This is a genomic window from Nocardia sp. NPDC060249 (assembly GCF_042728755.1).
In the GTDB taxonomy this organism is placed as follows: domain Bacteria; phylum Actinomycetota; class Actinomycetes; order Mycobacteriales; family Mycobacteriaceae; genus Nocardia.
The window spans coordinates 1097879-1155549 of the sequence record NZ_JBHXAQ010000002.1 but is presented as its reverse complement, the minus strand read 5'-3'; the positions used below and the strand labels follow the sequence as shown (position 1 = coordinate 1155549).

Genomic DNA, 57671 nt, shown 5'->3' with positions numbered 1-57671 from the left:
TCCGAGCGCGCACAGCGCCGAAAACTACACCGCCGTTCTCTATTCGGCGACGGCGGAGGATCCGTCCGCGTGGACCAGGCACGCCGTCGCGGAGCTGACAGTAGGGACACCGCTACCGGATCTGCCGGTACTGCCGGACTTGTTCGCCGAGGTATGGGCCGTCGACGATGTGACGTCGGATTCCGGCCACCACCACCCAGGATCCGAGGGCGCGCGGTCGAACGGAAGAGCCGCATCGGAGTCCAGTGCGGACGACGTCGTGACACGCATGTATCGAGTGCTCGCCGAGCGCGGATTGTTCTACGGCCCATCGTTTTCCGGAGTGCGGGCGATCGAGCGCCGGGGCGGGGAGGTGTACGCCGCGGTGCGGTTGCCCGAGGGCGTGGACGCCCGAGGCTACGGTATCCACCCGGCGCTGCTGGACGCCTGCCTGCACGCCTTGTCCACGACCGACACTACGTCGAATACGGCGCGTATTCCTTTCGCCTGGCAGGGGTTCCGACTGTTGGGCACCGTCGGGAGCCAGGTTGTCGTGGTGCTCAGCGACCTCGCGGGTGAGGGAGACTTCGCCGAGGTGGGCGTGCGGATCGTGCGTCCCGACGGTGTCACCGTCGGTATCGTGGAGCGGCTGAGTACCCGACCCGTCGAGGCAGCGCAGTTCACGGCGGCCGAGCAGCGGATCGTGCGGGTGGACTGGCGGCCCGTTCAGCTACCGTCGGCGGACGCCGCGGTGTTGCTGCGTGACCGTAGAGTTCCGGAGTCTGTCGACGAAAAGCGTTCCTACGCTGTCGAATTGATGCCGGATGTCACCGTTCGGGACAATGTTCGGTGGCTTCTGCCCTTCCTGCGGCAGTGGGTCGAGACGGGTGGTGCGCGGCTGGTCGTGGTCGGCCGAGCGGGAGTCGACCGGGCCGGCGTGGCCGCCGATCCCGACGTCGCGGCCTGCTACGGCGCGCTGCGGTCGGTACAGACCGAGTTTCCTGACCGGATCGTCGTACTCGACATGGCCGCGACCGCCCCCGAAACAGCGGTTGCCGAGTTTTCCGGTACCGCCGCGCAGGGCAGTGAACCCGAACTCGCCGTGACCGACGGCGAACTGCGCGCGCCACGCCTGATCGAAGTCGAATCAGCCAGCACAGCAACAGAATTCGATCCCGAGTCGACGGTGTTGATCACCGGTGGTACCGGCACACTCGGTGGGATCGTCGCCAACCACCTCGTCGTGCGCCACGGTGTGCGCAGGCTGCTGCTCACCAGTAGGCGTGGCCCTGATGCCGACGGCGTCGACGAACTGGTCGAGCGGCTCGAGGCGGCGGGAGCCGAAGTCGACGTCGTGGCCGCCGATCTCACCGATCGGACCGCCGTCCTCGCGGTGCTCGATCGCCTACCACGGGACCGGCCGCTGGGCGCGATCGTGCACACGGCCGGCGTCCACGACGACGCGCTGCTGGCCGACCAGACCCCGCAACGGTTCGACCGTGTTCTGGCAGCCAAGAGTGATTCGGCGCGCCACCTCGACGAGTTGACGGCCGACCGGCCGCCCGCCGTGTTCGTCTTGTTCTCCTCTGTCGCCGGTGTCCTCGGCGGTCCCGGCCAGGCGAACTACGCCGCCGCGAACAGTTATCTGGACGCCCTCGCGGCCAAGCGGCGGGCTCGTGGCCTGCCCGCACAATCCATCGCGTGGGGCGCATGGGCGGGAGGTATGGCGGGCGCGTTGTCGGCGGCGGATCTGAAGCGGCTGGCGGGCGCGGGGATGCGGCCGCTGTCGGTGGCCGAGGGGCTGGCCGCACTCGATACCGCGATGAGCACCAGGGAGGCGGTTGTCGTGGCTGCGAATTGGGTCGATGCCACCAGTTGGCGCGGGCGCGCGGTGCCGGTGAAGCTGCGCGAACTCATCGGCATACCGAGCTCGGACGCCGATCCGGTCGAGAGCGCGTCACTGCTGGACACACTGGCGGACATGCCCCCGGCGCGGCGGACCGAGCGGCTCCTCGACGCGGTGCGAGGCGAGGTCGCCTCGGTGCTCGCCCTGCCGCACGCACGGGTAGTCGCGCCCGATCGCCAGTTCACCGAGTTCGGCTTCGACTCGCTGATGGCGGTCGAGTTGCGCAACCGTCTCGGCGCGCTGGTCGGCGTGCGGCTGCCCGCCACCGCAGTCTTCGACTACCCCACGCCACGCACGCTGGCCGAATTGCTCACCGAACTCGTCGACGCGACAACCGGCACCGCGGTGCAGCCGGCACCGGATGCCGTGCGGCACGAACCCGAACTCGCCACTGATCTGGACGAACTCGATACCGCGGGCCTGATCGCGCTCGCGCTGGGCGGGCCCACCACGGGCTCCGCTGGGGAAGGACTGTCATGAAAGACACCGACACACAACTGGTCGATGCGCTGCGGGCCAGCCTCAAGGAGAACGAGCGGTTGCGTGGCGAGCTGTCGCGTGGCCCGGCGCGCGGTACCGGTCCCGGCGAGCCGATCGCGATCGTCGGCACGGCGTGCCGCTATCCCGGCGGAGTCGACAGTCCGGGGTCGCTGTGGCGGCTCGTCGCGGGCGGCCACGACGCCGTTGACGAATTCCCTGTCGACCGCGGCTGGAATCTGGCCGCACTGCATCATCCCGATCCGGACCGACCCGGTACCAGCTACACCCGCCACGGCGGATTCCTCTACGACTGCGCTGATTTCGACCCTGGATTCTTCGGATTGTCGCCGCGCGAGGCGCTGGCCATGGATCCGCAGCAGCGGCTGCTGCTCGAGGTGTCGTGGGAGGCGATCGAGCGATCGGGCCGCGATCCGCGCGCGCTGGCCGGTTCGCAGACCGGGGTGTACGTCGGAATCATGTATCGCGACTACGCCTCGCGCATCGACCGTTCGGGCGCGGTGGAGGTGCCCGCCGACATCGACGGTTATCTCGGCGCCGGCAGCGCGGGCAGCGTCGCCTCCGGTCGCATCTCCTACACGCTCGGATTGACCGGACCGTCGGTGTCGCTGGACACGGCATGCTCGTCATCGCTGGTCGCGGTACACCTGGCCATGGAGGCGCTGCGCTCCGGCCGCACCTCGCTGGCGCTGGCGGGCGGAGTGACGGTGATGTCGACGCCCGACACTTTCATCGAGTTCTCCCGCCAGCGCGGGCTCGCCCCCAACGGCCGCTGCAAATCCTTCGCCGCCGCCGCCGACGGCACCGGCTGGGGCGAAGGCGCGGGAATGCTGCTGCTGCAAAGGCTGTCCGATGCGATCGAACAGGGCGCGCCGGTGCTGGCGGTACTGCGCGGCGCCGCCGTCAACCAGGACGGCGCGTCGAACGGCCTGACCGCGCCCAACGGCCCTGCCCAGGAACGGGTGATCCGCGCCGCGCTGGCCGATGCCGGGCTCACAGTCGCCGACGTCGACGCGGTCGAGGCCCACGGCACCGGCACCCGGCTCGGGGACCCCATCGAGGCGCACGCGCTGCTGGCCACCTACGGTGCCGGGCACAGCGCCGACGCGCCGCTGTGGCTGGGCTCGCTCAAGTCGAACATCGGCCACACGCAGGCGGCGGCGGGCGTCGGGGGCATCATCAAGATGGTCGAGTCGCTGCGCCGCGGCGCGTTGGCGCCGACGCTGCACGTGGACGCACCGAGCCCGCACATCGACTGGTCAGCCGGAACGGTCGAGTTGCTGCGGGAAGGCCGCGACTGGCCCGGCAACGGCCGCGTGCGCCGCGCAGCGGTCTCGGCCTTCGGCGTTTCGGGCACCAACGCCCACGTTGTGCTGGAGGAGTTTCGCGGTGAGTCCGCGCCGGCGGATGTGACGGCGAAGGCAGCGACGCCCGTCATTCTCGGCGTCAGCGGCCGAACCCCGAAAGCGCTGGCCGCCAACGCCAACCGGCTGACCGAACTGCTCGCGACCGACCCGTCGGTCAGCCCGGCCGACCTGGCCGCGTCCGCCGCCGCGGCCCGCACACCCCGCGGGCATCGCGCGGCGCTGGTCGCCGCCGACGGCGACGAGCTGGGCACGGCGCTGGCGGCGGTCGCCGCGTCGGAGCCGCACCCGGACGTAGAAGTGGCCGATGCGCTCGATCCCTCGCCCCGCGCGGTGTTCGTCTTTCCCGGCCAGGGGGCGCAATGGGAGGGCATGGCGGCGGGGTTGCTCGCCGAGTCGGCTGTGTTCGCTGCCGCCGTCGCCGAATGTGACGCGGCCCTGGCCCCGTACCTGGACTGCTCGATCGAAGCGGTACTGCGAGGCGACCCGGCGGCACCCGATCTGAGCCGCGTCGACGTGGTCCAGCCCGCACTGTGGACGATGATGGTCGCGTTGGCGCGACTGTGGCAGTCGGTCGGGGTGATACCCGCGGCGGTCATCGGGCATTCGCAGGGCGAGATCGCCGCCGCCGTGATCGCGGGCGCGCTGACCCTCGACGACGGCGCGCGCGTGGTCGCCTTGCGCGCGAAGGCGATCACGGCCATGTCCGGCGGCGGCGCGATGATGTCGGTCGCGCTGCCGGAGGACGCGGTGCTCGAGCTGTTCATCGACCATCCCGACCTGGAGATCGCCTCCATCAACGGGCCGTCCTCGACGGTGGTCGCCGGACCTCCCGACGCGGTCGAGCGCTTGGCCGCCCGCCTCACCGAGGATGGTGTGCAGACCAAGGTCCTACCGGTCGACTACGCCTCGCACACCAGTGCTGTCACCGCCATTCGCGACGATATCGAGGTCGCGCTCGCACCGGTCGCACCGGTGACGGGCACGGTCCCGCTGATCTCCACCGTCACCGGAACTGTGCTCGACGGCGCCGAACTCGGCGCCGGGTACTGGTTCCGCAATCTCCGCGGCACCGTGCGGTTCGCCGACGCGGTCGCCGTCGCCCTCGATCAGGGGACCACGGTGTTCGTCGAGTGCAGCGCGCATCCTGTGCTCGCGGTCGGTCTGCACGACACCATCGCCGCCGTCGCCGCGCAGGCAGGCCAGGATGGTCCGGCGATCGGGCGCGCGGTCGGGTCGCTGCGTCGCGACGATGGCGGGCTGCGCCGGTTCCTGCGTTCGGCGGGCGCCGCATGGGTGGCGGGGCTGTCCGTCGACGCCGCGGCGATCGCCGGACCCGCACGCCGGGTCTCGTTGCCCACCTCCGCGTTCGATCGCGCCCGATACTGGCTCGAGCCCGCTGGGCCCGGCCGGGACGCGAGTGGACTCGGCGTCCGCGTCAGCGAACATCCGCTGCTCGGCGCGGTCCAGACCACCGCGACCGATGATCTGGTGCTGATCAGCGGCACAGTGTCGACCGCGAGCGCAGCATGGCTGCGTGATCACGTGGTCGCCGGTGGCGTGGTCGTGCCCGGCGCCGCATTGCTCGACCTGTTCTGGTCCGCCGGAACCGAGGTGGGGGCGCCGACCGTTACCGAACTGATCATCTCCGCGCCACTGCTGCTGGGCGACAACGAGATCCGGGATCTCCAACTACAGCTCGAGCCCGCCGTCGACGGGTGGTCGGCGACGCTGTACTCACGGAGCGAGGACAACGCGTGGGAGCTCCATGCGACCGCGTTTCTCACCGAAGATGCCGAGCAGGCTCACCATGTCGTCACCACGGACTGGCTGCCGAGCACTGCCGTCCCGGCGGGTGCGGACACTGCGATGGACGGGGTCATCGACGGTGCGTACACCATGCTCGCGGAGGGCGGACTGGCATATGGTGACGCGTTTCGCGGCCTCACCGGAGTCTGGCTGGACGGCGACACGGTCTACGCCGAAGTGCGATTGCCACAGGCCGCCGGTGATCTCGGCGGCTTCGGCCTGCACCCGGCACTGCTCGACGCGGTACTGCACGCGCTCGTCCTCAGCACAGCGTTCAGCACCGGCGGCAACGCGTCCAATTCCGCCATCGCGGCGCGGCTGCCGTTCAGCTGGTCCGGTGCTCGGCTGTACGCGGCGGGCGCGACCGAATTGCGGGCCGTCCTGCGTGCGACAGGTCCGGAGACAGTGTCGCTGACGCTGACAGATCCCTCCGGCGAACTCGTCGCCGACGTGGATTCGCTGGTGCTGCGGCCGATGTCGGCCACCGGGCTCGCCGATTCGCTCGCTCACAAAGCCCTGTTCCACCTGCGTTGGATGCCGATCGCCGAACCGACGGGCCCATCCGGTCCGCAGCCGCGCACGGTGGATCTGCGGACCCCGCCGACGATCGGATTGCCCGCACCGGGGGAGGTGCTCGCGGGAGTGTCATCGGCGCTGCGCGCGATCCAGGACGAACTGGCCGACGAGGTGGCAGGCCAGGTCATCGTGCTCACCGCCGGCGCCGCGAGCGTCACCGTGCCCGCCGATCCGATCGCCGCGGCCATCACCGGATTGGTACGGTCGGCTCAGTCGGAGAACCCGCACCGCATCGTGCTTGTCGATCTGGCGCCGACAGACGGCAGCGCCGCCGCCCCGCCCGACCCGGAATTGCTCGACGCGGCGATCCGCACCGGCGAACCGCAACTCGCGCGTCGAGACAACCGCTGGCTCGCGCCCCGGGCCGCCCGGATCGCCGACGACGGTCTGCTCCTGCCGCCGGTCACCGGAGTGGAGGAGTCGTGGCACCTCGGCAAGTCGCCGGGTGGTTCGCTCGACGGAATCCACTGCGTGCGCAACGGGACTCCCGAGACACCGCTGGGGCCCGGCCGGGTTCGGGTCGCGGTCCGCGCGGCCGGCGTCAACTTCCGCGACGCGGTGGTGGCGTTGGAGATGGTGTCGGGCCTGACCGGCCTCGGTGGGGAAGCGGCGGGCATCGTGCTCGAAGTCGGTGCCGGGGTGACCGGATTCGCGCCCGGCGACGAAGTGATGGGCATCTTCCACGACGCTTTCGGGCCGGTCGCCATCGCCGACGCCAGACTGCTGGCCAAGAAGCCACCCCGTTGGAGTTTCGCCCAGGCGGCCTCGGTGCCGATCGTCTACCTGACCGCCTACTACGGTCTGGTCGACCTCGCCGACAGCAGGCCGGGACAGCGAGTGCTCGTGCACGCGGCCGCGGGCGGTGTCGGTTTCGCCGCCACCGCGCTGGCCCGCCTGCGCGGCCTCGAGGTGTACGGCACCGCGAGTCAACCCAAGTGGCCCGCACTGCTGGCGGCCGGATTCGATCACGAGCACCTCGCGAACTCACGCACCCTCGATTTCGAAGCCGAGTTCCTGGCAGCCACCGACGGGCAGGGCATGGACATCGTGCTCGATTGCCTCGCCGGTGAATTCGTCGACGCCGGACTGCGATTGCTGCCGCGCGGCGGCGTCTTCCTCGAGATGGGCAAGACCGACAAGCGCGATCCCGAGCGCGTCGCCGCCGATCACCCCGATGTGCGGTATCAGGCCTACGACGTGATGGAGGCGGGGGAGGACCGGCTCGCAACCGTGCTCGGTGAAATCGCTCGCCTGTGCGCCGATGGGTTGATCGAGCCGATGCCGGTGCGCGAGTGGGATATTCGCGACGCGCGCGCGGCACTGCGCGCGCTGTCCTCGGCAACCGTGGTCGGCAAGGCGGTGCTCACGGTCGAACCCGCACCGGATGTCGAGGGCACCCACCTGATCACCGGTGCGACCGGAAGTCTCGGCGGAATCATCGCCAGACACCTGGCCCGCACGGGGCGCGCCAAGCGGCTGTTGCTCCTGTCACGTACCGGAATCGACGCACCTGGTGCGGCGGAATTGCTCGCCGACCTGGCCGCCGCGGGCGCGCACGCCCAACTGGTGGCCTGCGATGCGGCCGACCGTGACCAGCTCGCCACCGTACTGGCGGCGATCGACCCGCGACATCCGCTCACCGCCGTCGTGCACGCGGCGGGCGTCCTCGACGACGGGCTGATCACCGGACAGAATCCGGACCGCCTACGCACCGTGTTCGAGCCCAAGGTGACCGCGGCCGTGCACCTGCACGAACTGACCTCGGTTGCCCCGCTGCGCTCGTTCGTTCTGTTCTCCTCGGCGGCAGCGGTTTTCGGTACGCCCGGACAGGCCAACTACGCGGCGGCCAACGCCTTCCTCGATGCGCTGGCCGACCAGCGTCGCGCGGCCGGACTGCCCGCGACATCGCTCGGGTGGGGCCTGTGGGAGCAGCGCGGCCGGATGACCGAGGGCATGTCCGCCGCGGACGAGGCACGGGTCCGGCGCGGTGGCCTCATCGCGCTCACCGCCGACGACGGCGCGGCACTGTTCGAGCTGGCTCGCGGCTCGCTCACCGCGGTGACCCTGCCGATGCACCTCGACCAGGACGCGCTCAGCGCGGTCGATGCCGAGCCGATCCCCTTGCTGCGCGAGCTTCGCGCACAAGCACCGGCGCGGACCTCGGCTCGGCGAATCCCGACGTCGCGCCGTGTCATCGGTGCGGCAACCGTCCACCAGGACGACCAGCTCGCCACCCGGATCGCCGGCCTGCCGGAATCGGAACGGTTGCGCGCGGTCCGCACTGTGGTGGCCGGTCACGCGGCCGCGGTGCTCGGTTGCGCCGCCACCGACATCGGCGCCAACCAGGGGTTCAAGGACCTCGGTTTCGACTCGCTCACCGCGGTCGAACTGCGCAACAGGCTGTCGGGAGCGACCGGAATCCGGCTCAAGGCGACAGTGATCTTCGACCACTCGACACCGCAGGCCCTTGCCGAACACGTCCTCGGCGAACTCGCCGAAGCCGTGCCGGACTCGCCCGCCGTGACGGCGACGGAACCGACCGCCGAACTGGACCGGCTCCTCGACCGGATCGCCGACCTGCTGGCAGCCGGCGGCTCCGATCGCGCACATCAGCGCCTGCTCGAACTCGCGGCATCGGCGGCGCCCGTCACCGCCGACGGCGCCGGCCTCGATTCTGCCTCCGACGACGACCTTTTCGCCCTGGTCGACAACGGCTACGGCCTGACCTAGGCCCGCACCACCCGACCACCATTTCGCCCCACCCAGCCGTAAGGACACTCGCGATGGCCGACGAGAAGAAACTCCGCGAATACCTGAAGAAGGCGCTCACCGACGCGCGCGACGCACAATTGCAGGTGCGCGCCTTGCAGGCGAGCGCACACGAACCGATCGCCATCATCGGCATGGGTTGCCGTTTCCCGGGTGATGTCCGTACCCCCGAACAGCTGTGGGAGTTGGTGCGTGACGGTGTCGACGCAGTCGGGCCGATGCCGTCCGACCGTGGGTGGGATGTCGCGGGTCTCTACGATCCCGATCCGGACGCGCCCGGTAAGACCTATACCGTCGAGGGCGGATTCCTGCACGACGTAGCCGATTTCGATCCCGGCTTCTTCGGCATCAATCACCGCGAAGCCCTTGCGATGGATCCTCAGCAGCGGCTGCTGCTGGAAACTGCCCACGAGGCGATGGAACGCGCACAGCTGCTGCCTGCCGGCCTCGTCGGCGCGCCGGTCGGGGTGTACACCGGCCTGATCTACCACGACTACGCGAGCCGATTGCCGACGCTGCCCGACCAGGTGCAGGGCTACATCGGCAACGGCAACTCCGGCAGCGTCGCCTCCGGCCGCATCTCCTATACGTACGGATTCACCGGACCGGCCGTCACTGTCGACACCGCGTGTTCGTCATCGCTGGTCGCGATCGACATGGCGGTGAACGCACTGCGTTCGGGCGAATGCGCGATGGCGCTGGCCGGTGGTGTGTCGGTGATGTCGACACCGACCACGTTCGTGGAGTTCTCACAGCAGCGTGGGCTCGCCGCGGACGGCCGGTGCAAAGCATTCGCCGATGCCGCGGACGGCACCGGCTGGGCCGAGGGTGTCGGCATGCTGGCGTTGGCGACGCTGAGCACCGCGCGTGAACGGGGCTGGCCGGTGCGCGCGGTGATCCGCGGGGTCGCGGTGAACCAGGACGGGGCGTCGAACGGACTGACCGCACCCAGCGGACTCGCTCAGCAGCGGGTGATCACCGCCGCGCTGGCCGACGCGGGCCTGCGTCCGGACGAAGTGGACGCCGTGGAGGCGCACGGCACCGGGACAAAGCTCGGCGATCCGATCGAAGCCGAGGCGCTGCTCGCCACCTACGGCCGTGGCCGCTCGGCGGACCGGCCGCTGTGGCTCGGGTCGTTCAAGTCCAATATCGGTCACGCGCAAGCCGCCGCGGGTGTCGGCGGGATCATCAAGATGGTGATGGCGCTGGCCGAGGAGACGCTGCCGCGGACCCTGCACGTGGATGCGCCGAGCAGGCACGTGGACTGGGTGCCCGGCGCGGTGGAACTGCTTGTCGGGAACCGGCCGTGGCCGCGCGGTGCGCAGCCGCGCCGAGCCGGGGTGTCGTCTTTCGGGTTCAGCGGCACCAATGCGCATGTGGTGTTGGAGGAAGCGCCGATCGCCGAGACATCCGCGGCGGTCGAGACCGTGGTGTCGAGTGTGCCGGTGCTGCTCAGTGCCAAGTCCGCGTCGGCGCTGGCCGGTCAGGCGGCGGCGCTGCTGGAGTGGACCGAGTCGGGTGGCGATGCGTCGTCGGTGGCCGATCTGGCGGGTTCGCTCGGTCGTACTCGGACCGGGTACCAGCAGCGTGCGGTGCTGCGGGTGGAAACGCCGGCGGACTTGCGGGGGCAACTCGCGGCGCTGGCCGAGAACACCGAAGCCGCGGACGGTGTGACCCGTGGTGGCGTCGTCGCCGATGATCGCCTCGTCGCGCTGTTCACCGGGCAGGGGGCACAGACGTTGGGGATGGGCCGCGAACTCCGGGCCGAACCTGCGCGCTATCCGGCCTTCAGCGCGGCGTTCGACGACGCCGTCGCCGCGGTCGACGCGCACTTGACCACCCCGCTGCTCGACGTGCTGTGGGGCGAGGACCAGGGACTGCTGAACCGCACCGATTTCGCTCAGCCCGCTCTCTTCGTGTTCGAGGTCGCGCTGTATCGGCACCTGGAGTCGCTGGGCGTGCGCCCGGAGTTGCTCGTCGGGCATTCGGTCGGCGAGATTTCCGCTGCCCACGTGGCGGGTATTCTCGGCCTCGCCGACGCGGCGCGCATGGTGGTGGCGCGTGGTGCGGCCATGGCCCGTCTGCCCGAGGGCGGCGCGATGGTGGCGCTGGCCACGTCGGCAGAGCGTGTGCGCGAGCTGCTCACTGCCGGGGTGGACATCGCAGCGGTCAATGGCCCTGCGGCCGTGGTTGTTTCGGGTGTCGAGGCCGAATGCCTGGCGCTGGCCGAGCAATTGGCCGAGCAGGGTGTGCGCACGCGCAGGCTCGACGTCTCGCACGCGTTCCACTCCGCGCTCATGGCACCGATGCTCGCCGAATTCGCTGAGGTCGCGGCATCTTTGTCCTACGAGTCGGCGCAGACGCCGATCGTGTCAACGGTGACCGGCGCCCGTACCTCAGCGATGAGTACTCCCGAGTACTGGGTGGAGCAGGTCCGCGCGGCGGTGTTGTTCGGCGATGCTGTCGCCCATTGCATCGGTGACGGCGCTCGTACGTTCATCGAATGTGGTCCAGGTGGCGTGCTCAGCGGGCAGGTGCCCGCCATCGCCGAAGTGGAACTGCCCGACGGTTCTGTCGCGGCCGTGGCGACCTCGGTCCGTGACACGGCCGAGCCCGTCGCGCTGGACACCGCGCTGGACCGGCTGCTGGTACGTGGCGTCACGGTGGACTGGGGAGTCGTTGCGGGCGGGCGGATCGTGGAGCTCCCCACCTACCGGTTCGAACAGGTCCCCCTGTGGCTGACCGCGCCGGCCGGGCTCGACAGCCGGTCGATCGGCGCGGTGGGTGTGGAAGCGGCAAGGCATCCGCTGCTCGGCGGGCACATCACCGTGGCCGACTCGGATTCGACCGTCTTGACCGGGCGGATCGCGGTGGCCGATCAGCCGTGGCTGGCCGACCACGTGGTGCAGGGCCGAATCCTGTTGCCGGGCACCGCATTTGTCGAACTGGCACTGTTCGCCGCCCAGGGGGCCGGGTTCGCCTCGGTCGAGGAACTGCTGTGCGAGGCGCCGCTGGTCATCCCGGCGGACACGGCGGTGTGGGTGCAGGTGCAGGTGCGTGCGGCCGAGGCGGACGACAGTCGTGAGATCGCGATCTTCGCCAGGGTCGGAGCCGATGGCGACTGGACCAGGCATGCTGTCGGACGCATCGGCGCCGCGCTTGCTCCTGCCCCCGTCGCGACGCCTGTTCCCGGCGAGATTCTCGGCTCGGTGTCGGCGCTGTACGAGCGGCTGACCGAGCGGGGACTCGACTATGGTCCGGCGTTTCGCGGCCTGACCGCTGCCTGGCGCGACAGCGCCGATCCCGCGGTGGTCATCGCGGATGTGACACTGCCGGAGCCGGATGCGAACGCGGACTTCGGTATTCACCCGGCGCTGCTCGACGCCGCGCTGCACGCGCTCGGCCTCGCCACAGCGGAGCGGGCCGACGGTGACGGGCCCGCGTTGCCGTTCTCCTGGTCCGGCGTACGGCTGTACGCGGCGGGCGCGGCGGCGGTGCGAGTCCGCCTGGCACCGTCGAGCGGGGACGCGATCCGTCTCGATGCGTTCGATGTGACCGGTGCACCGGTTCTCACCGTGGAGTCGCTGGTTCTCCGTGCCGCTACCGCGACCACGGCGTCGGCGGCACCCCTCTACGAAACAACCTGGGTCCGTGCGGGTCACGCGCCGGAGCCGTCGGCCGAGATCACCACGATCGGCCTTGGGGCCGACACCGCGGACATGGCAGCATTTCTCGCTGGGCCGGTCACCGGGCGCATCCCGGTGCTGCTCGTGGACCCCACCGCTACCGATATCACCGCGACCCTCGCGCACCTGCTCGGCGAACTCAACGTCGGGCTTGTCGACGAAGGTGAGATCGCACCGATTCTCGTCGTCACCACCGGTGCCATCGCCACCGAACCCGGTGAGCTGCCCCACCCGTGTGCGGCCGCGATCTGGTCCGCGGTGCGCAGTGTGGCCGCCGAATTCCCCGGCCGAGTCCGGCTGATGGACCGCGCGAGCATCGACCTGCCTGCCACCGAATTGGCGCGATGGGCCGCGTCCGGCGAACCCGAACTCGCCGTGCGTCGCGGTCCCGACGGCTTTGTCGGCCTGCGGCCCCGATTGCGCAGGCAGGTGGCACCGCCGCTGACTCTGCCGAGCCATGACGAGTGGCGTCTGGCCGTCGGCACACCGGGCAGTGTCGACGGGCTCGTGGTCGACACCGAGACCTCGCGTGCGCCCGACCTGGGACCGGACCAAGTCCGCATCGCGGTGCGAGCGGCCGGCGTCAACTTCCGTGACGTCATGCTGACCCTCGGGTTGTATCCGGGCGCGGCGGGCGTCGGCGGCGAAGGCGCGGGCATCATCACCGAAATCGGTTCCGATGTTGTCGAATTCGCCGTCGGTGATCGGGTGATGGGCATCTTCGCCGATGCCTTCGCCGCGACCGCGGTCGCCGACCGCAGGATGATCACCCCGATCCCGGCCGGATGGACCTTCGCCCAGGGAGCGGCCGCACCGATCGCCTACGGCACCGCCTACTACGCGCTCTGCGATCTCGGCGGGTTGGGCGCCGGTGACCGCGTCCTCATCCACTCCGGTGCCGGTGGTGTCGGCACCGCCGCCGTGGCCCTCGCCACGCATCTGGGCGCGCAGGTGTATGCCACCGCATCGCCGGGCAAGTGGCCCGCGCTGCGGGCCGCAGGCCTGACCGAGGACCGCATCGCCAGCTCGAGAACAGTCGAATTCGCGGAGACCTTCAGCGGTGCTGGGGCTTTCGACATCGTGCTGAACTCACTGTCCGGTGACTTCATCGACGCCTCGGCAGGACTGCTCGGGGTGGGTGGACGGTTCCTGGAAATGGGTAAGTCCGACATCAGGGAAGGACTCGGCGACGCAGTCGAATACCTGGCATTCGATCTGCACGAAGCCGGAATGGAAAGAACCGCGAGCATACTCGCGGCCCTCGGCGACTTGTTCGCCACCGGCGCACTGGCCCCGCCCACTGTCACAGCCTGGGATATCCGGCAGGCGCGGTCGGCGTTGCGGTATATGCAGCAGGCCAAACATGTCGGCAAGGTGGTGCTGAGGGTGCCGGCGCCGATCGACCCGAGCGGCACCGCGCTGATCTCCGGCGGCACCGGCGCGGTCGGCGCGGTGATCGCCAAGCACCTCGCGAATACCCGCGCGGTATCGCACCTGCTGCTCGTCGGCAGGCGTGGCCTCGACGCGCCGGGCGCGGCGGAGCTGGTCGACAGCATCAGGGCCACCGGTACGACCGTGGACGTGCTCGCCGCTGATCTCACCGTGCCAGGCACGGCTGCCGAGGTCAGGTCCGTCGTCCCCGCCGCGCACCCGCTCACTGTGGTCGTGCACGCGGCGGGCGTGGCTGACGACGCGCTGCTGGCGGGCCAGACACCCGACCGCATCGCCGAGGTGATCGACACCAAGGTCGCCGCCGCGCACGCACTCGCCGAATGGGCGGGCGAGGCCGACAGATTCGTGCTGTTCTCGTCGGTGTCGGCGCTGTTCGGCACCGCCGGTCAGGCCAACTACGCGGCGGCCAACGGTGCGCTGGACGCACTGGCCGCGCGTTGGAGCGCGTCCGGTGTCCCTGTGCAGTCGGTCCAGTGGGGACTATGGGAGCTGCCGAGCGCGCTGACCGGTTCACTCACCAGGGCGGACTTCGCCAGGGTTCGACGCAGCGGCCTGCTGCCGTTGACCACCGAGCAAGGAGAGAGCCTGTTCGACGCGGCGCTGAATTCTTCGGCGGCTGCGGCGACCGCACTTCGCATCGACCTCGACAGCGTGCGCCGGGCCACCGAGACTCCGGCACTGCTACGCGATCTCGCCGGAGCGCGAGTCGGCCAGGCCGCGTCCGCGCTCGCGACGAGCGGACAATCATGGCGCGAGCGCCTGACCGCGCTACCGGTCGCGGAACGCACCGCCGCCGCGCTCACGATGGTCAGGGCAGAGGCGACCATCGTGCTCGGACTCACCGACCCCGACGACATCGCGCCCGAACGCGCGTTTCGCGAACTCGGAATCGATTCGCTGACCGCGGTCGAACTGCGTAACCGGCTGGCTACGGCGACCGGGCTCCGGCTGCCGACCACCTTGGTCTTCGACTACCCCAACCCGGCCGCGGTCGCGGAATTGCTGCTCGAACTCACCGGCGCCACCACCATTTCGGCAATCGGCACCACCGCTTCCGCGGTCGTGGACGCGCACGCGGACGATCCGATCGCCATCGTGTCGATGAGCTGCCGTTACCCCGGCGGCGCGGACTCGCCGGAAGCACTGTGGCAGCTGCTCACCGACGGTGTCGACGCGATCGGCCCGTTCCCGACCGACCGCGGCTGGGATCTGGGCTCGCTGTACGACCCCGATCCGGATCACCCTGGCACCAGCTACACCCGCAACGGCGGATTCCTCTACGACGTCGCGGAATTCGATCCCGCGTTCTTCGGGATCAGTCCGCGCGAGGCGCTGGCGATGGACCCGCAGCAGCGACTGCTGCTGGAGACAGCATGGGAGTGCTTCGAACGCACCGGGCTCAATGCCGACGAGATCGCCGCGCTGCGCGGCCGCAAGATCGGCGTGTTCGCCGGTGTCATCCATCAGGACTACATTTCCCGCCTCGGGACCGTGCCCGCCGCCGTCGAGGGTTACGTCGGCAACGGCACCACCGGCAGCGTCGCCTCGGGACGGGTCGCGTATGTCTTCGGGCTGGAGGGCCCGGCGGTCACCATCGACACCGCCTGCTCGTCGTCGCTGGTCGCACTGCATTTCGCCATCGCGGCGCTGCGCTCGGGTGAGTGCGAGTCGGCGCTGGTCGGCGGAGTCGCGGTGATGGCCTCACCCGGGATGTTCATCGACTTCTCGCGTCAGCGCGGGCTCGCACCGGACGGACGTTGCAAAGCGTTCGCCGACGAGGCCGACGGCACGGCCTGGGGTGAGGGCGCGGGCATGATCATGATCGAGCGTCTGTCCACGGCCGTGGCCGCCGGGCATCCGGTGCTGGCCCTGGTGCGTGGCACCGCCGTCAATTCCGACGGCGCGTCCAACGGACTCACCGCGCCGAGCGGGCCGTCACAACAGCGAGTCATCACGGCCGCTTTGCGCGATGCGGGCATCGGCGCGGCCGGTGTCGACGTCGTCGAGGCGCACGGCACCGGGACCGCACTGGGTGATCCGATCGAGGCGCAAGCGCTGCTGGCCACCTACGGCCAAGACCGGGGCGAGACCGGTGAACCGTTGCTGGTCGGCTCGATCAAGACCAATATCGGGCACACCCAGTCCGCCGCCGGCGTCGCGGGAATCATCAAGTCGGTGCTGAGCATGCGCCACGGGATCGTGCCGAAAACTCTGCACGCCGACAATCCCTCGCGCCATGTGGAGTGGGGCGCCGGTGAAGTGCGGATCGCGGCAGCGGCGGTGTCGTGGCCGACGGTGGATCGGCCGCGCCGTTGTGCGGTCTCCTCGTTCGGCATCAGCGGGACCAACGCCCACGTCATTCTCGAGCAGGCGCCCGCCGACTCGGCCGCGCCGGTATCCGAGCCGGTCGAAGCCACCGACCCGACTACCGCTGTGCCGCTGGTGTTCTCGGCGAAAACCGAGGTATCGCTGCGACGTGGCGCCGCACGCCTGCACGAATTCGTCACCGAGACCGCCGCGACGCCGACCTCGGTGGCACGTTCGCTGACGCTCGGGTCGACCGGCTACGAATTTCGCGGCGTCGTGGTCGCCGACGACATGGACAGCGCGGCAGTCGGATTCCAGGCTATCGCCGGGGCGAGCGATTCGCCCGGTGTGCCGGTGCGGCGGACCCGCAAGGGCGCGACCGCGTTCATGTTCACCGGACAGGGCTCCCAGCGTCCGGGTATGGCGGCGCAGTTGTACCGGAATTACCCGGTGTTCGCTGCCGCGTTCGATGAGGTATGTGCCGCGCTCGACCCCCATCTGGCACACCCGCTGGCCGAGGTGGTGTGGCGGGCCGGAGATTCGGATCTGTTGCACGACACGGGATTCACCCAGCCCGCATTGTTCGCGGTGGAGACCGCGATGTTTCGATTGGTCGAATCCTGGGGTCTGCGACCGGATTACCTCATCGGCCACTCCATCGGCGAACTGACAGCCGCGCATGTCGGCGGGGTGCTGTCGCTGGCGGACGCGGCGCGGATCGTCGCGGCGCGTGGTCGGCTGATCGCGGCGCTGCCGCCCGGCGGGGCAATGCTCGCGGTCGGCGCTTCGGAAGCGGCCGTGCGCGGCGAACTCGACGCGGTGTTCGCGTTGGACATCGCGGCCGTGAACGGCCCCGAATCGGTGGTGGTCTCCGGCCCGGTCGCGGCGATCGAGGAGTTCGGCTCGGTCATGGCTGCCCATGGTCACCGCACGAAGCGGCTGCCGGTCTCGCACGCGTTCCACTCCGCGCTGCTCGACCCGATGCTCGACGACTTCGCCGCCGTCCTGCGCCAGACGAATTTCGGCGAACCGCGGGTGCCGATCGTCTCGAACACCCTCGGCGCGATCGCCACCGCCGAGATGCTGACCGACCCGGGCTACTGGATCGAGCACGTGCGCGGCACGGTCCGATTCGCCGACGGTGTCGCTGCCCTGCGTGCGGCGGGCGTTGTCCGTCTCCTGGAACTAGGGCCCGACCCGGTGCTCACCGCAGCGGTGGCAGAGGCGGATCCCGACAGGGAATTGGTGGTCGCCTCGGTGCTGCGCCGCGGCCAGAACGAGCCGGAGACCGTCCTCACCGCTGTTGCGGCGATGTATGCCGATGGCGCGCACGTGGATTGGGCAGCGGTGGTGCCGACAGGGACGCGGATTTCGGTGCCTACCTACGCGTTCGCTCGCGAGCGGCACTGGCTGACGGCGTCCGGCGGCGGCCCGGCCGGCACCGGCTCGGTATCGCCAGGACATCCGCTGCTCGCCTCGGCGACCGCTCTGGCCGACGGTGACGGCCACCTGTTCACCGCCCGGCTTTCCATCGACCAGCAGGCTTGGGTAGGCGACCACGTCGTCATGGGTGCGATTATCGTGCCGGGTACCGCGCTGCTCGAACTGGGACTTCGAGTCGGGGCCGAAATCGGTTGCGAGGTAGTGGAAGAACTCACCCTCGAGGCACCACTGATCCTGCCCGCCGAAGGCGGTCGGATCGTGCAGGTGCGGGTAGCGGCCGCCGATGAAAGCGGTAGGCGCGCCATCTCGGTCCACTCTCGTGCGGAGGACGGTGACGGTCTCACGACGCCGTGGATGCGCCACGGCAGCGGCTTCCTCGCCGAGGACGATCAGATCGAGCCCGCGAGCGACTTCGACGCCTCGAGCTGGCCGCCCTCGGACGCGGTGCCGGTCGACCACACCGGGTTCTACGATGCGTTCGCCGCGACCGGTTTCCAGCTGGGCCCGCGCTTTCGCGGTATCACGGGTTGTTGGCGCGCGAGCGCGCCCGACGGAACGGATGTCGTCTACACCGAGATGAGTCTGCCCACCGACCTGCGCCACGAGGCCGCCGACTACGGGATCCACCCGGCACTGCTGGACAACGCACTGCAATCACTGGCGCTCAATGCCATCGATCGGGCCGCGCTGTCCGGCGAAGACCAGGCGATGCAGACACGAATGCCGTTCTCCTGGGGAGCGGTTCGCGCCTATCGCGCAGGTGCGGACACGCTGCGCGTACGCATCAGGATGATCGGCGATGACACGATGGCCATCGATGTCAGCGACGGCACCGCGATGCCGGTCGCCACCATCGGGCAGTTGGTCGCGCGGCCGGTCACGGCCGAGCAGATCGGTGCTGCTGCCGGTGGGGAGGACGCCCCGCTGTATCGCGTCGGATCCGTCCCGATCGGCGTGGACACGGCACCCCCCGCCGGCTACGAGGTGCTCGGCGGTCTCGACTCGCTGGCGTGGCTCGGCGGAATTCCGGACGGGGGGCCGCTGCGCGCCATCAGCCTCACCGAATTGGCGAGCACGGCCGAGACGGAAGACGTCGCCCCGGTGCTGTTCTCGCTGTCCGACGGTGCCGCCGCCGGTCTTGTCGCGTCGACGCTCACCGCGCTGCGGTGTCACCTCGACACACCCGCTGTTCCCGGGCGGGAACTCGTCGTGCTCGGTGACGGTACCGTCCCGGCACACGCGGCGGCGCTCGCGCTGGCCAGGACCGCCTCGACCGAGCATCCCGGGCGGGTGCGGATCGTCGATACCAACGGCACCGCCGAGGCCGGAGCCCGGATCGGCGACGCCTTGTCCGCGGCCGAATCCGACATCGTGCTCACCACGTCGGAGGTCCACGGACGAAGGCTGCTGGCGGTGAAACCGCCGGAGCCAGGGGAGTCCGCGATCGCCGAAAGACTCGCCGCGGGAACAGTTCTCATCACCGGCGGCACCGGCGCCCTGGCGACGGTGCTCGCCGGACATCTGGTGAACACCTACGGCACCCGCTCGCTGCTGCTGGTCAGCCGCAGCGGCACCGCCGGGCCCGATCTCGCCGACCTGATCGAACAGTGGCGTAGCGACGGAGTCGAGGTGCGGATCGCGGCCGCCGACGTGGCCGACGCGGGCGATCTCGCCGCGGCGCTGGCCAGCTTGCCCGCGTCGGTACCGGTGACCGCCGCGATCCACGCGGCGGGAGTACCAGGCGACGCGCTCGTCAGCGCGCTCGATCCCGAGCGGCTCGACACGGTGCTGCGCCCGAAGGTGGCGGGCGCACTCGCCCTCGACCGGCTGCTCGGTCCCGACGTCGCCATCGTTGTGTTCTCCTCGGCGGCCGCGGTTTTCGCCAATCCGGGCCAGGCCGGGTACGCGGCAGCCAACGCGTTCCTCGACGCGTTCGCCCGGCAGCGCGCGGACAAGGGGCGGCCGACACTGTCGATGGCGTGGGGCCAATGGGAACTCGACAGCACATTCACCGCCGAGCTGAGCACCACCGATCTCGACCGCATCCGCCGCGGCGGGGTCGTGCCCATCGACACTGCGACGGGTCTGGCCATGTTCGATTCGGCACTGGCACTCGGTGAGCCGAACGTCGCGCCGATCCTGCTCGACACCGCGGCGGTGCGATCGGCGCCGACGGGCATTCCGGTCCTGCTCTCGCAGCTGGTGCGGCCCGCCATCAAAAAGCTGCACGGTTCCGCCGCGGGTGGTCTGCGCATCAAACTGACTCGCACACCGGTGGACGAGCGTGCGGCCGCGGTGCTCGTGTTCGTGCGCGAGCAGGTAGCCGAGGTGCTCGGCCACACGGGAATCGAGGTGGTCGAGCCCGAAACACCTTTCCTGGAACTGGGTTTCGACTCGCTCACCGGCGTCGAACTGCGCAACCGACTGAACACGCTCACCGGACTCCAGTTGCCGACCACTGCGGTGTTCAACCATCCGACACCGGTGGCACTGGCCGCGAACCTGCTCTCGGCCATGGACCTCGGTGATTCGGTCGCCGGCGACGACGGTGGCGCCGCACCGGCGCCCTCGACCGCGAAATCGGCGGCCAACCCGGTGGTTTCGGTATTCCGCGCGCTCTGCGACCGGGATCGCTACATCCCGGCGACCCAACTGCTGATGCTCTCCGCGGAGCTGCGGGAGACCTTCGGTTACGCCGACCGCGCGCCGTCGCGACCGGTCACCTTGGCCACCGGGCCCGATCCGCGCAAACTGGTGTGTTTCCCGGCATTCAGCGCGGTCTCCGGGCCACACGAGTACGCGCGCCTCGCCACGGCGTTCCGGAACGAACGCGATGTCGTCGTGGTGCCGGCGCCTGGCTTCGTGGATGGCGAGAAGGTGCCGACCGACTACGACACCTTCATCCGCATGCAGGCCGAGAGTGTGCTCGGCGTCGTCGGCGACGGTCCGTTCCTGGTAGCGGGTCGATCAGCGGGCGGATGGATCGCGCACGGGGTGGTGTCGGTGCTCGAGGAGCAGGGGTATACACCCGACGGCCTCGTTCTGATCGACACCTACATCGACAATCACAATGGCACCGATCAGTTCCTGTCCTCGATGCTGCGCGGCATGCTCGCCCGCGACGGCCGCTTCGACCTCGACATCAGGGATACCTCACTCACCGCGATGGGCGTCTATCTCGAGCTGTTCGCGGACTGGGCGCCCGCCGATATCGCGACGCCGACCCTGCAGGTGCGGGCGACCGAGATCAACGAGGAGGCCAAGGACGACGTGAAGGGTCGCGACGACTGGGCGGCGACGTGGCCGCTGCCGCACGAGGTCATCGACGTGCCGGGCGACCACTTCACCATGCTGGAAGACCACTCCGAGACGACCGCGGCCGCCATCCGCACCTGGGTCGCGCGGATGGCGGGGGTCAGCGCGGGTCGAGACCCGCGCTGAGTCCGGCGGCGACGAAATCGGTCAGGCTGTCGATGCCGATCTCCGGATCGCCGTGCCAGGACTGGATCATCGTTTCGGCGGTCGCCGCGATCATCGCCGCGGTGACCGCCGGATCGGCGGGCAGGCGGGCACCGCGGCCTGCCAGCTCGGTGAGCCACGAGATCCATGGCTGCAACTGTTCGGCGCGGAAGGCTCGCATCTGTTCGGCGAAAGCCGAATTGGCGAGTGAGGCCTGCTCGATCGCGGCGAACACGTCGCGGTTGGCGGCGTAGGTATGCCAGAAGACAGCGACGTGGGTGCGGGTGGAGTCGTGGATGGACACCGTGCTGGTGTTCGCGGGCGGATCCGGCGGGCTGCTCGCGAACTCGTCGGCATCCGCGCCGATATCGACCGCGAGTGCGGCGAGCACTTCCTCTTTGCCCTCGAAGTGGTTGTAGAAGGAACCCGCGGCCCGCCCGGCCTCGCTGGTGATGTCGGTGATCTTGGTGTTCAGGTAGCCCTGACGTGCGAAGACGACTCGTGCCGCGGCCTTGAGATCGGCGGTCGTCTGCACCGCTTGCAGTTGCCGCTGCGTCAGTCGGCTCGTTGTGGCGTCGATGTTGATCACTCCTTGACAGTGTCCATGAGAAGCGTACTATCATGAAGTATAGTTCACTGAATGAAAATTCACCGAAATTCATCGAAATGGGGACCTCATGAAAGCTGCGGTACTGCATCGGTACGGCGCGCCGGAATTCGGGAATTTCGTCGTTCCAGACCCAGGCGCCTACTCCGACGGCGTGCTGGTCGAGGTCCGCGCGGCCACGATCAACTCGATCGACAGGGTCACGGCCGCGGGCAAGCACTATCTGAGTCCCAAGACGTTCCCGGTCGTCACCGGTATCGAAGGGGCCGGCGTGACCGCGGATGGTCGGCGCGTCTACTTCGGCAGGCCGGTGAGCCCGTTCGGATCGATGGCCGAAACCACCGTCGTCCCCGCCGGATTCGCCATGCCCATCCCGGACAGCGTGGACTTCCCCGTCGCCGCCACCCTCGGCAACAGCGGGATGGCGGCGCTGATGCCGCTCACCGATACGGCACAACTGAAGCCCGGTGACAACGTCGTACTGCTCGGTGGCAGCGGTGTCGTCGGCAGACTGGCGATCCAAGCCGCCCGATTGCTCGGTGCGGGCACGATCACCGTGGTCGGCCGGGATGAGGCCGCGTTGGAGGCCACCGTGGCACTCGGCGCTTCCGCGACGGTATCGACCGAGGGTCTGTCCGCGGACCGACTCACCGCGGCCATCCGCGAGGCGTCGGGCGGTGTGGACGTCATCGTGGACTACACCTGGGGCGAACCGGCACTGGCCGCCCTCGCGGCGGGTAATCCCGGTGTTCATCTCGTGCAGGTGGGTGATCGTGCGGGAGCGAAGGTCGCATTGCCCGCGCAGCTGCTGCGATCGCTCGGCGCCTCGGTCACCGGATTCATGCCGGTGCACCACGGACCCGAAGCGATGATGCGCGCCTATCGGCAGTTGCTCGAATGGGCCGACCGTGCGGATCTGACCGTCGACTATGAACTCGTCCCCTTGGCCGACGTGGCCGCCGCTTGGGAGCGGTCGGCCATCGTGCGGCACAAGCTGGTGCTGGTTCCGTAAGCCGCCCGGCTCACCCGGTGCAATTGTTCACCGGGTGAGCGCGGGAGGTCTCGCCTCGTCTTTCAGATAGTCGCTGAGCATCCTCAACGTATGGGTCTGGATCCAAGTGACGGGAAAGCGGGTGTGCCGCAGGAACTTCGGCGGCGCGATACCTTTGGCCATGACGGCGGCGTAGCGGTCGAGATGGCGAAGTCGCCGACGGCAGATGTCCTCGTATCCGGCCAGAGCCGACGCCACCGTGGCGGGATCGCCTGTGACGGTGTCCGGCCCGAACTGTCCACACAGCACCCACACGTCTTCGAGCACCTGGTTTACGCCCTGGGCGAGCGCAGGCGGAATCGCGTGCACGGCATCGCCGAGCATCGTCACCCTGCCACGACTCCACGGTTGCGGCGGCTGCAGCCGGATATGCGGAAAGAGACCGATCTCGGAATTCTCGATCGCCGCGAGGACACTCGGAATCGGTTCGGCCCAATGCCCGAACCGCGACCGCAGGTTGTTCACGATCGCGGCGGGGTCGGTGCTGTCCAACGGCGCCGCGGAGGAGTCACCGACCGCGCCGGGCGGCACCAGTTCGCCGTCCTTCCACGGGGTCTCGAAGACCCACTGGAGGCGACCCCCACCCGCGGGCAGCAACACACTGAAACCTTCCGGCCCATAGATGGTCATTCCGGTGGTGCCCGAGGCCAGTTCGAGGTCGATCGGATCAAGCCCGTGCCAGGTCGCGAAACCGGTCCAGTTGCGTGTCTCGTCACCGGTCAGTTGCCTGCGGATCGCCGAACGATTGCCGTCGGCGCCGATCAGCAGGTCCGCCTCGATGCGGCTCCCGTCCTCGAAAAGGGCAACCGGGCGATCGGTCGAGCCCTCCTCGAAGCCTGTGCAGCTCATGCCCAGTCGCAGTACCCCGGCAGGCAGCCGCTCAGCGAGCCTGCGCACGATGTCGCCGCGTGGAATGACCAGATTCGGTTGCTCGTAATGCTTCTCGATCCGATGCATATCGACCTGCCACAGCCCGACACCGTCGCTGAACGCGGTATCGACGGCCGTGAGGGGGCTACCCAGATCGTGCATCGGCACGTCGAGGTAGTCGAGGACGCCGGTGCCGTTGGACCACAGGATCAACCCTGTGCCTCCGGTGCGCAGCGTCGCGCCGCGTTCGTACACCGCGACCTCGTGCCCGGCGGCGAGCAGACCGTGCGCGGCGGCAAGTCCCCCGACTCCGGCTCCGATGATGACAATATTCATGGCTGGGACTCCACTTCGGCGATCGATGCGAGGTGGGCGGGCCGAAGCGCCGCACCCGGCTCCAATCTCGCACGGCCCCGACACCATCGGTACGGCTGTAGGGGGTGCCGCCTCGATGGATAGTGGGTCATAGGGGTGCCCTCGCGCAGTCGGCGCGCGGAGAGTGGAACGAGTGAACGCCATGCCACAGCACCCGTCGGAGCACAGAGGAACCACCCAGAACTGGTTGCGTCGATTGTCCACTGGCCCTACTCACCGGACAGCGCTGCTGTGCCTGCCTTTCGCCGGTGGCGCAGCGCCATGGTTCGCGCCGCTGGCCACTCGGCTGGCCTCGCTCGGCTGCGTGGCAAACGTGGTCGCGGTCCAATATCCCGGTCGGCAGGACCGCTATCGCGAGCGACCGATCGACGACCTGCACATCTTGGCGAGTGAGCTACATCGGCACTGGACTACCTCCGCGTACGCGGGCACGGAGGTCGTGGTGTTCGGGCACAGTATGGGCGCCGCGCTCGGCTTCGAATTCGTTCGGCGACTGACAGATTCGTCGCCCGGTGCTGTGCGAGGGTTGATCGTGTCGGGACGTCGCGCCCCGACATGTGTACGTCCCGAACGCGCGAGCGACCTGTCCGACACGGAGTTCGTCGACTTCGTTGTCGGGCTCGGTGGCAGCGACGCCCGGCTGGCCACCGACCCCGACTTGAGGGAACTGGTATTGCCGGCGCTCCGTTCCGACTACCTCGCCATCGAGGACTACCGCACCGACCCGGCCGCGCGCGTCGCGGTTCCGGTCGCGGTGTACGCCGGCCGCGCCGACACCGAAACCACCCCCGCGGAACTGTCGGCGTGGCGGCATCACACCGACCTCCCGATCCGCACTCGCTTGTTCGACGGCGGCCACTTCTTCGTTGCCGAACAGGCGGTGGCAGTCACCGAGGCCATTGCCTCCGACATCACCACGATGACTACGCGCAGACTGCCCGAAGTACCCGGATGGTGAGTTCATTGCGCTTGCTGATCCCGAGCTTGCGGTAAACGCGAGTCAGGTGCTGTTCGACCGTGCTGACTGTGATGAACAGGCTTCTGGCGATCTCGCGGTTGGTCAGACCCTTCGCGGCCAACTCGGCGACGTTCGACTCGGACTCCGACAACGGCGACCGCTGCACCGACCTGGCGACGCCACCCGCCAACGCTGAGCGAGCAGGCCCGGTGCGGAGGGCATCGAGCAGCGACCCGTTGCCGACGACCGGCACCGCCGCCAATCCCTCAGCCGGAGTGTCGAGCAGCATCGAGTGCAGGAATTCGTCTGGTGGAGCGACACATTCACGCATCGCCTTCTGTGCCCGTCGGGAGAGCTGACGGGCATAACCGTGCTCGCCGAGCGTGCGTACGCATTGCGCGAGTTCGTCGAGGACGACCGCGTGGCCGTATCGGTCGCCGCAGTGGTCGAACATGTCCTGTGCGTCGGCCAGCAGGCGTTTGCGTCGCTCCGGCGGGGATATGGCCGCGACAGCGCGCAAGGCGATCGCGCGCGACCTGCTCGGCGCACCGCCGACCCGCAGTATCTGCTCCTGGGCCAGCTTTCGTGCCGCGGCGGGATCACCCAGTCGCACCTGCGCCAGCGCACCGTATGCGCGCCACGCGACCAGGCCCGGGATGTCGAGCCCGTTGGTACACATGAACTCTCCGCATTGTTCGAACTCGGCCAGCGCCGCGGCCGGCAAGCCGGATGCCAGGAAGTACTCACCGCGCGCGGCCATATAATGCAGACCGAATCGGGTCAGGAACGTTTCCGGTATCACGGAAACGGTCAGGTATTCGGCTGCCTTGTCCAGATCTCCAGCCAGGGCGTGCGCCTCGATCAGCGTGCCGAGGACCATCCCTGCGCCGACACCCCAGCCTCCGCGCGGCAGTGTGTCGAGCGCCGCTGTGGCGTTCTCGATCGCGCCGGGCAGATCACCCAGGCGCAACTGGACCATCCCGCGCAAGGCGAGCGCGTGTGCGAACCAGGTCGGCGAAACGCGCACGACGGGCTGGGCGAGCAGTGTGCGGCTCCAGTAGTCGGCGCGGTGCAGATCGTCGCAGTAGAACAGTGTCAGCACCGAATACAGTGCCGGCTCGATCGAATCGGCGCGCGAATCCCCGAAGGTGAGCCGCTGGATGATCTTCTCGGCGGTGTCGATGGCGTGTGCGGCATCGGTGTGTCCGGTCACGGCCGAATGCATCAGCTTGGTTGCTTGCAATTTGGCCGAAGACGGGAGCGGTAGGTTCGCGTGTGTGTACGCGATGGTGCGCACCGCAGACGGCATCCGTGCGAGCAGGCTGGGGTAGGTGGCTCCCACCCAGGCACGCAGGCCGTCGAAATCGTTGTGGGTGAGGGAATGCGCACCGGAATCTGAACGCAGCAAGGGCATCTGGGCGGTGAACTCGTCAAAGTTACCCTGCCACAACAGGTATAGCAGGGAAGCGGTGCCGATCGTCGCACCGCTGCCGAGTGCGTCGGAGCGGTGGACGTGCAGCAACTGCTTGATGTGGTCAGGTCCGGCCAGCCACGCAAGCCGCGACCAGCGAGTGTGCAGGATGGACCGGAAGTGTTTGTCGGAGCTGTTGTCGATGGCCAGGCGCAGGAAATCGATGGCGGAAGGATAGTCGCCGAGCTCCTGAAGGGCGTCGGCAGCGGCAACGAACGTCGCGACTGCCCAGGGTTCATTGACCGGATTCGCCGCCCGCAGGTGGGTCGCCGTGGTGACCGGGTCCTCACCGGACTCGTACATCAGAGCGGCGACTCGGTAGTGCATTACCGCAGTGTCGGCCGCGCCGGCCAGTGCCAGGACAGCTTCCGCGGCACCATCGCACCGAAAGCCCCCTGGGCCGTTCTCGCTGTCCGGCCGCAGGATCCCCGACAGCGCCGACACCATCGTGTCGACTCGTGTGTCCGTGTCGTCGAGAAGTCTTCCGGCATAAGACATCGCACGGTCCCAGCCGAACGTCGCGATGACGGCCGCGAGGTTCACGGCACGGGGATCGAGCTTGCGCAGATAGATCTGGACCGCACTGAAATACTGTGCCCCGGGTGTGGTCGTGGCCACGATGTTGTCGGGCCCGATCGAGTCTTCGACGAGAGCACGCATGAGCCGCATGTTGCCGCCGGACAGGCGCAGCAGTTCAGCGCGTGACCGGTCGCTCTGGGCATGCTGTGTCAGGATGTCGAGGTATTCCTCGGCCTCCGGGTCAGTGAGTGTGCCGATCCGGATGGTGGTGCTGCGTGGGTGCGCGAGTAGGTCCATCAATGCGTCCGGATACCGCGCCGGCGCACCTTCGGTTGTCACCAGGACCACGAGCAGCGGAGCAGCGGTCAGCAGCATGCGCCGCAGGACATCGAGCGACCATTCATCGGTGTCATCGGCGTTGTCGATGAGTAGCAGCGCCGGGCCTGCCTCCAACAGCTTCATGTAAGGCCGTAGCGTGACGACCGTGCCAGGTGGCGACAGTCGGGCACTGTCCGCCTCGCTGCCGATCGACCCGAGCAATTCCTCGATGACCCGAGACGAGTCGGCGCTGCGTCTGCTCGGACTGGCCACTGCGGTGAGAAATCCGGCATCGGTCGCGCGCTGGGTAAGTGTCAAGGACAACAATGATTTGCCTGTTCCGGTGGCCCCGGAAATTCGTGCGATGGCGGCTCCTGTTTCCGAAACGGAGTGGAGCAGCGCGGTGAGTTTGGCAAGTTGCGCACTGAAAAGTTCTTTGCTCAATTTTCCCCCCGGAGGTAGAGCCAGGTCGATGGTTCTGAGGTGAAGTGGTAAGCGGCGCGCCGGTGCGTGGTGCGCGATGGCACCTGCCACGACATTAGGGCATTTCGGACACGGCCGCGACCCGGTCATTCTGTGGGCTGGGTAGCTCATTGGTAGCGATGGGTTCAATCGTGCGGCAATTGTGCTGCACTCCCATGGGAATCCGCGGATGGCAGGTGCCATGTGTCGGCCGTTCGAAGCCGCGGTCTCCGGCTGGGCAGACCACGTGTGGGCGGGCGACGGTTGACAACTGATCAGACCGCGAGCAGACTGAAACCATCGCACTGAACATGGATTCACTGAGAATCTGTTCATCTAGCCGACTCGCGCGAGGGGGCCGAGTGCGTTCGACGGGGGCGGTCGGTGCGGATCGTCACTCTTGGGCACCAGACTCGAGAAACATGCCTTGAAATGGGGGTTTGTCGAATAATTCGGGTTGTCGGGCACCGGTCGGTATCCGGAAAAGCGGTAAGCAGGCGTGGAAGGAACGTGTGGTAACTGTGGAACCCGGTGATGGATCGGAGTCGTCCAAGGGCGGCGGGGGCGTGCTGATCGACCGCAGGCCGTTGGCCTATCCGGCGTTCCGGCGTCTGTGGCTCAGCGGTGTCGTGTCGATCTCTGGCGCGCAGCTGACAGTGATCGCGGTGCCCCTGCAGGTGTACGCGATTACGGGATCGTCGGCCTACGTGGGCCTTGTCGGCGTATTTACGCTGGCACCCCTGATTATCTTCGGATTATGGGGTGGAGCGTTGGCCGATGTAGTCGACCGGCGCAAACTGCTGTTGGGCAGTTCTTACGGAATGGTTCTCGCCACCAGTCTGCTGTTTACTCAGGCGTTTCTGGATCTGAACAATATCTGGTTGCTTTATGCAATTCTTGTGCTACAGCAGGGATGCATTGCGATCAACCAGTCGACCCGCAATGCGATCTTCCCGCGTATCCTGCCCGCGCAGCACATCGCGGCCGCCAATACACTCGAGATGACGGCCATTCAGATCGGCGGAATCTTCGGAAGCGTGCTTGCCGGGGTGATCATCGCCTTCGGCGGGTCGGCGATGGCGTACCTCTTGGATTCGGCCGCGATGCTGGTCGCGGTGTGGGCCGCTTACCGTCTGCCCGCGTTGCCACCCAGCGGTAACGTGACCCGGTCCGGCGTGCGAGAGATCTGGTTCGGGCTGGTATACGTCTCGTCGCATCGCCTGATCATGGCGATGTTCGTGATCGACCTGGTGGCGATGGTCGCTGGTCTGCCGCGTGCGCTGTTCCCGGAGATGACCGAGAAGAGTTTCGCCGCGGGTGCGGCCGACGGTGAGTTGATCGTCGGCGTGTTGTTCGCGGCGATGGCGATCGGATCGGTGCTCGGTGGCGTCTTCTCCGGGTGGGTACCGAGGGTGCGCCGACACGGTGTCGCGGTGGTCGTCGGTGTCGTCATCTGGGGTCTGGGCATCGCCGGATTCGGTCTGAGCGCTTTGCTCGGCAGCGGCGGGCTCATTCTCGCGATCTTCTTCTTGGCGATCGCCGGAGTCGGCGATCTGATCTCGGTGATCTTCCGCTCCACCATGATTCAGCAGATCGCCACCGACGACGTTCGTGGCCGACTCCAGGGGTTGTTCACTGTCGCGGTCGCGGGTGGTCAACGTCTCGGCGATTTTTCTCACGGCATCACCGCCGCGTTGGTGGGCACCACGATCGCGGTGTCGGGTGGCGGCACCGTGGTTGTCTTCGCGGCGATCTTGATCATGATCATTCTCCCGATTACCTACCGGTACCGGTTCGATCCCACTCGCCCCACTGACGTCAGTGACGAATCGGTCGCCGAACCTGAGCGAGTCACGGCCAAGGAGCCGTAAGGCCGACGCGAGAACAGGGAGCGATCAGCCTCGCCGCGCCGATGAACTTGATCAGATCTTCCGAGAAGGGCTCGGCCGAGCCCATCTTGGAGTCGGCGAGTATCTGTTCTTTGGATTTGACGAGTTTCATCGAACCGGCCAAGGCGGGGACCACGACATGCCGGTCCCCGGCAGTGGGTGCCTGCGATTGCTGGTCCGATGTGCCGCAGGCCGTGGCACCGAGGTGCTCATAGTCTGGGGATCATGCGTAGTGGGTCGGGTGCGCTGGGATCGGTGCCGGGTCGGCACCCGCAGGACTCGCCCCGATCGAGGGTGACGGGCATCGGGGTGCGTTCCACGGAGTCATCTGTGGTCGCGCGATCGAGAACGTCGGCGATCGCGTGTCGGGCGATGATCTCGATGGGTTGTTGCGACGAGGTGAGGGTGATCTGTCCGAAGTTCTGATTCGTACCGGCGTCGAATCCGACGATGCGGATGTCGCCGGGTACCCGTAGGCCCGCATCGGTGACCGCGCGCATGGTTGCGGCAGCCTGTCCGTTCGTGCCGACCACCAGGCCGTGCGGGGGAGCGGCGCCTGAATTGAGACGGGCGCTGACTGCCCGGTAGGCGCCCTGGGGGGTCAGGTCTGTGTGGATCAGGGTGCTCGAGCCGGTGATCGAGACGAAGCCTTCGTGGCGCAACGCGACGGTTTCCCGGTCACCGTATTCGACGTCGTCGGCGGTGAATCCGCCGACGAAGGCGATGTCACGGCAGTGGTGGACCTCGACGAGGTGTGCGGCGGCCAGCCTGCCTGCCGCGACGTGGTCGGCGCAGACCAGTGGTGCCGGGGTGTCGACTGGTCCTCGTCGGCTGTGTACCCATGCGACGGGCACGCGGGCGCGGCGGCAGGACTTGCTGATTTCGGGGGTGTTGACCGCGCCGACCACGATCAGTCCGTCGATGCCGACGTCGGTGAATGCTGCGGTGAACTCGAGTTCGCGCTCGGGGTCGTAGCCGGTGTTGCCGATCATGGTCAGGTGATCACGGGCGCGCGCCTCGATCTCGAGTCGACCGGCCAGCGCGGCATACAGCGGCAGTGTGAGATCGGGAACCAGCAGGCCGAGTTGACGCCACTTGCGCGGTCGTCGCAGCGCTCTGGCGTTGCGGTCGGGACGATAGTGCAGCTCGTCGGCGGCGGCGAGAACCTTGGCGCGCAAGGCGTCCGACACCGGCCGCGGCCCGTCGTTGAGGACGTAGCTCACTGCGGCGGTCGAGACGCCGGCCAGCGTCGCGACGTCGGCGAGGGTGGGCCGTTTGGTGGTCACATTCGCTCCAGTATCGCAGTCCCCGCCTGAGGCCGTTCGGGTTTTGTTCATGCGGATTCCTACCCTATCCGGCGGCCTGATCCTGATTACGCTAATCGATTAGACACGTTACAAGCGTGACCTAGCGCCGCAACATACGACAGGTGAAGTAGAGACATGTCCTACGCACGACTCAGCGGAGTCACCCATCACGAACCCGACAACGCCTACGACAGCTACATCCTGTTCACCGGGGCAGACTCGATCACCCGCCTGATCGACCTCGCGGGCACCGTCGTTCGGGAGTGGCCGTTCGCGGGGGTCCCGCCCCGGATCATCGACCCCGCGCTCAACGGTGGCCGCATCGGTGACATCGGAGTCCAGCTCAGCGAGAGCGGCGACGGCCGTGGCGGTATCTACGCCAACGGGACTGTCGGCCAGATCGATTGGGCCGGAGACACCGTGTGGGAATGGGGGCGCCAGGCGCCCGGCCGCGCCGCACGTCAGAACCATGACTGGGAACTGCTGCCCAACGGAAATCGGCTGTTGCTGGTCACCGTGCCCCGAGTGGTGCCCGATCTCGGCACAGCGATCGTCGGTGATCAAGGACTGTTCGAAGTCGACCCCGGCGGCGCGATCGTGTGGCAGTGGCTTGCCGGTGACCACCTGCACGAGTTCGGCTTCACCGAACTCGGGTGGCAGGCCCTGCGTGCCACCGCGGCCCGTGACCCCGAAGACCCGTGGGGCTACCTGGAAATGAACAGCGCTAAATCGCTGGGCCCCAACACCTGGCACACCCAGGACCCCGACACGGTCTTCCAGCCCGACAACATCATCGTCAGCTTCCGCAAAGCCAATATCGTCGCCCTGATCGACAAGGCATCCGGCGCGATCGCCTGGAAGCTCGGCCCGTATTTCGACGCCATCCCGGGCGCCCAGCATCAGCGCATCAATGTCCACAAAGTGCCACGTCCGGTCGACCAGATCTCGGGCCAGCACAATCCGCACATGATCGCGCCCGGCCTGCCGGGGGCGGGCAACGTCCTGGTCTTCGACAATCAGGGTGGCGCCGGCTATCCGCCTGCGCCGCTGGGTATCTACGCGGGGTCGCGGGTACTCGAGATCGATCCGACCACCAAACAGATCGTTTGGCAGTACACCGCCGAGGACTCCGAGCGGCCGTCGTGGACGTTCTTCAGTTCCTTCGTCAGCAACGCGCAGCGCCTGCCCAACGGCAACACCCTCATCACCGAGGGAATGCGGGGCCGATTGTTCCAGGTCACCCCCGACGGAGCGGTGGTGTGGGAGTACCACAGCCCCTACGAGGGCTATGGCGTCGCCGGTGAGCCCGAGGTTCGCGCACCGCGCGTGCCCGGCGTCGACCGGCTCACCGTGACCCCATTGGTATACCGGGCCCAGTCGGTTCCCTTCGAATGGGTTCCTGACCCCACCTCGGCATCGGCACACCGCTGACCGGTCCGCGCCCGAGAACGGAAGGAAGGACGACGAGGTGACAACCAGCGTGGGAACCAAGACAGCACCTGAACCACCGGCAACCTCGAAACGCAACGCGCTGCGCCCACACCTCACCGGCACGTCGGCGTGGATCGCCCGCGCGAAGGCACTGGCGTGGACCGTCGCCGGGCTCGGCCTGGCCGCCCTGGTGTGGTCGCTGGTCGCGGCGAGCGGGCAGTTCCCCGACGAGCTGTTTCCGGCCCTGCCCGAGATCGGGCGAGCCGGGTACAGCATGGGGGTCGAGGGCCTGTTGGCCGCCGACATTCTCGCCAGCTTGCGCCGTGCCGCAACGGGATTCGTGATCGGTGCGCTGGCGGGCATCGCCGCCGCGGTGGTGACCGCGAACACCGCGACCGGACGCAAACTGCTGCAACCGGTCTTGCGGCTACTCTCTCCCATCCCCACGATCGGCCTGGTCCCCTTGGCGATCCTGTGGTTCGGGCTCGGCGAGGACAGCAAGGCGCTGGTTATCGCGCTCGGCGTTTTCGTGCCGGTCTGGATCAACAGCCACACCGGCTTGTCGGGTACCCCGCAGGACTACCTGCAAGCCGCGCGCTGCCTGGGCGCCGGGCGGCGACAGACGCTGCTCGGGATCGTGCTGCCCGAAGCGGCACCCGACATCGTTTCCGGACTGCGGGTCGGTGCCGCGATGTCGTTCGTCCTCATCGTCGTCGCCGAAATGACCGGAACGACTGAGGGAATCGGCTACCGCATCTACCAGTCGCAGATGTTCTCCCAAGCCGACCGGGTGATCGCGTGCCTGATCGTTCTCGGCATCATCGGCGCCGTCTGCGACCTGGCGATCGCCTCGCTGACCGCGCCGCTGACGACCTGGTCGCACAAGGAGCACTGAGATGGCGATACACACCCACGACCTGGTCGTTCACTACCCCGGACAGCCTGCCCCGACGCTCAACGGGATCAGCATGTCGATCCCCGACGGCTCGTTCACCGTGCTGGTCGGCGCTTCCGGCAGCGGCAAGTCGACCCTGCTGCACTGCCTCGCCGGTCTCATCACACCCACCATCGGGACGGTGACCGACAACGACACCCCGGTGCTGGCACCGGATCCGCGCCGCGGCATGGCCTTTCAGCGGGACGTGCTGTTTCCGTGGATGTCGGTGGCCGACAACATCGAGTTCACCCTGCGGGCTCGAGGCATTCGAGCCAGGGCACGACCGGCGCGCGTCGTTGAACTTCTCGAGGTCGTCGAGCTGCCAGAGAGTGTCGGCGCACGACGTCCCAGCGAACTGTCCGGGGGCATGCGGCAGCGTGTGAGCATCGCGCGCATGCTCGCCGGCGAGCCCACGGTGATGCTGATGGACGAACCCTTCGCGGCACTGGACGCGCTGACCCGCCTGAAAATGCAGGACCTGCTCATCGACCTGTGGACCAGATACCACCGCACCGTCGTGTTCGTCACCCACGACATCGACGAAGCGATCCGGCTGTCCGACACCGTCAGCGTTCTGCGCGACGGCCACATCGTCGACCACATCGCCAATCCCTTGACCCGGCCGCGTCCTTCGGACGCACTGGCCGAACAGCCCGGCTACAGCCACATCCGCAAGCTCCTGCACCACGAGCTCGGCATCGACCACGCCCGCGCCTGACCCACCTTTTCGAGCTAGGACCCACTGTGAAGAATTCTCTCCGACGCACCGTTGCCGCGGCCTTGGCCGCTCTCGCCCTCTCGGGCGTTACCGCCTGCGGCGACGCAGGCAGCACCGATCCCGCCACGCTCACCGTCGGATTCGTCGTCGACCCGTCCTGGGCCCAGATACCCGTCGCCGATCGGCTGGGGTTGTTCGGCAAGCGCAATGTCAAGGTAAAAGTCATCAACTTTTCCTCCGGGGTCGAAGCATTGCAGGCGGTCGCCGCCGGACAGGTCGACATCGCTACCGCCGCCGACGTGCCCACCTCCGCCGTACTCACCCGGTCGCCGTCGCTGCGCATCGTCGGTGACGGCTCACGCTGGCAGGGCTCGCGCATCGTCGCCCGACGCAGCGCCGGGATCAACGACGTGGCGGACCTGGCGGGCAAATCCATCGGCACACCACTGGGTACCAGTGCGGCCTACTTCGCCGCGAATACCCTGGCGAACAACAACATCGAGGCGAACCTGGTCCAGGTGGCACCCTCGGCGATGGTCACCGCTGCCACCCAGCGCGATGTCGATGCGGTGTCGATCTTCCAGCCCTATCAGGCACAGGTCATTTCCGCGCTCGGCGCCGACGCGGTTGAACTGTCCGGCGGCGGCTACAACCAGCACAGCCTCTACCTGGCCACCCACGACGCCCTCACCCGTAAGGCCGACGCCGTAACCTCGTTCTTCGCGGCGCTGTCCGACGCGAGCGAGCAGCTGAAGACCCTCACCGATCCCGCTGTCGAGGCGCTCTCGGCGGCCACACAGCTGCGTCCCGACCTGCTGCGTACTGTGCTTCCGCAATTCGACTTCACGCTGCAATTGCCGCCTGCGCTGCCGGGCAAGTTCGACGAGCTGGGGCGATGGGCCGAGGGCCAAGGCAAGATCAAGGCCGGTACCCCGCTGCCGGACTATGCGACGCTGATCGACACCCGCTTCCTGCCGGTGAGCAAATGACCGACGCTCGAAACCCCGCCCTCTCTCGGCTAGCCGCCTGCCGAACGCGAACTCCGATCGGAGATCTGGCCGACCAGGTCGAGGGCACGCGTAGCGCCATCGTAGGGTTGATCCGCGCAGCCAAGGAGTCGTGAACATGGACCTCCGGTACGGCCTCAACCCTCAGCAGCGAATTGCCGAGTCCGCGCCGGTGGTGCCGGACCGTTGGCCCGTGCGATTGGTGAACGGCGAGCCGTCCTTCATCAACCTGCTCGACGCGCTGAACGCCTGGCAACTCGTCCGTGAGGCAGGCTCGGCCCTCGATGCGCCGGCGGCCGCGTCGTTCAAGCACGTCTCGCCAGCCGGTGCGGCCGTGGCCGGGCCGCTCGACGAGGTCATCACCGAGCTCTACGGGGTCGACGCGACGGCCGGGGACCTCACCAGCGCCTATGTGCGTGCCCGTGACGCGGATCCGAAGTCGTCCTACGGGGATTTCGCCGCCGTCTCGCACCCGGTCGACGAGGAGCTGGCCGATGTGTTGTCGCGGGTCATCTGCGACGGGATCATCGCTCCCGGTTTCGAACCGGGCACGGTCGAGAAACTGAGCAGGAAGAAGAAGGGTCGCTTCGTGGTGATCGAAGCCGACGACTCCGTGGCACTGCCGCAGCGGGAGGCCCGCGAAGTGTTCGGAGTGCGGCTGACCCAGGAACGCGACATGGTGCCCATCTCGCGGGAGCTGCTCGCCTCGGCCCACCTGGAACTGCCGGAGGCCGCGGTGCGCGACCTGCTGCTCGGCTTGGTGGTGCTGCGCTACACCCAGTCCAATTCGGTGGCCTACCTGCACGACGGTATGGCGCTCGGCATCGGCGCGGGCCAGCAGTCGCGGGTCGACTGCACCCGGCTGGCAGGCACCAAGGCCGACACCTGGTGGTTGCGCCGCCATCCGGTGGTCCGCGCACTCGACTTCGCCCCCGGACTCACCCGCCAGGACCGCATCAACTGGCAGGTTCGCTTCATCGAAGGCGACCTGACCCCCGACGAGACCGAACGCCTCACCGCCGGATTATCCACGCCCGCAACCGAACTCACCGCCGCCCAGCGCTCCGAGTGGCTGCGCGAACGCACCGGCCTCTCGTTCGTCTCCGACGGCGCCCTACCCTTCCGCGACAACGTCGACCACGCCGCCCGCCACGGCGTATCCTTCATCGCCGAGCCCGGGGGATCCATACGTTCCACAGATGTCGAGCAAGCCTGCCGCGAACACGGCATAGCCCTCGTACACACCGGTCTCCGGCTCTTCCACCACTGAGATCAGCACCGCTGTGCGAGCTGTTGTCTTCTCCGGGAACCGCCACGGCGGAACCTCCTGAGCACGTCGAGTTGGGCACACCTACTGATCGCGCGGCGGCGATCCGGCGCCCGAGCCGGTGAGGACGGGTATCCGCGCGCAGCGAATTCGGCGCAGCGCCAGCACACCGCGGCGGCGGCAGGCCGTGGGGAACAGTCTGGTTCAGAACGACTGGCCGGGCAGCGGCAAGATGCCCAGGTTGGCGTCGAGCCCACCGTCGACAACGAGGGTGGTGCCGGTGATGTATCCCGCGGCGGGCGAGGCGAGAAACCAGATCGCCTCCGCCTGTTCTCGGGGCTCCGCGAGCCGTCCGAGCGGAATCCGGCGTTCGATCGAAGCGAGCAGCACCGGGTCCTGGAGCACCCCGGCGGTGATACCGGTGCGGGTGAGTCCGGGGGCGATGGCATTGATCCGAACCCCTTGTGCGGCATAGTCGATCGCGACCGCGCGGACCAGATTGATCACCGCGCCTTTGGACGCGTTGTAGGCCCAGTTCCCCGCATCGCCCCGCAAACCGGCCACCGACGCGGTCACCACCACCGAGCCCCCGAACCGGCGCAATGCCGGAATCGCCGCGCGCAGCCCGCGAATCGGACCGAGCACGTTCACGTCGAGGATGCGGTCGGCCGCGCGCACCGCATCGGCCGACTCCAGCGGCGGAGTGCCGCCGGCCCCGGCATTGAGGACCATGGTGTCGAGTCGGCCGAAGCGGTTCAGCGCGGTGTCGACGGCCGCCTGATTCACCGCGTCCTCGGTCACATCACCGGACAGGGTCACGATGCTGTCGCCGAACCCGGCCAGACCGTGCTCGGAGATGTCCACCGCGACTACGCCGTGCCCGCGTTCGGCGAACAACTCGACAGTGGCGCGGCCGATACCGGATGCGGCGCCGGTCACGACCGCGACGCGGCGGGCAGGGGAGAGCTCGGTCATCTGATGCCTTTCACAGCGAAGGGGATTCCACCTTCACCCGACAACGAATGCCCGGCGATAGCCAATGGCATTAGAACACCTCTGACGCAAACCATTTCGCCCGCTGACCGGTGCGCCTACGTTCTGAGAGCGATCGCTTTCCGGTGACTCGCGCACCAGAACCATCTGTCTGCGCCGAGCCCGAAGGGGATCCAGTCGACCCGGTCTCTCCGGGCTGTTGCGTGCTTCGCCTCTGGCCAGAACGTACGGCCGAGTGCGGCACCGAGTCGATGTGGCGCGAGGGCGCCACTGTCACCTGTCGAGGAGGTCACTCGTCGGGTTCTGCGTGCGGAAGGAGTCGGAGTTGTCTGTCGGGCGGAAGAGGGGAGGGTGGCGGGTAGCCGTCGCGGTGGCACTCGTGTCGCTGGTGGCGACCGCGTGCAGCGGGGGGTCATCGGGCGGGGACGGATCGGGTGAGCCGCAAGCCGGTGGCACCCTCAATATCGGGTTGTCCAGCGACAACAACGGTGTCGACGCGGCAGTGGTCAATCAGACCTGGCGCACGGTGGCGCGCGCACTGTCGGACTCGCTGGTGTTCTACAACCCCGACACCAAGGAACTCGAGCCGTGGCTGGCCACCAAGTGGGAGGTCACCGACGCCCGCGTCTACCGCTTCCAGCTGCGCCAGGACGTGACGTTCCACGACGGCACCAAACTGACCGGTGAGGTGGTGAAACAGAACCTCGAGAGCCTGAACCGCCCCGGTATCCACTCCAGTGCCAAGACCATCGTCGAGGGTATCCGCACGATCACGGTCCCCTCCGAGCACGAGGTGGTCGTCGAGTTCGAGAAGCCCAATGCGGCCTTCCTGACCAGCCTTTCGCGCGCGCACGCCGGCATCGTCTCGGCGAAGACCGCCGCGCTGCCGGTGGCCGACCGGCAGAAATCGGTCGACGGTTCCGGACCGTTCTACCTCGACAAGTTCGTGCCCAACCAGCAGATCGTGTTGAAGAAGCGCCCCGAATACAACTGGGCCCCGGCCTATTTCAAGCGGACTGGCGCCGCCCACCTGGACGAGGTGGTCTACAAGGTCATTCCCGAGGATTCGGTGCGCAACGGCGCGGTGATCGGCGGTGACGAACTGCAGTTCATCTACTGGGTCAACGGCAAGTACGTCGACCAGCTGAAGGCGGCCGGGCTGACCATCTCCAAGACGCTGAACCCCGCCACGGGCACCGAACTGCCGGTGAACACCTCCTCGAAGTTCCTCAAGGACGTGCGCGTCCGCCAGGCGCTGCAGGTGGGTCTGAACCGCGATGAGTTCGTCAAGATCGTCTCCAACGGCTACGACCAGGTGGCCAAAGGCCCACTGAGCGAGGCCAACCCGTACTTCTCCGATGTGAGCCTCTTCCTGAAGTACGACCAGCCCAAGGCGATCGGGCTGCTGGAAGAAGCGGGCTGGAAGACGATCGGCGCCGACGGCATCCGCGTCAATGCGGCGGGTGAACGGCTCTCGCTGCGGGCGCCGCAGGACACCGCCGCCTGGCAGGTGCTGCAGAGTCAGTGGCGCAAGATCGGCGTCGACCTGGTGCTCGATCCGCCGCTGGCCGCCGAGGCGAACAAGAAGCTGCTTTCCGGTGAGTACGACATAGCCTACTGGTACCACTCGACCCCGGACCCGGACGTGCTGCGCGCGAACTACGGCAAGACCACCGGCTCGAACCGGTCCTTCCTGCCCGACGGTACCGAGGTCGACAAGCTGCTCCAGGAACAGAACACCGTGCTGGACAAGGACGCCCGGCAGAAGATCGTCGATCGCGCCGCCGAGCTGCTGGTCTCCGAGGCGTATGTGATCCCGGTGGTCAACGATGTGGACGTGTGGGCCTACCAGCCCAGCGTGCACGGCCTGCAGGCCGTCGGACTCGACCAGTACCTGTACAACACCTGGCTCGAGCGGTAGGGACACCGATGGTCATGGTGAGGTACGCCCTGCGGCGGCTGCTCTACGCCGTCGTCGTGGTCTGGGGCGCGTTCACAGGAGCGTTCTTCCTGCTGTACATCGTGCCGGGCGACGCCGCGGGCGGCCTCACCATGGGTGCCAGCGGCGGCGACATCGAGAAGATGCTCGCCGAGCAACGCGAACTGCTCGGGCTGAATCGGCCGCTGTACGTGCAATACTTCGACGCGCTCACCAGCGCGCTGCGCGGCGACTTCGGCGAGAGCATCTACCAGCGCCGCCCGGCCACCGAGGTCTTCTTCGAATCCTTCGGCAAGACACTGGAACTGGCACTGCTCGGCCTGGTACTGGCAGTGATCCTCGGCGTCACCTTCTCCGTGGTGATCGAGCTGATCGACTGGAAATGGGCGCGCGAACTGCTGATCTCGCTGCCACCGGTGGCAGTGTCGCTGCCCCCGTTCATCGTGGCGCTGGTCGCCGTGCAGATCTTCGCCTTCCAACTGCACTGGATCAAGGCGTTCGGCGACAAGACAACCCTCGGCCTGTTGATCGCGGCACTGTCGATCGCCATCGCCGGCGGCGGGCAGATCTCCCAGCTGCTCACCGTCAACCTGCGTGCGGCTCTGACGTCTCCGTATATCGAAACCGCGCGCAACTGGGGCCTGAGCCGATTCGATCTGGTGGTGCGGCACGCGCTTCGGGCTTCGGCGCTGCCCGTGGTGACCGCGCTGGGCACCACGGTCGGCGTGATGGTCGGCGGCACCGTGCTCACCGAGACGGTGTTCTCCCGGCTCGGTGTCGGGCGGCTCATCGTGGACGCGGTGGACGGCCGGGATATGCCGATCGTGCTGATCGCGGTCACCGCGAGCGCGCTGATCTTCGTCACCGTCAATCTCGTCGTCGACCTGATCTATCCGGTCATCGACAAGCGAATCCGATTGGACGCCTGATGAGTGTTGCCGAAGCCCTGCCCGGTCTGGTCGCGAAACCCGGCATCGCCGCGCGCGGATGGCGTGGCTGGTCCGCCGCGGCCGGGCGCTGGGTGCGCCACATCGCGGGCTCACCGAGTCTGCTGCTGGCCTACGTGTGGGTCGTGCTGATGCTGGTCGCGGCGGTCGCACCCCGGGTGTTCACCTCGCGCGATCCGCTGGCGCAGGACGCGGACGCCCTGCTGCTGGCACCGAGTGCGAATCACCTGTTCGGCACCGACGATCTGGGGCGCGACCAGTTCACCCGGCTGATCCACGGCACCTCGCTGTCGGTGCAGGCCGCGGTCATCGCCGTGCTCATCGGTTTGGTCAGCGGCGCGCTGATCGGGCTCGTCGCCGGCGCGGTGGGCGGCCGGATCGACAGCGTGCTCATGCGCGTCATGGACGTCATGCTGGCGGTGCCGAGCCTGATCGTGTCGCTGGCCATCATCTCCGCACTGGGACACGGCGTGGTCAATATCGCGATCGCGATCGGCATCAACAGCACGGCCGGATTCGCCCGGCTCATGCGCTCGGAAGTGCTCAAGGTATCGGGCTCGAAATACGTTGAAGCCTCGGTGTTCGCCGGACACGGGTACGCCTACCGGCTGTTTCGTCACGTCGTGCCGAACTCGTCGCGCTCGGTTCTGGCCGCCGCGACCATGGAGATCGGCTCGGCGATTCTCACCGTCGCCGCGCTGAGTTTCCTCGGCCTCGGCGCACCACCGCCCACCCCCGAGTGGGGGCTGCTGGTCGCGGAGGGGCGCACCTTCATCGCCACCCAGTGGTGGCTGAGTCTGCTGCCCGGACTTGTCATCACCATCTCGGTCGTCGCTGTCTATCGGATCGGCCGATCCTTGAACCGGGGGAGAACCAGTGTCGTCGCCTGAGCCGTCCGTCACCGATGCTCTGCTGACCCTCGAGGACATCGTCGTCGACTTCGATGTGCCGGGCAGGACACCGGCCCGCGTGGTCGACGGGGTGAACCTGAGTCTGCGCGCGGGTCGGGTGCTGGCGCTGGTCGGCGAATCCGGTTCCGGCAAGTCCAGTCTCGCACGCACGGTGACCGGAACGCTGGCCGAGAACGGCCGGGTCGCGGGTGGGCGTGTGCTGTTCGGCGGGAGGCAGCTCAACGGCCTGCCCGAGAAGCAGTACCGTGCCATTCGCGGCCGCGAGATCGGTTACATCCCGCAAGATGCGCTGCTCGGACTGAATCCGCTGTTGCCGGTGGGCGTGCAGGCCGGCGAGCCGTTGCGCGCGCACGGCCTGGCGACCAAGGCCGAACGCCGGGAGAAGGTCCTGGATCTATTCGGCAAGGTAGGACTTCGCAACCCGGACAAGGTCTTTCACGCCTACCCGCACGAACTGTCCGGTGGCATGTGCCAGCGGGTGCTCATCGCCGCGGCCATGTCCACCGGCCCTGGTCTACTCGTGGCCGACGAACCGACCACCGCGCTCGACGTGACCGTGCAGCAGCGCATTCTCGATCTGTTGAGTCAGCTCGTCGCCGACGAAGGTCTGTCGATTCTGCTCATCACCCACGACCTGGGCGTCGCCGCCGAGCGGGCCGATGAGATCGCGGTGCTCGAGGACGGTCGCCTGGTGCGGTCGGGGCGGGCAGCGGAGGTCATCGCCGATCCGGGAGACGCGTATACGACCGCGCTGCTGCGGTCCTCATCGCTCGGGTTCGACGGTGCGGCCGCGGCGGCACGACGTCAGGAACGACTCGGCGACACTGTGAGTAAAGCGCCGATCGTTGTGCGGGCCGAGCACGTGCGCAAAACCTTTGTCGCACACCGGGGTAAGGAGCCGGTCACTGCCGTCGCCGATGCCTCTTTCGAGGTCCGACGCGGCACCACCCTCGGCGTCGTCGGCGAATCCGGTTCCGGCAAAACCACTTTGGTGCGGCTGCTGGCCGGACTCAGCGCCCCCGATTCCGGCACCATCGAGGTCGCGGGCGAGCCGGTCGTCCACCATCGGCGCGGGGCCGGACAGGCCGCGCTCTACCGCAAGGTTCAGATGGTCTACCAGGACCCGTTCGCCTCGCTGAACCCGCGCGCCACCGTCGGCGCCATCATCGAGGAACCGTTGCGCGGTCACAAGATCGGTGACCGCGAGCAGCGTCGTCACCGGGTCGCCGAACTGCTCGCGCGCACCGGCCTGCCCGCCGATGTCGCCGACCGCTACACCGCCGAACTCTCCGGCGGCCAGCGTCAGCGGGTCGCCATCGCCCGCGCGCTGGCGCCGGACCCGGAACTGGTGATCCTCGACGAGCCGGTCTCCGCGCTCGATGTCACCGTACAGCGTCAGATCCTGGACCTGCTGGTCGCGCTGCAACGCGACCTCTCGCTGACCTACGTGTTCATCTCCCACGATCTCGGCGTGATCGCCGAGATGGCCGACGAGATTCTCGTGCTGCACCACGGCGACATCGTCGAACGGGGCAGCGCGGTCGAGGTCATCACCGCGCCACGGACGGACTACGTCAAGGAACTGCTCGCCTCCGTTCCCGGTGCGGCGACCGTCTCCGTCTGATCGATCGAAAGGAAATCCCCGTGGGCACCCCCGCGAAACGTCAACTCCACCTGGGCTATATGTACTGGCTCAACGGCACCCACTGGGGTGGCTGGCGCCTGCCCGAGGCGCCCACCGCCAACGCCTTCGAACTCGACTACGCCGCCAAGGCCGCCAGGATCGTCGAGGACGCCAAGTTCGACTTCTTCTTCCTCGGCGACACACTGCCCGGCGACATCTACCAGGAACACTGGGGCACCACCCACAACGCGGGCCGCCTCGAACCCTTCACGCTCGCTTCACAATTGGCGCTGACCACCTCCAAACTCGGACTCGTCGTCACCGCGCACCCCACCTACTACGAGCCCTACATTCTGGCCCGGCTCACCGCCTCGCTGGATCACCTCAGTAAGGGGCGCCTGTCGTGGAATGTGGTGCTCGGCGCCTCGGATCTGGCGGCGCAGAACTTCAGCCTGCCCGACCTGGGTGGTGAGCGCCGCTACGCGCGCGCCGACGAGTTCATCCGGGTGATCCGGCAGCTGTGGGACAGCATCGAGGACGGCGCCTACCTCCAGGACAAGGGCACCGGGCACTACCTGGACCCGACCAAGGTGCACCGGCTCGAGCACAAGGGCGAGTTCTTCCAGGTCGCGGGCACGCTGCCGATGGCCCGGCCGCCGCAGGGGCAGATCCCGCTGCTGTATGCGGGCGCCTCGGAACTGTCGCGCGAATTGACCGCGCGCCATTGCGAACTCAACTTCACCGGGCCCGCCGACATCGAGGATTCGATCGAGTTCAACACCGATATTCGCGCTCGGGCCCGGCGCATCCACGGCCACGACGTTCCGATCTTCTTCCTGCCCGGCATTTCCCCGGTCATCGGCGATACCCGCGCCGACGCGGTCGACATCTACGAACGCCTCAATGCCGGTCTGCCGCTGGACGAGGACCCGGTCGACGGTGACAAGGACGAACAGTTCTGGACCAGCGAGGCGTGGACGGCCATCCAGCAGTCGCGTTTCCCGCTCCCGCGTGGGGTGCGCAGCCTGCGTTCGCTCTCGGAGCGGATCGGTGTGGACCTGCGCGCGGGCGGCCTCGACGCGCTCCTCACCACCGACACCGCCGCGCAGTTCAACGACTACGGCCGGAAACTGCTCGAGGTCGTCGCGGCTCGCACCGACCGCACTGTCGAGAAGGGCGCGGTTCGCGCGGGTGATCTGCTGCGCAATGCCATCGGAGGCGGCTTCCCCCAGGTGATCGGCACCGCCCAGGACGTGGCCGACCGGCTCATCGAGTGGTTCGACCGGGGCGCGGCCGAGGGCTTCAACATCAACTCGCCTTACCTGTGGGATCAGCTCGAGCGGTTTACCGGCGAGGTCGTGCCGATCCTGCAGGACAAGGGCGTCTTCCGTACCGAGTACACCACCGACACCTTCCGTGGCCACTTCGGGCTGCCGGTGCCGCCCAATCGATTCGCCACCAATTCCTAGCTCCTCCAAGGATATTCGATGACCGACAGAAAGCTCCGGCTCGGCCTGGCCGCCTACGGCACCGGCTGGGATGCCGACGCCTGGCGGCTGCCACAGGCCACCAACTCCGGCCTGCGTGACCCCAGCGTCATCGTCGACGTGGCCCGCGCGGCCGAACGCGGCAAACTCGACTACGTCTTCGCAGGCTCCGCGCTGGGCAGCGAGCCCGACCACCTGCAGCGCATCTACCGCTGGGACAACTTCATCTACGCCGGCTACGCGGCCGCGGTGACCAAGAACCTCGGGTTCCTGGTGTCGGTGAACTCCTCGTTCGAGCACCCGTACGCCATCGCCCGCCAGCTCGCCACCCTGGACAACTTCGCCAAGGGCCGGACCGCGCTCAATGTGGTGTTCGGCATCGACCGCGAGGGTGACCCCGCGCTCAATTACGGCAAGAACGCCATCCCGGACGAGCAGACCAAATACACCCGCGCCCGCGAGTTCACCGAGGTGGTCAACCGGCTGCTCTATGAGAGCTGGGACGAAGACTTCCTGCTCGACGATCGGGAGAAGAACGTCCTGATCAAGCCGGATTCCTGGCACCGGATCGAGCACGTGGGCGAGCATTTCGAGGTTCGTGGGCCGCTGAATGTGCCGCCGCCGGTGCAGCAGCGCATCCCGAATGTGCACGTGGGCACCTCGGAGGAGTCGCTGCAGTACGGCGCCGACTTCGCTCAGGTGCGGTTTTCGCCGTACCTCGGGATCGAGCGCGGTAAGGAGGAATACCGCGCGCAGAAGGCCAGGGTCGAGGCCGCTGGACGCGACCCGGAGAAGTTCAAGATCATCCCTGGTGCGACCTTCTACCTCGCGGGTACCAAGCGCGAGGCGCAGTCGATCTACCGGCAGGTCAACAACTTCCAGATCACCGAGGAGATCCCCGAGCAGTTCTCGATCGCGCTGGGCATCGACCTGTCGCGGGTGCGCGACCGCGAGAAGGTGGTGGACGTGATAGACCTGGATACTGTGTCGCCCACAGCATTCGACGGGTTCCTCGGCTCGCTGGGCCGGGAGAAGCGCCACATTCGGGGCCGCGACGACCGCGAGACGATCCGTCGCCTGCTCTCCTCCATCGGCGAGGATCTGACACTGCGCGAGTTGTACCATTATGTGCAGCGCACCCGGCAGGCCGCCCAGCCCGCTCTCGTCGGTGACGCCACCACCATCGCCGACTGGGTGGAGGAGAACTTCGTGGAGCGGGTGCTCGACGGTGTGCAGTTCTTCCCGCCGTACCACCGCGGGCCGGCCGACCTGTTCGTCGACCTCGTGGTGCCGGAGTTGCAGCGGCGCGGCCTGTTCCGCACCGAGTACGAGACCGACACCCTGCAGGGTCTACTCGATACGGACAACGGCTGATGGCGTGGGGAGGCGGCATCCCGGCCGGGTATCGCACGCTGGGGCGATCGGGACTGATCCTGTCCGAACTCGGCATCGGTGCGAGCACCTTCGGGCGTGCCGGAATGCGGGCCGCCGACTTCGATCAGGTGCAGGCGATCGTGGACCGGGCGATCGAGTTGGGCATCACCTACTTCGACCTGGCCGAGGGCTACGGTGACCGCACCGGTCTGAGCGAGGAGCTGTTCGCCAAGGCGGTGGGCAGCCGACGCGAAAGTGTCGTCATCGGAACGAAATTCGGCCGTTCACTGCTGGCCGACCGTGGGCCGAGCTACGCGCTGACCGGATCGCGCAAATACATCGTGGCGTCGGTGGAGGACTCGCTGCGACGCCTGAACACCGACTACATCGATCTGTACCAGATCCATTTCCCCGACACGCACACGCCGATCGAGGAAACGCTGTCGACGCTGGACATCCTGGTACGGTCGGGCAAGGTCCGCTATATCGGGGCGTCGAACTTCAAGGCGTGGCAGATCGCCGACGCCGAACACCTCGCCGCGCGCAACGGCCTCACCCGGTTCGTCTCCACTACCGACGAATACAACCTCACCTGGCGCAAACCGGAGGAGGAACTGATTCCCGCCCTGCGGAACTACGGTCTGGGCTTCATCCCGTATTTCCCGCTGCAGAACGGTCTGCTCACCGGCAAGTACCGGGTCGGCGACGCGCCCGAGGGTGCGAAGATCACCAATCTCAAGCGCTACCTGCTGAAGACCGCGCCATGGGACGCACTCGAACGGTTCGACGCCTTCGCCGCCGAACGCGGGGTGACACCGTCGGCGCTGGCGCTGGGCTGGCTACTGGCCCAGCCGACGGTGACCAGTGTCATCGCCGGGGTCACCGTGCCCGAACAACTCGACGAGAACCTCACCGCCACCCGCTGGGTTCCCAGCCCGGACGAGGAGAGGGAACTGCGAGCCCTGTTCACCGGGGATCTGTCCGGTGGGCCCGGGGTGGTCGACAAGGGCTGACGGCGCCAAGGCCGGCTCGCGTGATTCGCGAACCGGCCCTTGGCGTCTCGGCCGTAGCAGGTCAGCCGGGCAGTGTCCCCGTGGCGATCGGACGGGACGGATCGGCGGTCCAGTGCGACCACGACCCGGGATACAGGGCCGCGGTCACTCCGATTGTGCTCAGGGCCAGCACATCCAGCGTCGCGGCCACACCGCCGCCGCAATACGACCCGATCGGCGCACCGGTGAGATAGGGCCCGTAGAGCTCGCGCAGTGTGTCGGCGTCGGCGAGGTAGCCGTCGCGCAGATTATCGACGCCCGGCAGGTTGTGCGCGCCCGGGATGTGGCCGCTGATGGCGTCGTCGGCGGCACCGTTGTACGCGCCAGCTCCCCTGGCGTCGAGCAGATGTCCGTCGCGGGCAAGGGCGCCGGCACTCGCGGCGTCGAGGGTCGGCAGCGATCCCAGCCGCGCCCGTGCGGTCCCTCCACCGCTGGCCGGACGAGTGTCAATGAGTTCCAGCCCCGCGGCAAGCCATGCGGACAGCCCACCATCGATGAACCGAACGTCGGCCAGGCCTGCCCATCGCAGCACCCACCACACACGAGATGCGCTGGATGGGTGGTCCGGGCTGTACACCGCGACCACGCTGGATTCGTGTATTCCCCAGTGCTCCAGCAGTTCCTGGACCTGATCTTGCTGGGGCAGGGGACTGCTACCCGAGGTTTCGGTGCGTGATCCGACGAGCGCGGCGAAGTCGACGAGGTGCGCGCCCGGCAAATGCCCGGCGGGCACCTCGTCCGACAGCGCGAGGTGCGCGCCCGCCGGGAAGGTGTCCCGATCCCGGCGGACCTCCAGGACGACGACATCGGCACCCGCGTCCAGTGCGGCGGCGAGTTCGACAGCGGAAATTACCGGGGGCACAACGGTCATCGTGATCCTTCCGACGATCATGACAGCTCGCGCCCGACGCTAATTCGACCAACCCGCCTGCTGAACCGTTGAACTCGCACAGATCCTTACCCGATGACAGCCTGGCTGGATCACCCTGCTGTCCGCCCACCACAGCACCGTGGCGGCGTAGACGACCGCCTCCCCTGCGAATCCAGCAGAAACCCCACACTTTTGATCGGAGCCAATGCGTATCAATGGAATTCGTGGGGAACCGTTCTTTCGCGAAAATGCTTGGTTCTGAGCAGTCTTTCAGGCGATGGCATCAACGCCCGCCCGCCTCGCGCGAACCAACAAGTTCTGACGGCCGAGTCTGTTCTGGCACAGGCGATGTCGGTCGAATGGCCTACAGCGCACAGCGGTTGCGGTCCGTAGGCTGCCCTACTGTATGGGCGGTTTTCGGTGATAAGTGACTGTGCGAGAGGGTAGATGGTGACATCGGCGGTGAATCTGGCGGCGACAGCTATCGCGACGGATTCCCTTGGTCCCGGTCGCCGCGCCGTGGTCTGGGTACAAGGATGTCCGCTCAACTGTCGTGGTTGCGTCGCACCCGACTGGATTCCGGTCGAAAACAATCGGATTGTTACGCCCGAGGCGCTCGCTGCCCAGATCCTGGCCATGCCGGAGATCGGTGGGCTGACCCTCAGCGGCGGGGAACCCATGCTCCAAGCTGCGGTTCTGTCCGAACTCGTGCGACACGTGCGTGCGGTGCGTGACCTCGACGTCATCTGCTTCACCGGATTCACCCTCGCGCGCCTGCGTGACAACCCGCCAACGCCCGAGGTTGCGGACCTACTGTCGGTGATCGACGTCCTGATCGACGGGCCGTACGTGGCCGCGCGCGATAACGGGCGTGGTCTGCGGGGCAGCGACAACCAGGCAATCAACCACCTCACCGACCGGCTGCGTGGCAGCGAATACGACTTCGCGGACCGTCCGAGAACGGCCGAACTGCACGTCGACCCGCGCTCGGTGACCCTGGTCGGGGTACCGCCGCCCGGGCTGCTCACCGCCCTCGACGCCGCCCGCTCCCGCCACACACGCGAATCGTCGCGCACACCGCCGGCCCTCGAATCCGACGGGCCCAAGATCGTCAGTGAGGTACTGGGATGAGTGGCCGCAAGCAGATCTATGTCGATGAGGGCGAATGGAACCGGCTGCAAGCCCAAGCGCGCGATCTCGCCCAGGTCAATCGTGACCTGCCCGGGCTGCTCAATCGAATTCGAGAGCAGACGGAGCAGAGCGCGCAACGCGCGGTGGCCGAGATGTCGCGGCGGCAAGCTGGTTTCGAAAGCGCCGTCGCGGATCTGAGCGAGCACGTGCGCGAGAGCGAACAACGGTCGGATCAGCGGTTGCGTGCGAGTACACACGAGATCATGACGCGGCTGCGCGACCAGGGTGCGACATTGCGCGCCGAGAACGCCACCGCGTTGCGTGCGCAGCGCGAGGTATTCGAGCGCGCGCTCGCCGACGAACGTACCGAACGGCAGGCGCAGTTCGCCGCGATCGATACCAAAGTCGCTGATTTGCAGAGCGATAGTGTCCGCGCGGCGGAACTGACCGCGACCTACCTCGCCGACGCTCAAATTTTGCGCGCCCAAGCTGCCGGCTACCCGCACGAGCGTCTTTGTCCCGGTCGATTGGCTGGCCTCGATGCCGAGCGAGCCGATCTGATCGGTACGCTCAACGGTGGTGTCGCGGCTGGTTTTCTGCTCGGCCCGGCGCGCGCGCTCACCCGGCAACTGAGCGAATTGCGTTCGGAGCTGGCCATCCTGGACGCGCAGTGGCGGGCGTGTCGATTGGCCGCCGAAAGTGGTCTTGTGCAATTGCGCGAGCTGATCTGTGGGAACGTGACCATCGATTCGGCCGCCACGTTCGGTGTCGACACCACCAAGGCGCCCGATGTCGACCACTGGTCAAACGGCATGCTTTCCCAACTCGACACCGAGGTCGCCCAGTTGCTCACCAAGGTTCGCGACGACGCCGAGCCCATGTCGACCGAGGCGTTGGAAGCGCTGGTGGAAAATGTGATTCCTGCCCTTGATCGTCGACTGGACGACACCGTCGAAGCGGCGGTCGTCGCGGTGCGCGCCTCGCAGTTGCGTGCGAATCTGGCCGAGTTGATCGCCGAGGCCCTCGACGACGAACATCAATACCAAGTGCTCGGGGCCGAGGATACCGGGTACGTCGAGGCGGATCAGCGCCGCGCTTTCCTAGCCCGCACCGTCAACCAGGTCACCGGCGGCGAGGTGATCATCGAGATCATCCCCAATGTCGACATCGCGCGCGCACCACTGGTCGAGATCCACAGCTTCGACGGCGAGGCCGCCGACGAGGAACGACAAGCACGTATCACCTCGATTCATGACAGCGTGCACGATCGCACCGGCATCGACTTGCGTTCGACGACTGTGGCAGCCGTTCCAGACCGAACGCGACGCGATGTCGCCACGCTTGTCAAGACACCGGGGACCAAGTCGCTTGGCTGAGAAAACAACAACTTCACAGGCTTCCGACCTCGCCTTCCCTGAACGATTTCGTGGCGCGCGGGTACCTCGGATCGGCGAGGTGTTCTGGATCGTGCATGGACCAGGGACCACCGATGTGTTTGCCGGTGCCGACCTGTGCGCCCGCGAATCCACCGAGGCGATCTGGGAAGTGCTGCGCGACAGTGGATTTCAACGCGTGGTTTTCACTGACTATCGTCGGCCCGTCTACTTCCATGACGAGCGGTCGCGCGCGCTCACCAGGGGTGAGCCACTTCCTGAACGGGTGTCGAAGCCAAGGGCACGCACCGGTTTCGCCGGTCCGATGGGCACGATGCTGCTGGACCGGCCACGGACGGAGCCGAATCCGTCGTCGCAGTCGGCGCCCCGGGCCAATGACGCGCATCAGCTCACAATGCTCGACGGGTTGATGACCAAGCGAGATGTACGTACCGCGCTTGTGATTCCGGGTGCCGAAACCTGGCTGGCTGAGATTCCAGGGCCGTCACGGCGGTCCGCGTCGCAGATGCTGTTGCGCTGGGTTTCGGGCCAGGTCGCGCCACGCAACCTGTGTGTCTTGCTTTTCGCCCGTGCCGAATTCGCGGACGCGGTCGAGGCGATCGCGAGCTATGGCTATCCCGAGTTCGCCGCCGGGCTCGCAGACCTGGCCCCGACGCGGACAGCGGTGGTCGGCTACGCCGACGAACGCGAGATCGGTCGGCTCGTGCACCACATGCGGTTGACCAGCGGCCTGCGCGTTGCCGACTGGACCACCCTTGACCACACGATCAGGACCATGTCCCAGCAGCGATTCGCGCTGCGCTCCTGGCGCGAACAGTTGCTCGTGCTCGCCGAACAACACCTCGCGCTCAGCATCGAGGCGCTCGGGCTCACCGCGTCCGCGCCGCCCGAAAGCCGCGATATCTGGCAGCGCCTCGATGACATGGTCGGCATGTCCACGATCAAGGACTTCCTGCGCGGGCACAGCAAAGCGGTGCGTGCTGATCGAGTTCTGTGGGGCGAGGACCGTACCGAAGGTGAGCCGATGTCGCTGCATCTGGCGCTGAGCGGTTCACCGGGCACCGGTAAAACGGTGGTGGCCAATATGATTGGAGAGCTATATCGGGATATGGGCTTGCTGAGTTCAGGTCACCTCATCGCGGCGACCGTGGAAGACCTTGTCTCGCACTATGTCAGCGAGACCGCAGCGCGCACCGGTGCACTCGTCCAGCGCGCTCTCGGCGGCGTCTTGTTCATCGACGAGGCCTACCAGCTGATGAACGGGCACGGTCAGGAAGCCATTGACCGGCTGGTCGCGGAGATGGAGAATCACCGCGACGACCTCGCCGTCGTCATCGCCGGCTACGAAGCGCCGATCAACGAACTCATCGACACCAACCCCGGGCTCGCCAGCCGGTTCCCACACGACAATCGCATCGTCTTCCCCGATTTCGCACCCGCGGAACTGCTTTCGATCCTGCTCGGGCGTCTCGCCGACGAACGACTACCCATCACCGACGAGCTGCGGCAGACCTTGGGCGTGCTCGTCGGGAATATGCATCGCACCCGCGGCGCGGACTTCGGCAACGGCCGCGACATGCGCAATCTCGCGCAGGCGATCAAGCGGCGCTGGGCTGAACGCGTCGACCTCACCGACGCGACTGCCATTCCGCCGGCAACCACCGACGACATTCCAGCGAACCTACGCAACTTCCTCGGCACGACGGCGCCGGTGGAAGAGGTGCTCGCCGAACTGACGCCGATGATCGGCCTCGCTGACGCCAAAGCCACCATCACGGGACTGGTCGAGGTGCTCAAGCTGCGGCAACGTGGCGGCCGCAAACCGCCGGTCGCACCGCACCTGCTGTTCACCGGCGCGCCCGGGACCGGCAAGACCACGGTCGCGCGGTTGATGGGCCGAGTGTTCGTCGCCCTCGGTTTGCTGGTGAAAGGCCACGTCGTCAGCACAACCTCGGCCGACTTGATTGCCGGCTACGTTGGCCAAACCGCGCAGGCGACCAGGGCCAAGATCGAGGAAGCCCTTGATGGTGTCCTTTTCATCGACGAGGCGTACGGGCTCAAGGCCACCGGCGAGAACAGCTTCGCCAGGGACGCGGTCAACGAGTTGGTGGCGATGATGGACACCCATCGCGGTCGCCTGGTGGTGATCGCTGCGGGCTATCCGGACGAGATGGCCGAGTGGGTCAGGGAGAACGCGGGATTGACCTCACGATTCTCCAGAACACTTGTCTTCGACGACTACGAAAGAGCGGAGCTGGAGCGGATTTTCGCGAGTGTCGCCGAGGCTGAAGGCTACGACCTCGCCGAAGGCGTCCTCGCCGCCGCCGGACACACTCTCGACGGGCTGCGTTCGCGGCAGGGCAAGCACTTCGGCAACGCGCGCACAGTCCGCAACCTGTTCGAACAGGTCGAACTGCGCTGCGCGACGCGCCTCGCCACGAACAGTGACGGTGCGGTACGGATCATCGCCGAGGACGTGCCGGCCGCGCGGGAGCTGCGATGACACCGTGTGCGTGCCCGGTCTGCCTGACCGCGTCGAGCGACCCGCAATGCCCGGCCTGCGGCTGGGTCCTCACGGCGGGGCCGTGGCTCGGCGCGATCACGCAGGATCGTGAGCAGGCCTTTGCCGCCGACCTCATGCGAGCGTGCCGCCGCGTGGATATCGCCGCCGCCGCTCGTGTGGCAGCCGTGATCGAGCCACACCGACGCGGAAAGCTTCTCGGTCTCGTCCGCGGTACGTCCGCAACCGAGGACGAACTCACTCCTGTGCATCGGCATCCAACCGCATCCGATGTCGCGGCGTTGAGGTCCACGCTCGGGTGGCTTGTCGAGGCAGGCGAGCGAACCCTCACTGTCATCGATATCGACAGCTCGGGCATTGAGGCGCTAGAGCTCGCCGCCGACGCGGTCGGCGTGGTGCGGCAGCTCAGCCCACCGCACGCTGTCGCGTGGACAGACCTGGTGTCTGGGTTGTCTTCGGTCTCGGAAGAGGCGCTGTTCCAGCTCGCCGGGGGCGTCGGGGTGCTCGCGCGCACCTGCCAGCTCGATCTGGCGCGAGCCGGTCGAGAGCTGCCAGCCCCTGTGTCGTCAGGAAGAACAGTTGTCCTGCAGCGGCTGTCGGGCTGGCACCTACCGGACCGGCTCGCCGCTCGCTGGCCCGAGGTCCACCACGTCAGCGGCTCGCGCGGCAGCGGGCAACTCATTCGCGCCCTCGCGGCCCACACGCCATTGCGCAACGGCTATCATCTGCTCGCGGTCGCGATCGATAGCGACGGATGGACACGGCCGCACTGCGTGCCGCTGTTTCCCGCCGGTGCCAAGGCCATCGAAACGCCGCCGACCACGGTGGCTATCGAGCTCCCCGCCGGGGCCGCTCACGTGTTGGTCGCGATTACCGCTCACCAGGCAATTGCTGCGCGCCGGGGTTTCGACGCGGTACGCGTCTTGCGCTGGCTGGTACCCGAAACTGAGACCGCGACACTGGAATTCACGCTCAATGGGCCCGGCGACGTCGTAGTGCGCGGGCCAGGCTCGATGACCGTCGATACCGAGGTCGCCGCGAACCTGGCGACGCTGATCCAAGCGATTCCCGAACGCTACCGCCCGCCGACGGGCGCGGTCGACGTCGCCTTCGCCGTCGAATTGTGCGGCACTGACAACGAGGTCACCCAGCGTAGGCAGTTGCTCGCGGACTGGCTTGCCGAAATCGCCGACCGGCACTTCCATCAACGTGGGCTTCGCGTGGCGATCATCGGCTATCACGATCATCAGGGACCGCAACCGCGCGGCGTTGTTCGTGTCTACGAATTCGACTCGACGACAACACGAATGGCGACAATCGCGGATCTAACGGCAACTCGGGTGCGCGGCGCGGATTACCTCGCCCCGCTCGAAGATGCACTCGAGCTGGCGACGACCCTGTCGTGGCGAACACCGGCGGTGTCAAGGCGCTTGTTGATTGTTGGCCGTCGCGCACCCTATGGCGACGACACCGCGTGCCCGAACCGGCTGCGCTGGCAAGACTCGCTCGGTCGATTGCGCGCCAACGGGATCGAGGTGCTCGCTGTGTGGGACACCCCACCGGGTCTGAACCCGATCTCTCGGCGCGGCCGACAGATGGCGACAGTGTGGCGGGCGCTGAGTTTGCCTGGCGAGAGTCGCGAACTCGGCAAGGCGACGCCGAGCTGGCTCACCGACCACCTCCGGTTGCCGAACCCTGCGGAAGGCGCAGTGGCCCTTCAGTTTCCGATCATCGACTCGACCAAGCAGGAGTTCAGCGAATGACAGCTCCAGGGCAGGCAACGCCGCGACCGCCGGCCCAGGTCCGGATCGGGCTTTGGGGCCCGCCGGGCAGCGGTAAGACCACCTACCTCGCCGCGCTGAAACTTGCCGCGCTGCAGACGAACTTGGTCGGGAACTGGAAGATGTCCGGTACTGATGAAGCGTCGAGTGAGTTTCTGCGTGACTCGACCGAACTGCTGACCAAAAAGGGTGAGTTCCCGCCCTCTACCATTCTCGGGCAGAACTTTCTCTTTCAGTTCATCGGCGAACGCACCGTGATCCCGGAGAGGACGAATCGGAGGTTCTTGGGCAGACAGGCTCCGCCCGAAGAGCCAGTTATCGAACGCGATGCCTTCGACCTGGACGTCCTCGACGTTCCGGGGGTCAGCTACGGGACGGAGACGACGGCCCGAACGCGCGAGGACAGCCGCCCGATAGCGGCTGAGCTGAGCATGGACGACGATGAGCCGCGACCGAGCGGTGGTGACGATGCTTTTCGCGGTGCGCAATCAGCGTCGACCAGTGAAGACCAATTGCTCGATCACTTACAAGAATGCCAAGGCATCGTCTTCCTGTTCGATCCGGTTCGCGATGCCACCGACGGTGACGCGTTCGACTACTTCCATCCGATCATGGAGAAGCTGACTGCTCGAATGATGCAGTACGACAACGCGGGCCCGCGCCTGCCACACCGGGTTGCCGTGTGCGTCACCAAATTTGACGACGAGGAGGTGTTTCGGGTCGCGCGTAATCGCGGCTACACGGTGAGTGGTGTCGAGCGGCCGTATTTCCCGACCGTCGACAACGGGCGCGCCAAGGATTTCTTCATGCGGCTGTGCCAAGACAACTTCACCTACTCGGACCTGGTCTATCGAGGCCTCACACAATACTTCTACGAGAGCCGCATCGAGTTCTTCGTCACCTCGTCGATCGGTTTCTACGCACCTACAGGAAGGTTCGTGCTCGGCGACTTCGCCAACACAGTTCGCGCTGACACCGGCGAGATGCGAATCAGAGGCAGGGTCCAGCCGATCAATGTGCTCGAGCCGCTTGTGTGGATGCATCAGAACTTGCGCGGTACCGCATGAGTATTTCCGTCCAGGTCGGGTGGGCGATTGTCAGCAAGCCCGCTGGCACCAAGAGCGACTATTCGGTGCGCGCCATGAGTCGCGAACTGTGCTCGGACGCGGTCATTCGCGAGCTCGTGCTCGCGCGCAGTCCGGGCAACCCGCCGGTTGTGCACGAGCGAGGGCCGTCGGCGTTGCCGTGGGCCTGGTTCGTCCAGCCACTGATTCGAGACAAGCGTTATCTGTCCATTGTGATCCGTGAATGGACCGATCGGATCGACGGCACCAACCGTCCGATCGCCAGCAACCGGTTCGTCTGCGTCGACCTCGATGAATTCATCGATAGCGGCTGCGGTTTCGCAGACCTGTACGCCGCCGTGCAACGGCTCGAACTCCCGATCGATCCGGCGAATCCCAGCGCGAGTGAGCCCGCCGCCCTCGAGCTCACAGGCGGGGCCTCGGTGATCGGTAACGGGGGGTCCTCGCGGGCCATGTCCGATGCGGCTGCCGCGCTGATAGAGACACCGGTAACGCTGATCAACGGCCCGACCGAGCTGATCGACCGACTCGCCGTCTTCGACGAGATCGCGCAACTGCTCCCCAGCGGCGCGCGCCGGTGGATTTCGGCGAGCTCTTGGGCCGACGTAGCGGTCAACCGCCTGCCACTGCTCATTTTCGCGCAGCGCGGCCGTGGTGGCGACACCGTGATCGATCTGGAGAATCATCGGCCAACGTCACTTTCGCGCGCGACGCAGTCATATCGAGACCTGTCCGACACGTTGCGTGCCAAGCACTCAGAACCAACCGTGCTCGACCACCTGCGACGACAGTCCGCGATGCGTGACCGTGATCCGGCCCAGGTGATGATGGCCCTTGCCGACCTCGACCTGGCGAGCATCGTCGCCGCGAAGGCCGAGCGCGGGCATGTCGATGTCACGGAAGTTCGCAGGCTCGGCCGGCAGGACCGCTTCGGGGATCTCTCCGACGACCAACTGACCAGCGTCGTGACGGGCTACCTCAAGGTCGCCCTTGCCGAGGACCTCGCACTGGATCGCGAGCTGATCGGCGCGTACCTCTACCGCGACCAGGACGGGTTCGCCGACGCGCTCTTGCGGTTGCTCGAGGAGAAGCCAACCGCCCGAACGATCAGCGAACTCGCCGCGGTCACTCGCTCGGTCGACCTGGCGCACATGTTCGGTGACGCGCTGCACCGCGCGCACAACACCAACCAGCGACTCTTCGATCCGGCTGAGCTCGGCCAGGCGGTGGTGGCGCTGATCGAGCAGGAGTATTGGACGACCGCGCTGGCCCCGCTCGTTGCCGCGATCCCCGGTTTCGCGCGCGTCGCCGCCCGACCGGCATTTCTCACACGCGGTCAGGGCGGTCGGTGGGTGGCACATGTCAGTGCCGTAGCGGGTATCGAATCGCCGTGGTCAAAGTTGAGAGCGTCGCTGGATGCCGGTGCCGGCGTGACACCATCTGGTCCCGCTATCGAGGACCTGTGGCAGATTGATCCCGAACTGGTGCGAGAACTGCTCGCTCGCACCATCGTTCAAGATCCAGCGATCGTCGAGACGTTGCTCGACCGCGTTTTGTCGACGTTGCTGTATCACGGCAAGGCCGAGGTTCCGTCGGCGCTGCTCGGGCAACTCAGTGACACCGTTGTCGCCGATCCGGACCGACAGGCCAAGATCGACTTCATCCTCTACCGCAAGCAAGCAAGGCCGAAACAGGGTTTCAGCGAGCCCGGCGACGCCTACCGGGCGCGCTTGATCGACCTGGTGGTGACGACGCCGATGACGTCGTCGGAGCGGGCGCGGGTGATCGTCGCTATCACTGCCCGACTGTGCCAGCGCTGGTCAGCCCGCAACGCGCAATCGACCCTTGACGGGTTGTGGGAGCTGAGCCATCTGCCCCAGACCGACGCGAGCACCAAATCGGCGGTGACTCGAGCCATCGAGGTCGAGAATCTAGCGACCAACGGCCAGTTGTTCAGCTTGCTCCAGCTGGGACGATGGCAGCACGAGTTGAAAGCTGCCGGCGACGCGTCGCCAGAAATCGCCGTCCAACGAATTCGCTCGCTCGGGTCCACAGCGTCAGTATCTGCCGTTGCCGTCGCCATCGCGCAGGCCAGCACCGCGGGGGTTCCTCCGAAAGACCTTGTC

At 67.5% G+C, this 57671-nt stretch carries 30 protein-coding genes (2 of these 30 running past the window's edge); 24 read left to right on the top strand and 6 right to left on the bottom strand.

Translation table 11 applies throughout. The features are described from left to right. The 3 genes in view from ACFWFP_RS12880 to ACFWFP_RS12870 are tightly spaced (at most 53 nt apart) and all read left to right on the top strand, a layout consistent with a single transcriptional unit that may run on beyond the window. On the top strand, positions 1 to 2365 hold the 3' portion of the coding sequence (locus ACFWFP_RS12880; RefSeq protein WP_379294914.1) for an SDR family NAD(P)-dependent oxidoreductase. 8120 nt of this gene lie to the left of the window's left edge; 2365 of the gene's 10485 nt are visible here — the last part of the coding sequence; the start codon falls outside the window, past its left edge; its stop codon occupies positions 2363 to 2365. Continuing rightward, positions 2362 to 8862, top strand: coding sequence for an SDR family NAD(P)-dependent oxidoreductase (locus ACFWFP_RS12875; RefSeq protein ID WP_379294913.1), 6501 nt, complete (start codon positions 2362 to 2364; stop codon positions 8860 to 8862). The genes ACFWFP_RS12880 and ACFWFP_RS12875 overlap by 4 nt, the downstream gene beginning before the upstream one ends. 53 nt (positions 8863 to 8915) lie before the next feature. Next, positions 8916 to 21230 carry an SDR family NAD(P)-dependent oxidoreductase gene (locus ACFWFP_RS12870; RefSeq protein ID WP_379294912.1) on the top strand — a complete coding sequence of 4105 codons (12315 nt, stop codon included), beginning with the start codon at positions 8916 to 8918 and terminating at the stop codon, positions 21228 to 21230. Here the strand turns inward: ACFWFP_RS12870 and ACFWFP_RS12865 are convergent. Then, positions 21205 to 21837, bottom strand: coding sequence for a TetR/AcrR family transcriptional regulator (locus ACFWFP_RS12865; RefSeq protein ID WP_379294911.1), 633 nt, complete (start codon positions 21835 to 21837; stop codon positions 21205 to 21207). The two genes, ACFWFP_RS12870 and ACFWFP_RS12865, sit on opposite strands and share 26 nt — an antisense overlap. An 88-nt stretch (positions 21838 to 21925) precedes the next feature. On the opposite strand from ACFWFP_RS12865, the gene ACFWFP_RS12860 reads away from it, so the two are divergent. Continuing rightward, entirely contained in the window at positions 21926 to 22867 is a 942-nt protein-coding gene (locus ACFWFP_RS12860) for a zinc-binding alcohol dehydrogenase family protein (protein ID WP_379294910.1), read from the top strand. 27 nt (positions 22868 to 22894) lie between these two features. Here ACFWFP_RS12860 and ACFWFP_RS12855 read toward each other — a convergent pair whose 3' ends face one another. After that, the gene (locus ACFWFP_RS12855) at positions 22895 to 24112 is read right to left on the bottom strand and encodes an FAD-dependent oxidoreductase (protein ID WP_379294909.1); all 1218 of its coding nucleotides are present in this window, start codon (positions 24110 to 24112) and stop codon (positions 22895 to 22897) included. Positions 24113 to 24293: 181 nt separating this feature from the next. Here ACFWFP_RS12855 and ACFWFP_RS12850 point away from each other — a divergent pair, with 181 nt between their 5' ends. Beyond that, positions 24294 to 25109: a thioesterase II family protein gene (locus tag ACFWFP_RS12850; protein WP_379295133.1), complete on the top strand. Its 816-nt coding sequence runs from the start codon at positions 24294 to 24296 to the stop codon at positions 25107 to 25109. Here the strand turns inward: ACFWFP_RS12850 and ACFWFP_RS12845 are convergent. After that, a complete protein-coding gene (locus tag ACFWFP_RS12845; protein ID WP_379294908.1) occupies positions 25075 to 27735 on the bottom strand; it encodes a LuxR C-terminal-related transcriptional regulator in 2661 nt (886 codons plus the stop codon). The genes ACFWFP_RS12850 and ACFWFP_RS12845 overlap by 35 nt on opposite strands. Before the next feature lie 665 nt (positions 27736 to 28400). Here ACFWFP_RS12845 and ACFWFP_RS12840 point away from each other — a divergent pair. Next, a complete protein-coding gene (locus ACFWFP_RS12840; RefSeq protein ID WP_379294907.1) occupies positions 28401 to 29750 on the top strand; it encodes an MFS transporter in 1350 nt (449 codons plus the stop codon). Between the two features lie 227 nt (positions 29751 to 29977). Here ACFWFP_RS12840 and ACFWFP_RS12835 read toward each other — a convergent pair whose 3' ends face one another. Continuing rightward, positions 29978 to 31054 (bottom strand): LacI family DNA-binding transcriptional regulator, encoded by a 1077-nt coding sequence (locus ACFWFP_RS12835; RefSeq protein ID WP_379294906.1) that lies wholly within the window; start codon positions 31052 to 31054, stop codon positions 29978 to 29980. Positions 31055 to 31210: 156 nt separating this feature from the next. On the opposite strand from ACFWFP_RS12835, the gene ACFWFP_RS12830 reads away from it, so the two are divergent. The 5 genes from ACFWFP_RS12830 to ACFWFP_RS12810 all read left to right on the top strand — a co-directional run bounded on the left by ACFWFP_RS12830 (position 31211) and on the right by ACFWFP_RS12810 (position 36438). Next, positions 31211 to 32506, top strand: coding sequence for an aryl-sulfate sulfotransferase (locus ACFWFP_RS12830; RefSeq protein ID WP_379294905.1), 1296 nt, complete (start codon positions 31211 to 31213; stop codon positions 32504 to 32506). 37 nt (positions 32507 to 32543) lie between these two features. Continuing rightward, positions 32544 to 33401 (top strand): ABC transporter permease, encoded by an 858-nt coding sequence (locus ACFWFP_RS12825; protein WP_379294904.1) that lies wholly within the window; start codon positions 32544 to 32546, stop codon positions 33399 to 33401. A gap of 1 nt (position 33402) precedes the next feature. Continuing rightward, the gene (locus tag ACFWFP_RS12820; RefSeq protein ID WP_379294903.1) at positions 33403 to 34161 is read left to right on the top strand and encodes an ABC transporter ATP-binding protein; all 759 of its coding nucleotides are present in this window, start codon (positions 33403 to 33405) and stop codon (positions 34159 to 34161) included. A 26-nt stretch (positions 34162 to 34187) separates the two neighbouring features. Beyond that, positions 34188 to 35150: an ABC transporter substrate-binding protein gene (locus ACFWFP_RS12815; RefSeq protein ID WP_379294902.1), complete on the top strand. Its 963-nt coding sequence runs from the start codon at positions 34188 to 34190 to the stop codon at positions 35148 to 35150. A gap of 136 nt (positions 35151 to 35286) precedes the next feature. Then, complete coding sequence (locus ACFWFP_RS12810) at positions 35287 to 36438, top strand: phosphoribosylaminoimidazolecarboxamide formyltransferase (RefSeq protein WP_379294901.1); 1152 nt, start codon at positions 35287 to 35289, stop codon at positions 36436 to 36438. Positions 36439 to 36639: 201 nt separating this feature from the next. Here the strand turns inward: ACFWFP_RS12810 and ACFWFP_RS12805 are convergent, their stop codons facing one another. Then, the gene (locus tag ACFWFP_RS12805) at positions 36640 to 37410 is read right to left on the bottom strand and encodes an SDR family NAD(P)-dependent oxidoreductase (protein ID WP_379294900.1); all 771 of its coding nucleotides are present in this window, start codon (positions 37408 to 37410) and stop codon (positions 36640 to 36642) included. A gap of 343 nt (positions 37411 to 37753) precedes the next feature. On the opposite strand from ACFWFP_RS12805, the gene ACFWFP_RS12800 reads away from it, so the two are divergent. Genes ACFWFP_RS12800 through ACFWFP_RS12770 form a run of 7 tightly spaced genes read left to right on the top strand, consistent with a single transcriptional unit; the run spans position 37754 to position 46723 of the window. Continuing rightward, complete coding sequence (locus tag ACFWFP_RS12800) at positions 37754 to 39349, top strand: ABC transporter substrate-binding protein (RefSeq protein WP_379294899.1); 1596 nt, start codon at positions 37754 to 37756, stop codon at positions 39347 to 39349. 14 nt (positions 39350 to 39363) lie between these two features. Continuing rightward, positions 39364 to 40296: an ABC transporter permease gene (locus ACFWFP_RS12795; RefSeq protein ID WP_379294898.1), complete on the top strand. Its 933-nt coding sequence runs from the start codon at positions 39364 to 39366 to the stop codon at positions 40294 to 40296. After that, complete coding sequence (locus ACFWFP_RS12790) at positions 40296 to 41204, top strand: ABC transporter permease (protein WP_379294897.1); 909 nt, start codon at positions 40296 to 40298, stop codon at positions 41202 to 41204. Before ACFWFP_RS12795 ends, ACFWFP_RS12790 begins: the two co-directional genes overlap by 1 nt. After that, positions 41191 to 42849 carry a dipeptide ABC transporter ATP-binding protein gene (locus ACFWFP_RS12785; protein WP_379294896.1) on the top strand — a complete coding sequence of 553 codons (1659 nt, stop codon included), beginning with the start codon at positions 41191 to 41193 and terminating at the stop codon, positions 42847 to 42849. The genes ACFWFP_RS12790 and ACFWFP_RS12785 overlap by 14 nt, the downstream gene beginning before the upstream one ends. Positions 42850 to 42869: 20 nt before the next feature. Then, positions 42870 to 44318, top strand: a complete 1449-nt coding sequence (locus tag ACFWFP_RS12780; RefSeq protein ID WP_379294895.1) for an NtaA/DmoA family FMN-dependent monooxygenase — start codon at positions 42870 to 42872, stop codon at positions 44316 to 44318. 18 nt (positions 44319 to 44336) lie between these two features. After that, positions 44337 to 45710, top strand: a complete 1374-nt coding sequence (locus ACFWFP_RS12775) for an NtaA/DmoA family FMN-dependent monooxygenase (RefSeq protein ID WP_379294894.1) — start codon at positions 44337 to 44339, stop codon at positions 45708 to 45710. Beyond that, entirely contained in the window at positions 45710 to 46723 is a 1014-nt protein-coding gene (locus tag ACFWFP_RS12770) for an aldo/keto reductase (RefSeq protein WP_379294893.1), read from the top strand. The genes ACFWFP_RS12775 and ACFWFP_RS12770 overlap by 1 nt, the downstream gene beginning before the upstream one ends. Before the next feature lie 61 nt (positions 46724 to 46784). On the opposite strand, the gene ACFWFP_RS12765 is transcribed toward ACFWFP_RS12770, so the two are convergent. Next, positions 46785 to 47633, bottom strand: a complete 849-nt coding sequence (locus ACFWFP_RS12765) for a sulfurtransferase (RefSeq protein ID WP_379294892.1) — start codon at positions 47631 to 47633, stop codon at positions 46785 to 46787. A 447-nt stretch (positions 47634 to 48080) separates the two neighbouring features. Here ACFWFP_RS12765 and ACFWFP_RS12760 point away from each other — a divergent pair, with 447 nt between their 5' ends. The 6 genes from ACFWFP_RS12760 to ACFWFP_RS12735 form a co-directional block, all read left to right on the top strand. Further along, the gene (locus ACFWFP_RS12760; protein WP_379294891.1) at positions 48081 to 48764 is read left to right on the top strand and encodes a 4Fe-4S single cluster domain-containing protein; all 684 of its coding nucleotides are present in this window, start codon (positions 48081 to 48083) and stop codon (positions 48762 to 48764) included. Between the two features lie 293 nt (positions 48765 to 49057). Beyond that, the gene (locus tag ACFWFP_RS12755; protein WP_379294890.1) at positions 49058 to 50140 is read left to right on the top strand and encodes a hypothetical protein; all 1083 of its coding nucleotides are present in this window, start codon (positions 49058 to 49060) and stop codon (positions 50138 to 50140) included. Positions 50141 to 50231: 91 nt separating this feature from the next. Beyond that, the gene (locus ACFWFP_RS12750; RefSeq protein ID WP_379294889.1) at positions 50232 to 52661 is read left to right on the top strand and encodes an AAA family ATPase; all 2430 of its coding nucleotides are present in this window, start codon (positions 50232 to 50234) and stop codon (positions 52659 to 52661) included. Next, entirely contained in the window at positions 52658 to 54442 is a 1785-nt protein-coding gene (locus tag ACFWFP_RS12745; protein WP_379294888.1) for a hypothetical protein, read from the top strand. The genes ACFWFP_RS12750 and ACFWFP_RS12745 overlap by 4 nt, the downstream gene beginning before the upstream one ends. Next, positions 54439 to 55527, top strand: a complete 1089-nt coding sequence (locus tag ACFWFP_RS12740) for a hypothetical protein (RefSeq protein ID WP_379294887.1) — start codon at positions 54439 to 54441, stop codon at positions 55525 to 55527. Before ACFWFP_RS12745 ends, ACFWFP_RS12740 begins: the two co-directional genes overlap by 4 nt. Then, positions 55524 to 57671, top strand: the 5' portion of a protein-coding gene (locus tag ACFWFP_RS12735; RefSeq protein WP_379294886.1) for a hypothetical protein. 354 nt of this gene lie beyond the right edge of the window; 2148 of the gene's 2502 nt are visible here — the first part of the coding sequence; its start codon is at positions 55524 to 55526; its stop codon lies beyond the right edge, outside the window. Before ACFWFP_RS12740 ends, ACFWFP_RS12735 begins: the two co-directional genes overlap by 4 nt.

Bases quoted from the DNA above. Each gene is read 5' to 3' on its own strand.
- ACFWFP_RS12875 (WP_379294913.1), top strand. From the start codon at position 2,362: ATGAAAGACACCGACACACAACTGGTCGATGCGCTGCGGGCCAGCCTC.
- ACFWFP_RS12870 (WP_379294912.1), top strand. From the start codon at position 8,916: ATGGCCGACGAGAAGAAACTCCGCGAATACCTGAAGAAGGCGCTCACC.
- ACFWFP_RS12860 (WP_379294910.1), top strand. From the start codon at position 21,926: ATGAAAGCTGCGGTACTGCATCGGTACGGCGCGCCGGAATTCGGGAAT.
- ACFWFP_RS12855 (WP_379294909.1), bottom strand. From the start codon at position 24,112: ATGAATATTGTCATCATCGGAGCCGGAGTCGGGGGACTTGCCGCCGCG.
- ACFWFP_RS12850 (WP_379295133.1), top strand. From the start codon at position 24,294: ATGCCACAGCACCCGTCGGAGCACAGAGGAACCACCCAGAACTGGTTG.
- ACFWFP_RS12830 (WP_379294905.1), top strand. From the start codon at position 31,211: ATGTCCTACGCACGACTCAGCGGAGTCACCCATCACGAACCCGACAAC.
- ACFWFP_RS12820 (WP_379294903.1), top strand. From the start codon at position 33,403: ATGGCGATACACACCCACGACCTGGTCGTTCACTACCCCGGACAGCCT.
- ACFWFP_RS12810 (WP_379294901.1), top strand. From the start codon at position 35,287: ATGGACCTCCGGTACGGCCTCAACCCTCAGCAGCGAATTGCCGAGTCC.
- ACFWFP_RS12805 (WP_379294900.1), bottom strand. From the start codon at position 37,410: ATGACCGAGCTCTCCCCTGCCCGCCGCGTCGCGGTCGTGACCGGCGCC.
- ACFWFP_RS12795 (WP_379294898.1), top strand. From the start codon at position 39,364: ATGGTGAGGTACGCCCTGCGGCGGCTGCTCTACGCCGTCGTCGTGGTC.
- ACFWFP_RS12790 (WP_379294897.1), top strand. From the start codon at position 40,296: ATGAGTGTTGCCGAAGCCCTGCCCGGTCTGGTCGCGAAACCCGGCATC.
- ACFWFP_RS12775 (WP_379294894.1), top strand. From the start codon at position 44,337: ATGACCGACAGAAAGCTCCGGCTCGGCCTGGCCGCCTACGGCACCGGC.
- ACFWFP_RS12770 (WP_379294893.1), top strand. From the start codon at position 45,710: ATGGCGTGGGGAGGCGGCATCCCGGCCGGGTATCGCACGCTGGGGCGA.
- ACFWFP_RS12765 (WP_379294892.1), bottom strand. From the start codon at position 47,633: ATGACCGTTGTGCCCCCGGTAATTTCCGCTGTCGAACTCGCCGCCGCA.
- ACFWFP_RS12760 (WP_379294891.1), top strand. From the start codon at position 48,081: ATGGTGACATCGGCGGTGAATCTGGCGGCGACAGCTATCGCGACGGAT.
- ACFWFP_RS12745 (WP_379294888.1), top strand. From the start codon at position 52,658: ATGACACCGTGTGCGTGCCCGGTCTGCCTGACCGCGTCGAGCGACCCG.
- ACFWFP_RS12740 (WP_379294887.1), top strand. From the start codon at position 54,439: ATGACAGCTCCAGGGCAGGCAACGCCGCGACCGCCGGCCCAGGTCCGG.